Annotated in this window: 44 protein-coding genes and 1 pseudogene (1 of these 45 running past the window's edge); 20 read left to right on the forward strand and 25 right to left on the reverse strand. The window is 59.8% G+C overall.

Features of this window, described 5'->3' with window-relative positions:
• The 7 genes from ABK249_RS20145 to ABK249_RS20175 all read right to left on the reverse strand — a co-directional run.
• Nucleotides 1–226 (reverse strand): ATP-binding cassette domain-containing protein (locus ABK249_RS20145; protein ID WP_348863733.1); only part of this gene is annotated, 226 nt, incomplete at its 3' end.
• Nucleotides 227–306: 80 nt separating this feature from the next.
• Nucleotides 307–1,185 (reverse strand): ABC transporter permease, encoded by an 879-nt coding sequence (locus ABK249_RS20150; protein WP_227703464.1) that lies wholly within the window; start codon nucleotides 1,183–1,185, stop codon nucleotides 307–309.
• Nucleotides 1,182–2,123 (reverse strand): ABC transporter permease, encoded by a 942-nt coding sequence (locus tag ABK249_RS20155; RefSeq protein ID WP_227703465.1) that lies wholly within the window; start codon nucleotides 2,121–2,123, stop codon nucleotides 1,182–1,184. The genes ABK249_RS20150 and ABK249_RS20155 overlap by 4 nt, the downstream gene beginning before the upstream one ends.
• The gene (locus ABK249_RS20160; RefSeq protein ID WP_348863734.1) at nucleotides 2,120–3,241 is read right to left on the reverse strand and encodes an NAD(P)/FAD-dependent oxidoreductase; all 1,122 of its coding nucleotides are present in this window, start codon (nucleotides 3,239–3,241) and stop codon (nucleotides 2,120–2,122) included. Before ABK249_RS20160 ends, ABK249_RS20155 begins: the two co-directional genes overlap by 4 nt.
• The gene (locus ABK249_RS20165; protein ID WP_227703467.1) at nucleotides 3,238–4,617 is read right to left on the reverse strand and encodes an FAD/NAD(P)-dependent oxidoreductase; all 1,380 of its coding nucleotides are present in this window, start codon (nucleotides 4,615–4,617) and stop codon (nucleotides 3,238–3,240) included. Before ABK249_RS20165 ends, ABK249_RS20160 begins: the two co-directional genes overlap by 4 nt.
• A complete protein-coding gene (locus tag ABK249_RS20170) occupies nucleotides 4,614–4,913 on the reverse strand; it encodes a (2Fe-2S)-binding protein (RefSeq protein ID WP_037146470.1) in 300 nt (99 codons plus the stop codon). Before ABK249_RS20170 ends, ABK249_RS20165 begins: the two co-directional genes overlap by 4 nt.
• Nucleotides 4,894–6,003 (reverse strand): NAD(P)/FAD-dependent oxidoreductase, encoded by a 1,110-nt coding sequence (locus ABK249_RS20175; protein WP_081952702.1) that lies wholly within the window; start codon nucleotides 6,001–6,003, stop codon nucleotides 4,894–4,896. Before ABK249_RS20175 ends, ABK249_RS20170 begins: the two co-directional genes overlap by 20 nt.
• Nucleotides 6,004–6,094: 91 nt before the next feature.
• Between ABK249_RS20175 and ABK249_RS20180 the strand changes: the two genes are divergently transcribed.
• Entirely contained in the window at nucleotides 6,095–7,036 is a 942-nt protein-coding gene (locus tag ABK249_RS20180; protein WP_348863834.1) for a LysR substrate-binding domain-containing protein, read from the forward strand.
• 44 nt (nucleotides 7,037–7,080) lie between these two features.
• Here ABK249_RS20180 and ABK249_RS20185 read toward each other — a convergent pair whose 3' ends face one another.
• A complete protein-coding gene (locus ABK249_RS20185) occupies nucleotides 7,081–8,637 on the reverse strand; it encodes an ABC transporter substrate-binding protein (RefSeq protein WP_348863735.1) in 1,557 nt (518 codons plus the stop codon).
• Between the two features lie 360 nt (nucleotides 8,638–8,997).
• On the opposite strand from ABK249_RS20185, the gene ABK249_RS20190 reads away from it, so the two are divergent.
• The 7 genes from ABK249_RS20190 to ABK249_RS20220 all read left to right on the forward strand — a co-directional run bounded on the left by ABK249_RS20190 (nucleotide 8,998) and on the right by ABK249_RS20220 (nucleotide 18,255).
• Nucleotides 8,998–11,034, forward strand: a complete 2,037-nt coding sequence (locus ABK249_RS20190; RefSeq protein ID WP_348863737.1) for a hydantoinase/oxoprolinase family protein — start codon at nucleotides 8,998–9,000, stop codon at nucleotides 11,032–11,034.
• A 3-nt stretch (nucleotides 11,035–11,037) separates the two neighbouring features.
• The gene (locus ABK249_RS20195) at nucleotides 11,038–13,017 is read left to right on the forward strand and encodes a hydantoinase B/oxoprolinase family protein (RefSeq protein WP_037146478.1); all 1,980 of its coding nucleotides are present in this window, start codon (nucleotides 11,038–11,040) and stop codon (nucleotides 13,015–13,017) included.
• A 297-nt stretch (nucleotides 13,018–13,314) separates the two neighbouring features.
• A complete protein-coding gene (locus ABK249_RS20200; protein WP_037146480.1) occupies nucleotides 13,315–14,220 on the forward strand; it encodes a LysR family transcriptional regulator in 906 nt (301 codons plus the stop codon).
• A gap of 212 nt (nucleotides 14,221–14,432) precedes the next feature.
• Nucleotides 14,433–15,467, forward strand: coding sequence for an ABC transporter substrate-binding protein (locus ABK249_RS20205; protein ID WP_037146481.1), 1,035 nt, complete (start codon nucleotides 14,433–14,435; stop codon nucleotides 15,465–15,467).
• A gap of 11 nt (nucleotides 15,468–15,478) precedes the next feature.
• Complete coding sequence (locus tag ABK249_RS20210) at nucleotides 15,479–16,360, forward strand: ABC transporter permease (RefSeq protein WP_348863738.1); 882 nt, start codon at nucleotides 15,479–15,481, stop codon at nucleotides 16,358–16,360.
• Between the two features lie 12 nt (nucleotides 16,361–16,372).
• Entirely contained in the window at nucleotides 16,373–17,176 is an 804-nt protein-coding gene (locus ABK249_RS20215) for an ABC transporter permease (protein ID WP_348863739.1), read from the forward strand.
• Nucleotides 17,173–18,255 carry an ABC transporter ATP-binding protein gene (locus ABK249_RS20220; protein ID WP_227703472.1) on the forward strand — a complete coding sequence of 361 codons (1,083 nt, stop codon included), beginning with the start codon at nucleotides 17,173–17,175 and terminating at the stop codon, nucleotides 18,253–18,255. Before ABK249_RS20215 ends, ABK249_RS20220 begins: the two co-directional genes overlap by 4 nt.
• A gap of 69 nt (nucleotides 18,256–18,324) precedes the next feature.
• On the opposite strand, the gene ABK249_RS20225 is transcribed toward ABK249_RS20220, so the two are convergent.
• From ABK249_RS20225 to ABK249_RS20260, 8 genes and pseudogenes are all read right to left on the reverse strand, one after another.
• Entirely contained in the window at nucleotides 18,325–19,710 is a 1,386-nt protein-coding gene (locus ABK249_RS20225) for a Fic family protein (protein WP_227703473.1), read from the reverse strand.
• Nucleotides 19,711–19,857: 147 nt separating this feature from the next.
• Nucleotides 19,858–20,043, reverse strand: a pseudogene (locus ABK249_RS20230) (amidohydrolase); the annotation flags it as partial.
• A gap of 78 nt (nucleotides 20,044–20,121) precedes the next feature.
• Nucleotides 20,122–21,507, reverse strand: a complete 1,386-nt coding sequence (locus ABK249_RS20235) for a serine hydrolase domain-containing protein (protein WP_081952703.1) — start codon at nucleotides 21,505–21,507, stop codon at nucleotides 20,122–20,124.
• Between the two features lie 31 nt (nucleotides 21,508–21,538).
• Nucleotides 21,539–22,558, reverse strand: a complete 1,020-nt coding sequence (locus ABK249_RS20240; RefSeq protein ID WP_052182651.1) for an ABC transporter ATP-binding protein — start codon at nucleotides 22,556–22,558, stop codon at nucleotides 21,539–21,541.
• Between the two features lie 2 nt (nucleotides 22,559–22,560).
• On the reverse strand, nucleotides 22,561–23,601 hold the full coding sequence (locus ABK249_RS20245; RefSeq protein ID WP_348863741.1) for an ABC transporter ATP-binding protein: 1,041 nt from the start codon (nucleotides 23,599–23,601) through the stop codon (nucleotides 22,561–22,563).
• 3 nt (nucleotides 23,602–23,604) lie between these two features.
• The gene (locus ABK249_RS20250; protein WP_200883912.1) at nucleotides 23,605–24,477 is read right to left on the reverse strand and encodes an ABC transporter permease; all 873 of its coding nucleotides are present in this window, start codon (nucleotides 24,475–24,477) and stop codon (nucleotides 23,605–23,607) included.
• Complete coding sequence (locus ABK249_RS20255) at nucleotides 24,474–25,406, reverse strand: ABC transporter permease (RefSeq protein ID WP_037146488.1); 933 nt, start codon at nucleotides 25,404–25,406, stop codon at nucleotides 24,474–24,476. The genes ABK249_RS20250 and ABK249_RS20255 overlap by 4 nt, the downstream gene beginning before the upstream one ends.
• A gap of 6 nt (nucleotides 25,407–25,412) precedes the next feature.
• The gene (locus ABK249_RS20260) at nucleotides 25,413–26,990 is read right to left on the reverse strand and encodes an ABC transporter substrate-binding protein (protein WP_037146490.1); all 1,578 of its coding nucleotides are present in this window, start codon (nucleotides 26,988–26,990) and stop codon (nucleotides 25,413–25,415) included.
• 188 nt (nucleotides 26,991–27,178) lie between these two features.
• On the opposite strand from ABK249_RS20260, the gene ABK249_RS20265 reads away from it, so the two are divergent.
• Entirely contained in the window at nucleotides 27,179–27,835 is a 657-nt protein-coding gene (locus ABK249_RS20265) for a TetR/AcrR family transcriptional regulator (protein ID WP_052182652.1), read from the forward strand.
• A gap of 495 nt (nucleotides 27,836–28,330) precedes the next feature.
• Nucleotides 28,331–30,223, forward strand: coding sequence for a PhoX family protein (locus ABK249_RS20270; RefSeq protein WP_227703475.1), 1,893 nt, complete (start codon nucleotides 28,331–28,333; stop codon nucleotides 30,221–30,223).
• 355 nt (nucleotides 30,224–30,578) lie between these two features.
• Here the strand turns inward: ABK249_RS20270 and ABK249_RS20275 are convergent, their stop codons facing one another.
• From ABK249_RS20275 to ABK249_RS20285, 3 genes are all read right to left on the reverse strand, one after another.
• On the reverse strand, nucleotides 30,579–31,076 hold the full coding sequence (locus ABK249_RS20275) for a GNAT family N-acetyltransferase (RefSeq protein WP_227703476.1): 498 nt from the start codon (nucleotides 31,074–31,076) through the stop codon (nucleotides 30,579–30,581).
• The gene (locus tag ABK249_RS20280; protein ID WP_037146495.1) at nucleotides 31,073–31,369 is read right to left on the reverse strand and encodes a type II toxin-antitoxin system TacA family antitoxin; all 297 of its coding nucleotides are present in this window, start codon (nucleotides 31,367–31,369) and stop codon (nucleotides 31,073–31,075) included. The genes ABK249_RS20275 and ABK249_RS20280 overlap by 4 nt, the downstream gene beginning before the upstream one ends.
• 612 nt (nucleotides 31,370–31,981) lie before the next feature.
• Entirely contained in the window at nucleotides 31,982–33,520 is a 1,539-nt protein-coding gene (locus ABK249_RS20285; RefSeq protein WP_037146497.1) for a Fic family protein, read from the reverse strand.
• Nucleotides 33,521–33,531: 11 nt separating this feature from the next.
• Here ABK249_RS20285 and ABK249_RS20290 point away from each other — a divergent pair, with 11 nt between their 5' ends.
• Nucleotides 33,532–33,792, forward strand: a complete 261-nt coding sequence (locus tag ABK249_RS20290; RefSeq protein ID WP_152601039.1) for a hypothetical protein — start codon at nucleotides 33,532–33,534, stop codon at nucleotides 33,790–33,792.
• A gap of 115 nt (nucleotides 33,793–33,907) precedes the next feature.
• Here the strand turns inward: ABK249_RS20290 and ABK249_RS20295 are convergent, their stop codons facing one another.
• Nucleotides 33,908–34,882 carry an AraC family transcriptional regulator gene (locus tag ABK249_RS20295; protein WP_037146498.1) on the reverse strand — a complete coding sequence of 325 codons (975 nt, stop codon included), beginning with the start codon at nucleotides 34,880–34,882 and terminating at the stop codon, nucleotides 33,908–33,910.
• A gap of 170 nt (nucleotides 34,883–35,052) precedes the next feature.
• Between ABK249_RS20295 and ABK249_RS20300 the strand changes: the two genes are divergently transcribed.
• From ABK249_RS20300 to ABK249_RS20310, 3 genes are read left to right on the forward strand one after another with little or no spacing between them, the layout of a single operon-like run.
• Complete coding sequence (locus tag ABK249_RS20300) at nucleotides 35,053–35,412, forward strand: c-type cytochrome (RefSeq protein WP_037146500.1); 360 nt, start codon at nucleotides 35,053–35,055, stop codon at nucleotides 35,410–35,412.
• Between the two features lie 17 nt (nucleotides 35,413–35,429).
• Complete coding sequence (locus tag ABK249_RS20305) at nucleotides 35,430–35,882, forward strand: (2Fe-2S)-binding protein (protein ID WP_037146502.1); 453 nt, start codon at nucleotides 35,430–35,432, stop codon at nucleotides 35,880–35,882.
• 3 nt (nucleotides 35,883–35,885) lie between these two features.
• The gene (locus ABK249_RS20310) at nucleotides 35,886–38,105 is read left to right on the forward strand and encodes a xanthine dehydrogenase family protein molybdopterin-binding subunit (RefSeq protein ID WP_348863744.1); all 2,220 of its coding nucleotides are present in this window, start codon (nucleotides 35,886–35,888) and stop codon (nucleotides 38,103–38,105) included.
• 303 nt (nucleotides 38,106–38,408) lie between these two features.
• Here the strand turns inward: ABK249_RS20310 and ABK249_RS20315 are convergent, their stop codons facing one another.
• Nucleotides 38,409–39,338 (reverse strand): AraC family transcriptional regulator, encoded by a 930-nt coding sequence (locus ABK249_RS20315; RefSeq protein WP_052182654.1) that lies wholly within the window; start codon nucleotides 39,336–39,338, stop codon nucleotides 38,409–38,411.
• Nucleotides 39,339–39,602: 264 nt separating this feature from the next.
• Between ABK249_RS20315 and ABK249_RS20320 the strand changes: the two genes are divergently transcribed.
• Entirely contained in the window at nucleotides 39,603–40,493 is an 891-nt protein-coding gene (locus ABK249_RS20320; protein WP_052182655.1) for an SDR family oxidoreductase, read from the forward strand.
• Between the two features lie 571 nt (nucleotides 40,494–41,064).
• Here ABK249_RS20320 and ABK249_RS20325 read toward each other — a convergent pair.
• The 4 genes from ABK249_RS20325 to ABK249_RS20340 form a co-directional block, all read right to left on the reverse strand.
• Nucleotides 41,065–41,685 (reverse strand): DUF4142 domain-containing protein, encoded by a 621-nt coding sequence (locus ABK249_RS20325; protein ID WP_037146506.1) that lies wholly within the window; start codon nucleotides 41,683–41,685, stop codon nucleotides 41,065–41,067.
• Between the two features lie 21 nt (nucleotides 41,686–41,706).
• Nucleotides 41,707–43,113, reverse strand: coding sequence for a cytochrome B6 (locus ABK249_RS20330; RefSeq protein ID WP_227703478.1), 1,407 nt, complete (start codon nucleotides 43,111–43,113; stop codon nucleotides 41,707–41,709).
• Between the two features lie 77 nt (nucleotides 43,114–43,190).
• A complete protein-coding gene (locus tag ABK249_RS20335) occupies nucleotides 43,191–44,177 on the reverse strand; it encodes a TIGR03885 family FMN-dependent LLM class oxidoreductase (RefSeq protein WP_037146511.1) in 987 nt (328 codons plus the stop codon).
• Nucleotides 44,174–45,817, reverse strand: coding sequence for an alpha-amylase family protein (locus ABK249_RS20340; RefSeq protein ID WP_348863745.1), 1,644 nt, complete (start codon nucleotides 45,815–45,817; stop codon nucleotides 44,174–44,176). Before ABK249_RS20340 ends, ABK249_RS20335 begins: the two co-directional genes overlap by 4 nt.
• A 374-nt stretch (nucleotides 45,818–46,191) precedes the next feature.
• Between ABK249_RS20340 and ABK249_RS20345 the strand changes: the two genes are divergently transcribed.
• The 5 genes from ABK249_RS20345 to ABK249_RS20365 form a co-directional block, all read left to right on the forward strand.
• Complete coding sequence (locus ABK249_RS20345) at nucleotides 46,192–47,868, forward strand: alpha-glucosidase (protein ID WP_052182671.1); 1,677 nt, start codon at nucleotides 46,192–46,194, stop codon at nucleotides 47,866–47,868.
• Between the two features lie 154 nt (nucleotides 47,869–48,022).
• Entirely contained in the window at nucleotides 48,023–49,063 is a 1,041-nt protein-coding gene (locus ABK249_RS20350) for a helix-turn-helix domain-containing protein (RefSeq protein WP_348863746.1), read from the forward strand.
• Between the two features lie 481 nt (nucleotides 49,064–49,544).
• Nucleotides 49,545–50,174, forward strand: coding sequence for an outer membrane protein (locus ABK249_RS20355; RefSeq protein WP_037146518.1), 630 nt, complete (start codon nucleotides 49,545–49,547; stop codon nucleotides 50,172–50,174).
• A 29-nt stretch (nucleotides 50,175–50,203) separates the two neighbouring features.
• Nucleotides 50,204–55,552, forward strand: a complete 5,349-nt coding sequence (locus tag ABK249_RS20360) for an autotransporter domain-containing protein (protein WP_348863747.1) — start codon at nucleotides 50,204–50,206, stop codon at nucleotides 55,550–55,552.
• A 233-nt stretch (nucleotides 55,553–55,785) separates the two neighbouring features.
• Nucleotides 55,786–57,671: the 5' portion of an MBG domain-containing protein gene (locus ABK249_RS20365; protein ID WP_348863748.1), read on the forward strand. The gene runs 5,338 nt beyond the window's last position; only the first 1,886 of its 7,224 coding nucleotides appear in the window; it begins with the start codon at nucleotides 55,786–55,788; its stop codon lies off the right edge, out of view.

Consider the following 57,671-nt stretch of genomic DNA (forward strand, 5'->3'; position numbering starts at 1 on the left):
CCTCGCCTTCGAGACGGCTGGAATTCTTCGGCAGGAGCCGCATGATCGACAGCGAGGTGACGCTCTTGCCGGAGCCGCTCTCCCCGACGATCGCCACCGTCTCGCGCGGCGCCACGTCAAAGGAAATATTGTGCACCACCGTGCGCCATTCATCGTTCACACGAAACGACGTGGAAAGGTTCTTCACCGACAGCACCGGTGGCACCGAACTACCAGTCTGTTCCATTGCAGTGCCAGAAAGCACCGGGTTACCATGAACCGCCCGCAGAGGAATTGCTGGCAGATGCCTATTGTCTTGAACAACTGTCATCGCCCGCTCCTCGTCTTCGGATCGATCGCGTCACGCAAGGCATCTCCAAGAATGTTCAATGCGAGCACGGTCAAGAGAATGGCAAGCGATGGGAAGACGACCAGCCACCATGCGCTCAGGATATTGTCGAAACCTTCGCGGATCATGCCGCCCCAGGTCGCGGCCGGCGGAGGCACGCCGAGGCCGACGAAGGCGAGCGAAGCCTCGGTACGGATCGCCGAAGCCATCCACAGCGACGCGACGACGACGATGTCCGACAGGATGTTGGGGAGGATATGGACGCCCATAATGCGCAGCGGCGAAAACCCCATGGACTTGCCCGCCTCGATGAATTCTCGTCGCTTCACCGCGATTGTCGGAGCTCTCGCCACGCGCACGAAGGGAGCCGTCTCCGTGATGGCGATGGCAATCACCAGGTTTTCGAAACTCGCGCCCAGCATTGCCGCGACCATCAAGCCGAGCAGCAGCGTCGGAAACGACAGCATCACGTCCACCAGCCCCATCACCAGCTGATCGAAAACGCCGCCGATATAGCCCGCCACGATCCCCAGAGCGGAGCCCACGACCATGGCGATCAGGACGGAAAGGAAGCCGACCGAAAGCGATATCCGCGCCCCATGAAGAAGCCGCGAGAGCACGTCGCGACCATAGCTGTCCGTGCCCAACCAGAATTCGGCGGAAGGCGGGCTTAGCCGGTGCAATATGTTCTGCTTCAGCGGATCGTCGGGCGCGATGGCCGGCGCCAGGAGGGCGGCCAGCAGGATGAGAGCCAGCAGCCCGATACCGATCCAGGAAAACCGGTTGCGGCGCAGTGCCATAAGAATGGGATTTGCCTGCCGTTCCGCCGTGGTCAGGGAAAAAGTCGCGTCCGTCATTTTGCGTAGCTCACTCTGGGATCGACAAGGGCGTAGACGAGGTCCGTGACCGTGTTGACGAGGATCACGAAGGTCGCGAACACCACCATCAGCCCCTGTAGCATCGTGTAGTCGCGCGACTGCAGCGCGCCGAGGATAAGTTTCCCCAGCCCAGGCCGCGTAAACACGATCTCGGTAAGAACGGAGTTGCCGATGAGGGTGCCGAAATACAGGCCGACGACAGTCACGATCGGGATCAGCGCGTTGCCGAGCGCATGCCGCAGGATCAGCCTCGATGGACGCACACCCTTGGCGCGGGCGGTGCGGATATAGTCCTCGCCCATCACGTCCAGCATCGAGGAGCGTGTGACGCGCGCGATATAGGCGGTCATGATCAATCCGAGATTGAGGGCGGGCAGGACGAGATTGCGCAAATGATTGATCGGGTCGGTCGTGGCGCGGCTCATCACCGGCAGCCATTGCAACCAGACGGCAAAAGCCAGGAGCATCAGGATCGCTGAAACAAATCCGGGGAACGACAGCCCAAGCAGGGACAGAAGCCGACTGGTATAATCCGGCCACTGATTGCGCCAACATGCAGCGACTATGCCCAGAGGAATCCCGAAGAGCGTGCCGATCACAACAGCGGCAAAGGCCAGTTCGAGGGTATAGGGCAGCACCAGCGCCACCTCTTCCAGGACACTTCGTCCGCTAACGGAAGAGCGTCCGAAATTGCCGCTTAGCATGTCGGTGATGAAGCGCAGATACTGCATGGCGATCGGCTGATCGAGGCCGAGTTCCGCGCGCAGCGCCCGCAAGGCCTCGTCACTCGCCCGGTCGCCAAGCATGGCGACCGCCGCGTCACCCGGTACCAGGCGGACCAGGATGAAGACCATAGTCAGCATGGCAATCAAGATCGGTATCGCGAGAAGAAGTCTTCGGATGGCATAGTGCATCATGCGGCAGCCCTTTCTGCGGCGACGCGGTTTGTGTCAAAAGCAGCAAGATCGTGTTTCGTGCGGCCCTCGCAGACGAGATCGGCCAGGACGCGGCCGACCGACGGAACCAACTGGAAACCATGGCCGGAAAACCCGAAGGCGTGGACGAGGCCCTCGACCCTGCGGGAAAAGCCGATCACGGGCAGATGGTCCTCGGTCATCGCCTCCATGCCCGCCCATGTCCGCACGATGCGCAGCCCACCAACCGTGGGGAAAAGACGGACGGCCGCCTTGACCGAGCTTGCCAGCGCTACGACATCGACTGTCGCGGACTGCCTGTCGGCAGCGAGCTTGCCTTGCGAGCCACCGCCGATCAGAAGCGTGCCCTGCGCAGTCTGCTTGAAGGACAATTTCCGCCCTAAGGAACTGACGACCGGCCCGATACGTGCCACCGTGCGCTCCGTCACGACCATCATCGACGTGCGGATTGCATGATGCAACGGGTCGCCCGCCAGTGCGGCGACCTCCGCGGCCCATGCGCCGCCCGCGTTGACGACCACCTTCGCCTCGATCGAACCCTGAGAGGTTTCCGCCCGCCAAAAGTCCGAACGCCGCGTCAAAGCGGTGACCTTGCATTGCTCCGTCATGCGCACCCCGGCCGCCAAAGCGGCATCACGGAAAGCGCGGATCGTTCGGTGCGGATCGGCCGAGCCGTCTGCGATTGCCCAGGCTCCGCCCAGACAATGCGCGGAAAGGTCCGGCACCAGCGTCCGCAATTCATCAGGTTCGACCATGCGCTCGTGGGTGAAACCTTTTGCCTGCAGCCGCTCGACGCGCGCTTTCACCGCCGAGAGCGCCGCCTCATCCTCGGCGACCTGCAGCTGGCCGCAGGCGACAAAGCCGCAATCGTCGCCCACCAGTTCGCTCATCCGGAGCCAGTCTCCCGCCGCTTCCAGGCTCAACGGCAGCTCGGCGGGATGCCGCCCAAGAGTACGCACACCGGCCGCCGTGGCGCCCGAGGCATGTCGACCGAGAAAATGCCGTTCAACCAGGGTGACCGAAGCCCCTCGCCTGGCCGACTGCAATGCAGCCGAGAGGCCGTGCAAACCGCCGCCGATCACGAGGATATCGGCATTCATCCGGCCGTCTCCATATCCTCGAGGGAGGCGATCTCTGCAAGCGTGATCGGCTTGAGCGGCGGGCGGATGTTGAAGAATGCCACCTCGCCTGCCGGTACGCCGTGGACCTCCGCCAGAAGTGCTTGAACCGTATAGCCGCACTGCCGCCCCTGGCAGGGTCCCATCCCGCATCGCGTCGCGGCCTTCACCGCGTTCGGATCGGGCACGCTGGCGCGGGTGACCGCCCGGATCGTCCCCGCCGTCACTTCCTCGCAGCGGCATACGATGGTTTCGTCCGGAAGCCTTTTTCGAGGCGGAGGGTAAAGGGCATCGAGAAGCGGCCGCAAGGCAAGCGCACGGGCACGTCGGTCATCGAGCAGGGCCTGACGACGGCGCTCTTCCACATCGCCGCCTTTGCCAAGACGCGCCGCAATTCCAAGCGCGGCGATTTCACCGGACACCATCGCGGCCGACCAGCCGCCAATCCCGCCTGCATCGCCGGCAACGAACAATCCCGATCGGCTGGTCTCTCCCCAGCAGTCCAGCCTCGGTGCGAAATACCCCTGACCAGCTCTCCAATCGTGGGCGCAGCCGAGGGACAGCGTCTCATGAATACGCGGCACGACACCTTCGTGGACAAGCAGCACGTCGGCTTTCACCCGCTCGCGCTTGCCGTGCCTGCTCCACTCGATATGTTCGAGGCGCCCCTCGCCTTCGGCGCGCAGATCCTTGCCGTCTCGGACGATATCGACCTTGCGGCGAAGCGTGCGAAGCCAGCCCGCGCCCTTCGCAAGTCCCGCCAGGTCGCGCCAGGCTCCGGGCAGTTTTTGCAGCGCGGCCAGACCCGGCCGGCCGGCCGTGTCGAGATAACCAGCAAGCCGTCCCCCCAGGTCAAGGGCCTGGGTGGCGTAGAGCAGTGGCAAGGGTCCCGCCCCCGCAATCCAGACGCGGCCCTCAGGCAGCATCCCACCGGATTTCAAGAGGATCTGGGCGGCACCAACCGTCATCACTCCAGGCAGGGTCCAGCCAGGGAAAGGCACAGGCCGCTCCTGGGCCCCCGTCGCAAGCAGGACAATTCGCGCGGAAACGCGGCGCGCGCGGCCGCCAGACGTCAGGAATACGCTCCAACCCTCCTCGATCTGCCATACCTGGGTCTCGGGCATGTATTCGGCTTCCGATGCCCGGAACGCCTCAACGAGCGCGAGGCCTTTGCGGTAATCCTCTCCGAGAGCCCGGAAGAACGGACCGGACATATTTCTTTCGACCCCTCGCCAGATCTGGCCGCCGGGCGCCGGCTGTTCATCAACGACCGCGACCGCCAGGCCGTCTCTGCTCAACTGCACTGCAGCGGACATGCCGGCCGGCCCGGCGCCGACGATCAGGACATCATAGGTCATCGGGCAATCTCCCTGGGGCCACGCTGGATATCAATGCGCATTCCCGGCTTCACCGGAACCAGGCACCCCTGCGTGGAGGCGATGCCGTCGACGACGGCCAGACAGTCGAAGCACACCCCCATCTGGCAATAGGGAAGCCGGGGCTTGCCGCTTACCGGCGATATCCGGCCTGCATTGGGAACGCGCAGCAATACGCTGGCGACCGTTTCGCCATTCCAGGCGGGTGTTTCGACTCCATTCACCACGACCATCATATCCGGCGCTGCCGCCGACCCCTCAAGCACACTTCTGAACATTGAATCTTCCATTGGAAAAGGCCGCAAGGTTCTGCGGCAACCGCCCTTCGGCCATGGCAGGTCCGACGATCGCCGCATGCGCCGCCGCAAGCGTCACGCCGGAATGGCAAACCGCCGCAAAAAGGCCGGCATGGCGGGTCGACTCGGCATAGATCGGTGCCTTGTCAGGCGAAAGTACCCGCAATCCGCTCCACTGGCGCACGAGCCGGACAGACCCGAGCGCCGGGATGATACGTTGCGCCCGCCGCGCAAGCTTGATGGCCGACTGCATCGTCACACCCGTATCGAACGCCTTCTCGTTCGTCGTACCGATCATCACGGTACCTTCCGCGGTCTGCCGGAGCCCGCTTGCCGGAAGCGGCAGCATGGGTGCCAGGCGCTCGGTCACGAGAATCTGCCCGCGTTCGGCATGCAGCGGCACGACGAGGCCGAGAGGGTCGGTGAGGCCGGGTGTGGCCAGGCCTGCCGCAACGATGACGCGCCGAGCCCGGATGTTGCCTTGCGGGGTATCGACCTGAAAACCGCCCGATATGGGTTTGATCGCGGTGACGGGATTACGGAACCTGACCTGACCACCGAGTGCCGAGACAGCACCCAGCAAAGCCGCGTAGAGCTGCAGCGGGTTGGTATGGCCGTCCAGTTTGCAGTAGCTTGCGCCCACGACGGCATTGCCCAGGGTAACGGCCGGCAACATTCGCTCGAGCGCAGGCCGCTCGAGCATTTCGGTGTAGGCTTCCGTCTGCCGGTTGTGCGTCCGCTCTATGAGAGCCGTGCGAGCCTTGTAGTCGGCTTCGCTCAGACAGAACGCCAGCCCTCCCCGGCGGGAATAATCAACGCGCGATCCGGCCGCTTCGGCCAGTTCCTCCCCGAAGGTCGGCCACAGATCGGAACTTTGCAGCGTAAGATCCGTGTATGCCGGCGTATCGGAACCTTTGCCCTGAACCCAGACGAGGCCGAAGTTTGCGCGGGCTGCGCGCAGGTCCCGATCCTTCCCATCCAGTACCAGGACCTTGTGCCCCTTCCGGGCAATGCCATAGGCAAGTGCCGCGCCGACCACTCCTGCGCCGATGATGATGACGTCCGCGTCCAATTCGATCTCCCTCAGTTCTTGTCATGGTCGCCAAGTGCCGGTAGAAAGTCAAAGTCGAATACTTTGTGTCACTATTCATGCAGGTTATACCATGAGAAACCCCAGCCTGAGGCAGCTCGAAGCCTTGATGGCGGTGATCGAAGCCGGCACGGTCAGCCGTGCGGCCGAGATCCTGCGAATATCGCAGCCGGCCGCGAGCAAGCTCATCCAGGATCTGGAGGCGGATACGGACCTGCAGCTTTTTGAACGGGAAAGTGGCCGTCTGGTCCCGACCGGCCGCGGAATGCGGCTCTACGAAGAGGTCGAGCGCATTTTCGGCGGCGTTCATCAGTTGGCGCGCGCTGTGGATGCTATTCGCCGGGAAGAGCACGGCCAGTTGGTCGTGGGCACGCTGCCCGCATTGTCCGGACCATTCATGAGCCGGGTTCTGGTGGGGTTTCGTGCGCGTCATCCCGATGTTTTCGTGTCGGTGGAAGCACGTAGCTCGCAGTTCTTGACGGAAGCCGTTCTACTGCGCCGTCTGGACGCGGCGCTGGTTATCAGCGGCCTTGAACACAGTTCTATCCAGGTGGAAACGCTAAAAAGCCCTCCGGCGGTGGTGGTGCTGCCGCACGGTCATCGTCTTTGCGAAAAAAAGACGCTCAGTCCAAGGGATCTCGCCGAAGAGCCATTCATCGCCTTCGCGCCATCGGGCCTGACACGTCGGAAGGTCGATGCCGTCTTCGAGGCTGAAGGGCTGCGACCCAAGATCGTCATCGAGGCGTCAACGGCGCCGAACATAGCGGAATTCGTTGCGGCGGGCCTTGGAGTGACTGTCGCCGATCCATTGACAATGGAGGTCGCCGCAGGCCGGGTCACCGTTCGGCCGTTTCGGCCAACCCCCAACATCGACAACCAGATCATCCGGCCGATACGAGCCCGCAACAGCAAGCTCGTCGCCGACTTCGTCGAAGAAGTGCATGCGGCGGCTTCAAAGTCGAGGATGTCGCCCGAGGGCTTCAACCTCGACCGCGACCATCCCCATTTGGATTAGGGGATGGTCGCGGGTTTCGGGGAGCGTCGGGGATCAGGAGCGCGCTAACGCTTCAGTGTCGTCTGTTCGGTAATGGGTGGCGCAAGATTGAGCGAGCCCTTCAGTTCATATCCGTAGTCGACTGCCTTGCTGCGCACCCAGACCTGCATCAGGCTGAACAGCGGCACGCCGCAGACCTGTTCGTGTATTTTCTTTTGTGCAGCAGACCAGAGCTTCAACCGCTCCTCGTCGCTCACCGCCTTCCGAGCCGCGGAAATTTCGGCATCAGCCGCATCGCAATGAGCGAAGTTTGTGACCGCCGTCGGTTTTCCGATTGCCGCATCCGAATGATAGAACTGGCTCAGATAGCTGTCTGCCACCGGATAGCGCGCAGCACCATAAAAGACGACATCGCTGAGATCCTTTCGCACCTGTTCCTGATAAGTGGGATGGTCGACGACCTTCATCTGCATGTCGATGCCGACTTCCGCCAATTGCGCCTGGATGACCTCCATGATCGGCTGCTGTGACGAACTCGACGAAACGACGGCGGAGAGCTGCAATCCCTTTGCGAACCCAGCCTCTTCGAGCAGCTTGCTGGACAGAGCCGGATCATACTTGTAGGCCCAGGAACAATCTTCACCCAGATAACCCGTCGGCACCACCGAACAGCCACGCGGTCCTACTCCTGCCCCCACGAACTGCACGATCTGGTCGACGTTGATCGCATGGGCAATTGCTTCCCGGACCTTGATCTTTTCGAGCGGCGGATGTGCCATGTTCAGGAAGATCGTCCGGTATTCACCGGGGGCAAAGATATCGACGACGGCATCGTCCCAAGCCTTGGCCTGATCGACCCAGCGCTGTTCGCGCTTGCCGTAGATCAGATCCAGCTCGCCGGAACGGAAGGCAAGCTCACGGCTGGAATCGGACGGGATCAGATCGAACTGGATGTCGCTAATCTTTGGCGCGCCTCGGAAATATTCCGGAAAGGCTTTCAGATGCACCGTCTGCTGCGTGATTGCGCGGTCGAACATGAATGGACCGGTGCCAATCGGGTGGCTCTTGAAATCGGCTCCCAGCTTTTCCGCAGCTTTCTTGCTGATGATATTGCCGCCGTGATAATTGGCGATGAGGCCAAGAAATCCTGGAACCGGTTCGTTCAAAGTGATGCGGACTGTCATGGGATCAACAGCTTCGATCGACTTGACAGCGGCGAAATCGCTGGAAAACGAAGAGGTTTTCGGGTCCTTGGCCCGGGTCAGCGAGAAAACCACATCCTCTGCAGTGAGAATGCCATAATCGCCGTGAAACTTGACGTCCTTCTTCAGTTTGAACGTCCAAGCCAGTCCGTCCGCAGAACTGCTCCAGCTCTCGGCCAGATCGGGCTCGATCTTCGACGGATCTGCACTGCCCGGCTGAAAGCGCACCAGCCCGTTGAACATCCAGGAGACAAGAGCCACGTCGGCGGTGGCGGTCGCCCGGGTCGGATCCATCGTCGTGATGTCGGCGGCATTGATTCCGACTCTTAGCGTTTCTGCAAGCCCTGTCTGTGGAAGGGCAATCGAAGCCATCAATGACACCGCAAGAGCTGCCAGCAGTCTGTTTCCAGTTTTTTGCACGTTCGCCTCCTTGTTGTTTGACAGGAGTTAAGGACAGGGCTCCATAAGTGTCAAAGTCGCTATTTTGGGATATCCATTCCCAGAGGTTATACCCTGCCGCCCATCATGCCGAGGCCGTGGGGTGCAACGTCTGAAAGGCCTTTGTCGATTGCCCCACGTGCCGACGCCCGCATTAATTGGAATCTTCAATTAATGTTCAGGAATCGCAACTTCTCTCGCAAAGAACCGTCGTCATAGTCTCCTCCTCGACACTTTTATCTGACCCCGACGAGGAGACAAATTCATGAAAGGCGAAACGGCGACAGCCGCCTCGGCTTCATCCATGTGTCTTCTGGTTCAATATGCGGAGAGACGCGCGTTATGCTTAGGATTGGCGTCGACATAGGCGGCACATTTACCGACTTCTGTGGATGGCGTGAGGGTGGGCACGAGATCTTCAGCCTGAAAGTTCCCTCGACACCGCCTTCTTTCGAAAATGGCTTCCGGCAGGGATTTGAAAATCTTCTCGAGCGCCTCTCGCCGAAGGCGGGCGAGGCAGCGTTGGTGATGCATGGCACGACTGTCAGCACCAATGCCGTGATCGAGCGAAAGGGTCCGAAGATCGCATTCTTCGTGACCAAGGGTTACCGGGATCTTCTGGAACTGCAGCGCATGGGCGTGCGCAACCCGCTTAATATTTTCGAAAACCGCACAAAGCCGCTGGTCGAACGTGCGATGGTGTTCGAGGTCGAGGAAAGGCTCCTGCGCGGCGGCGCGGTCGAAACGGCAATCGATGAGACGGCGGTGGAAACCCTGGCCCGGCGGGCGGCCAAAGCCGGTGCAGCCGGTTATGCCGTCGCGCTTCTCCACAGCTATGCCAATCCGCAGCACGAAAAAGCGGTCGAGAGAGCTATCCGACGGGCTGTCGGCGCCGATGCGGAGGTCAGTCTTTCGAGTGAAATCTGGCCGCGCATCGGCGAGTATGAGCGCGCGATCGTTAGCGTGCTCAACGCGTTTGTGCGGCGCCGCATGAATGAGTATATCGGTGCCGTCGAAGATTATGTCGCCGATAGACTTCCTGGCTCGCAGCTCTTCGTTACTCGTTCGAACGGCGGCGCGATGGCAGCATCGGAAGCGCGCAACTACCCTGTCCACACGCTTCTTTCAGGTCCCGCGTCCGGCGTGACCGCCGTACAATATCTTGGCCGTTCTATCGGCGAGCGCAACATCCTCACCATGGACATGGGTGGCACGAGCACGGATATCTCGCTGGTGCGTGATGGAGAGGCCCTCACTTCGACGGTCGCTGAAGTCGGCGACTTCCCTGTCGTCATGCCGGTGACCGGGATTGAGGCAATCGGGGCGGGCGGAGGATCGATCGCGACGATTGACGGCGGAGTCTTGCGCATAGGGCCGCAAAGCGCCGGTTCTTATCCAGGTCCGGCCTGCTTCGGACGCGGGGGCGGCGCCCCCACCCTCACCGATGCCTATCTGGTCGCGGGTTATCTGCCTCAAGCCCTGCTCGGCGGAGACATGCAGTTGAACCGGGATGCAGCCGAACACGCCATGGCGCCAATCGCTGCAGCCTTAGGCACCGACATTCTCAACGCCGCCGAAATGTGCGTCGCGGTGGCCAGTTCGAATATGGTGGCTGGCGTCCTGCCATATCTTGCGCGCCAGGGCGTCGATCCGGAAGAACTGACCCTGCTGGTTTATGGTGGGGCCGGCGCGATCCAGGGCCCTCTCCTTGCGGCGGAAATCGGTGTCGGCCGCGTCCTCGTGCCGACCACGCCGTCCGTTTTCTGCGCTCTCGGCGGTCTGGTCTCTGAACTCAGCCATGATGCAATGGAAACCGTGCACGGGCTCGACATCGACGGCGCGCTCATCACGAGGAAGTTTGCAGCCCTGCGGGAGCAGGCCGCCGAATGGCTGTCGCGACAATCCCCACCCGAACGCCTCGTCTCGGAGGCATACGAATGCTGGGCGGAGATGCGGTATGTCGGGCAATCCTTCCAGGTCGATGTCCGTCTGCCGAACTCGGCCGTCGACAGCGAGGACTTATCAGCGATGCATGACGCCTTCCACAGGGAGCACGAGCGGATCTACAGCCATGCCGATCGAACGGCAGCGGTCGAGTTCGTTGATCTGCGCATGCGTGTAAGGGGGGCCATGTCCGTCCCCGAGCCTGCTTCTCCGACGATGTCCGACGGCGGCGACCCGGTGAAGGGCGTGCGGCCGATGCGTTTTCAGGGGCAGTTTTTCCCGCAGGTCAGCATCTATGACAGAGCTCGCCTCAGCTTGAATGACACTGTCCATGGACCCGCCGTCATCGAGCAGCCCGAAGCGACAATCGTCGTGCCGCCTGATTTCACCGCACGCGTCGGCGCCTATGGCGCAATATTCATGAGCCGGAGCTGACCTATGGATGCCGTCCGAACAGCCATTATGAGCAACCGTTTCAATGCGATCGTCGAGGAGGCATCAGCCGCCGTCTATCGCACCGCGCATACCACCTTCGTGAAACTTGTTCAGGACTACCAATGCGCACTCGCAACTGCCGATGGAGACATGTTTGCCTATCCGATGATGTCGGGCGTGAACGTCTTCATCGGTTCGCCCCTGCGACCGACACTCAACGCGATCGGGCGCGAAAACTTAAAGCCGGGGGACATCATCATCACCAACGATCCGTTCGCAACCGATGGCCTGGTGACCCATCTGATGGACGTTACGCTTCTTTATCCGATCTTTCGCGATGGCAAGCTGATCGCCGTCGGCTGGTCATTCGTGCATGCATCGGATATCGGCGGTGCCGTTCCGGGCAGCATTTCCCCCGCGTTCACGGAAGTGTTTCAGGAAGGCCTCAGGGTCCGGCCGGTGAAGCTCTACGAAGGCGGCGTGCTCAACAAGGCGATCAAATCGATCTTCGAGGACAACAGCCGCATCCCCGTCGAACTCTGGGGCGACATCCAGGCAATGATTTCCGGCCTGAAAAGCATGGACAGGCGCATCGGCGAGCTGTGCGACCGTTATGGCCGCGATGCGGTCGAAGAAGGCATGAACGACGTCATCACATATGCGGAAGGCAAGGCTCGCGCGGTCATCAGGACCATTCCCAACGGCACTTACAGCTTTTCCGATTATCTCGAAGGGATCCACGAGGGTCAGCTTGCCTATTTCAGCGTGACACTGACGGTCCACGACGGCGAGATCGATGTCGACTTCACCGGTACCGATCCGCAACTATCGGCAGCCTACAATCTGGTAACCGGTAAAACGACCCATCCCTACGTGGTTCAGTGCCTCATCACGTTCATCCTGACGATGGACCCGCTGACACCGCGCAATTCCGGCATTTTGCGGGCGATCCATGCCCACGCGCCCCGCGGCAGCGTGCTGAACGCGGTCTTCCCGGCATCCGGCGGCTCTCGCGCAGCATCCGCAACACGCGCTTACGACATCATCATGGGCTGCCTCGACCAGGCGCTGCCTGAAGGTCTGGGGGCGGCGGGCGCGGGCATGGCGGGCGTCATTGTCGTTTCGGCACCCGATCCCCGGACGGGTCGCGATCGGGTAAATGTCATCAATACCATTCATGGTGGTGGTGGCGGCCGTCGCGGGAGTGACGGCGTCGACGGTACCGAGGTGCGTTATTCGCAGCGCGCCGTGCCCGTCGAAATCGTCGAGATCGAAACGCCGATCATCATGCGTGCAACCCGGATTGTTCCGGACAGCCGCCGTGCAGGCCGCTTTGCCAGTGGCGCGGCTCTCGAAATGGAACTTGAAAACACCGCCAACCGCGCCGTGATGACGGTGCGCAATATGAATCGCTTTGTCTTCGCGCCCTGGGGCTTCAAGGGTGGCGAACAGGGACTGCTTGGCACGACGATCGTCAATCCCGGTCGTCCCGACGAGCGTTCGATCGGGAAAATTTCGGTGCTGGAAATGTCGCGAGGCGATGTGGTGCGGATCACCAGCCCCACGGGCGGCGGATTCGGCGACCCTCTGGAACGCGACCTTGCCGCAATCCAGGGCGAAATCGACAATGACATGCTCTCGCCTGAGCGGGCGGCGGAAGCTTATGCCGTTGTGTTGGATGAGAACGGTTGTATCGACGAAGCCGCAACGGCCGTGCAAAGAAGCAAGCGAATAAGGGCTCGGCAGGCGGATTTCACTTTCTGCGCCGAACGGGAGCGGCAGGACCGGGTCTGGCCCCTTGCAATTCGACGGCAGTTGGCGTCCATGGCGCTGTCCTATGACCAACGTATTGGCAGCCAACTCGTGGGCAACGTCCATCGCCGCATGTTGGCCGCCGGCGAGACCGTCGATCCCGAGACCCTCCAGAAAGTCGTCGAAGCGGAAGCAGCACGTCTTTCCGGCACCAAAATGAAGGCTTCATAAGCACGAGGACACCTTTCTCCGCCTCGATGATCGCCCGCTTGCGGGGCGAGGTCAGTTGCGCCCCGCGTTCCTGCTTGCTGATTATTGCAGGAAGATTGCCCTCGACGCCGGCCAAGATTTTCACCAGCAATCGCCGGACCGCAATGCCTTTCAAGCCCAGTCTGGAAAAATTCGACTTTGACAGCCGCTTAGAAAGCGGGTCTGCTTGCTTTGGAGTGATTATCGACCGGGTGTCGCCAGCGCGATAAACCGCGTCAGAAAATCAGTCTCGATCGAAATGGAGGTGCATCGTATCGCATGAGCCAGTCGCTGGATCTTTGGAGCATGAAGTGTTTCATCATTCTGGCCGAAGAACTGCATTTCGGCCGGGCGGCGACCCGGCTGAACATGACCCAGCCGACGCTCAGCCAGCAAATTCGCAAACTTGAATCCATTTTTGGCGTTCAACTTTTCATCCGATCGACCCGAAGCGTGGAACTGACGCCCTCGGGTGCAACATTTCTGCCTCTTGCCCGCGAAGCGCTGATCAAGCTCGAAGAGGCGGTTCTGTTGTCGAAGCTGGCCGCGGGCGGCATGTCGCCTGGCGGCGAACAACTCAAGATTGGCGCGATCGGCCCTGCAGCGCATCGGCTTCTGCCATTGATATTGCGGCGTTTTCGCAACCGCTTTCCCAAAACGCGCCTGGATGTCAGGATTTTCGATTCATCGGAGATTCTGCGCGCCCTTGAGCGCGGAGAATATGATATCGGCATCATGCGCCCGCCGACCAACGCCAACTTCATCCGTTTCCGCCCGCTCATGTCGGATCGCTTCGTGGCGGTCATCCCAAAGAATTCTCCGCTGGCGCGCAGGCCATCGTTGCGACTTTCGGACTTCATCGGACAGGACGTGTTCACGCTGAAGCGCTTCGAGCTTTCAAGTTTCAGAGCCATACATGACCAGATCATCGAAGCGGGGATCGAAGCGGATTCAAGCTTCAAGGTTTCCAGCACCACTGCAGCACTGGCAATGGCTTCGGCCGGGCTGGGGATTACCTTCCTTCCGGAATGGATCGAGAGCATTGTCGATAGCGAAGTCGTTCTGCGCCGTGTGGAAGATTTGAGCGAGGAAATTTCCACGGGAATTGCCTGGCGCGCGGACAATCCGATCCCTGGGATCCTTCCCTTCGTTGAATTCGCAGAACTCATTTCCCGTCGGCTGTAAGTGAACCATGGCTGCATCGTCTAACCGGCCAGGAAAATTGCTCGACAACGATGATGGCCCTCCTGCTCGGCGACATTCAGGCAATCGCCATTGATAGGTCTTTGGCATTTATTGATTGGCGATGTTTATAAATCGGATGCAAATTCAATTGGACGAACTGCGCGATGACGCGCGACATTCATCCCGGGAACCAACAGGAACTGGGAAAAATCATGAAAACACCCACAATCACCGCGGCGGCATTGTTGACGACAGTCACGGTCGGCCATTGCGAGCAGCTGATCGTTAATAGCTATGGCGGACCCTATGAAGCTATTATTATGGAGCGGATCATCAAGCCGTTCGAAGACAAGACCGGTATCAGCGTCGTTTACGACCCGGTAGGCTCGTCCTCTCAGGACTACGCGAAGATCAAGGCGACCAACGGTCGGCCAGGTTTCGACGTCGTCGTCATGACAGCATCTCAATCGCTTGATGGCTGCAAGGACGGCCTGCTGGAAAAATTCACCTCCGCGACAGTCCCCAATCTTGAAAAACTGAGCCCGGCCATCAACAAGATCGCCGGCGAATGCGGTGCGGTTCATGAACTGCAGTACATGTCCCTTCTCTGGCGGACCGACAAGCTGAAGGCCGCGCCAAGCTCGTGGGCCGCCCTGTTCGACAGCGAGCTCAAGGGGAAAGTCATCCTGCCGACGTTCCAGAACATCATGGCGGCAAACCTCATGCAGGTCCTGTCCGTCAAGAATGGCGGGGACCTGTTGAACAACGTCGATCCCGGCTTCAAGGCGATGGCGCAGCTTGCGAAACAGTCGGTCGGTTTCGAGCAGTCCTCAGCCGTGATGGAGACCTACGTCAAGGACGGTCAAGTATGGGCGATGCCCTTCTGGAACGGCCGCGCGCAATTGCTCGTCGATACCGGCATGCCGGTCGACTATATCAAGCCGGCCGAGGGGACAATTCCGCTTATTGCGACGCTCAACGTTCCGGTGGGAACCCAGAACAAGGAGGCCGCAATGAAATTCGTCAATTTCTTTCTCGAAAAATCCAGCCAGGAAGCCTGGGTGACGGGCTACAAAGTGGGCAGCGCGCGCAGCGACATCGATGTGCCGGATGCCGTACGTGCCAAACAGATCACCACCGAAGAGGATCTGGACAAGCTTCTCCTGCCCGACCTTTCCATCATGGCCGCCAAGCTTCCGGAATGGGGTGACCGCTGGGAACGGGAAGTCGTTCACGCTGCGAACTGAAAGCAAGCCTGATGACGATAGTTGCAACGGATTCACCTGCGGCGCCGGCACTCCGCAGGTTCGCATTGCGCGGATATGTTCCGCTTTTCCCACCATTCGCCGTGCTGCTGCTCTTCTTTGCCGTGCCGATCGGCATGATGATCGGCATCAGCTACCAGGATCCGAAGACCGCCCAATTCAGCCTCGGAAGCTATCAGCGCTTCCTCACCGACGGACTGATCATCGCCGGCCTTTTCCGCACGATGCTGATGTCAGGGCTCGTGGCGATCTGTGTGACGGTGATGGCCTACCCGGTTGCCTATTTTCTGGCGCGATCGACATCGCGCTGGAGAGCCATCGTCTTCGCGTTGGCGATCGCACCGGAACTGGCCGGCGTGGTGCTGCGAACCTATGGCTGGCTGATCATCTTGGAAGACAGGGGTTTCGTCAACGACGCCCTCATCTGGCTCGGTCTCGTTTCCTCACCGCTTCCCCTGGCGAAGAACCTTTTCGGCGTCGTCGTGGGGCTCACCCATGTTGTTCTTCCTTTCGGTATTCTGGCTCTTCTCACGAGCATTCAGGGCATCGATCCGAATATCCAAAAAGCGGCACAAATTCTGGGGGCATCGCGCCTTTCGGTCATCCGTCACATCCTGCTGCCGCTGTCCATACCGGGCATCGTCAGCTCCCTCCTGATCTCCTTCACCATGGCGGCGAGCGCCTATGCGACCCCTGCCCTGCTGGGCGGCGCCCGCTTCAAGGTTTTGGCGACGATGATCTCCGAGCAGATCATGTTTTACATCAACTGGCCCATGGCGGCGGTCATGGCGATCGTGCTTTTGGTTCTGATGCTCGCAATCACCTTTGCTGGCGGCCGGGTGGAGACCCGCCTCCATAAGAAACTAAACGTCTAGGAGGCCGGCACCATGAACCGTCTGCTTTTCGGCCTGTTTTGGATTTCGCTCTGCCTCATCCTGGCCTTCATCACGCTGCCTCTGCTCGTCGTGGTGGCGGCATCGCTGAGCCCCTCGTCCATGGTGACCTTTTCGCCGGCCGACTGGACCATGAATTGGTACGCCGCGCTGTGGGCATCGAAATGGCTCGACCCGTTCATCCTCAGCGTCAAGATCGCGGTCATCGTTTCGCTGGTCAGCGGTGTGCTCGGCGCACTGGGAGCCTATGCGGTCGCATACGAAAAATGCCCCGGCAGCGAGGCGATCATGGCCTTTCTCCTGTCGCCGCTTGCCGTACCGCAAATCGTCAAGGGCGTGGCGATCGTACTCTTCCTGTCTTCCGCCGGTCTCTACACGCTCCTCGGAACTCCGGGACTGATTGCCGGGCACATCGTCCTGACGCTTCCGTTTGCGGCGAGAATGATCGCGACGTCCATTTACAATTTCGACAAGAACCTCGATCGGGCGGCGCAGATTCTGGGCGCCAGCAAATGGCAGCGCGTCCGCCACATCCTGCTGCCGCTTATTAAGCCCGGCCTTTTCTCCGGCATGACCTTTGCATTCATCATTTCCTTCAACAACATTCCGCTGTCGGTCTTCCTCGTGCGGCCCGGGCAGACAACTTTGCCGATCACGGTCATCAACTACATGGAATACAGCCTCGACCCGGTTCTGGCCGCCGTCAATGTGGCGTCCCTGATCTTCATCCTGACAACCATATTCCTCTTCGAAAAACTGGGCGGCTTTTCCGCACAGATCCACGGTGGAAGCAAATGAGCGATATCGACATCGAACTGATCTCTGTCCGCAAGACCTACGGCAACGCCCTCGTCGTCGGCGACATCAGCCTGTCCATTCCGAAGGGCGAGTTCGTCAGCCTGCTCGGGCCATCGGGCTGCGGCAAGACGACGACCCTCAACATGATTGCCGGGTTTCAAGAGCCGACAGGAGGAGAGATCCGGATCAGGGGCAGGAACCAGGCAGGCGTACCACCCGAGAAGCGCAACATCGGGCTGGTCTTTCAAAACTATGCGCTCTTCCCCCATATGACGGTTGCCGAGAATGTCGCCTTTGGCCTCAAGATGAAAGGCGCCCCCCGCGCCGAAATCGACCAGACTGTGAATACGGCACTCAAAAGCGTTCATCTGGAGGGTTTCGAAGCGCGTTATCCTAAGGAGTTGTCCGGCGGACAACAGCAGCGCACGGCGCTCGCCCGTGCGATCGCGCCGCGACCGTCGGTGCTCCTTCTTGACGAGCCGCTTTCCAATCTCGACCTCAAACTGCGGGAGGCCATGCGGGTCGAGCTCAAGGAAATCCAGCAACAGCTCGCAATGACGTTCGTTTACGTCACCCATGACCAGGAAGAGGCCATGGCGATGTCGGACCGCGTGGTCGTGATGTCAGGCGGCGTGATCGCGCAAGAAGACAAGCCGGAGAATATCTATAATGCGCCCCGCACCAGCTTTGTGGCTGATTTCATCGGAAAATCCAACATTCTCCCCGTGTCTGCCGTGCCTGCGACGGGAGATCAGCGGGAGATCACGATCAACCACAGCAATATCTCGCTGGCTGTCGGAAGCGATCAAGCCGGCCCACCGGCGGCGAGATTTTGCTGCATTCGCCCCGAGGACGTCAGGATCATTGGCGCTGAGGCTTCTGCCGAAGGTGCCAACGTCTTGGACGGGACTATTTCCAAGATCGTCAATCTCGGCGCGCACCTGGACCTATGGGTTACTGTCGATCGCGATATCACGATCAAAGCCCTGGTTCGCTCCAGCCGCAGTGATCAACTCAAGACGGGCAATCACGTCAGCATTTCCATCGCACCTGCGGCGATCCGCCTGCTTAACGAGTGAATAAAGACAGTCCATGGGAGGATTCGCTTGTAGGGCGTAGCGGATCAGTTAGCTTCCAAATCTGCCCTTTCAACGGACCGCCGCCCAAATTTCCTGCCATGCCGCGAATTCGGAGGGCCGGATGCGGTAGCGCGCGAAATTGCCTTCGTGCAAGCTGAGAATTTCCCGTTCCGCCATCTCCCGAAACCGCTCGCGGTCAGGTTCTTCGATGTTTTTCGTTACCGACGAGCCAATATGGGCGACAGCTGCTTTGCGATTCATACCGTTGCGCACGATCTCGCCTACTATGGTTCGCAACGCATCTCGATAGCGCAAGCGGAACGGATCTGGCTCACCGAGGGATTGACGCACCGCAGCATAGCGCGCTGCCGAACGCTCATACGCCCATATGAACATGTCTTTGAGCAGGTCGATTCGATTCATTTCGTACACGCCAAGTATAGCATCGGTGTATGTCTGGCGCTGTACATCGGTAAACGAAAGCGGCGATAGGTTGCGCTTGATGAGCGGTATATTCGCAGCAAGCCGCAAAACCCGCTTGTTCACATCGTCGAAAGGCTGAAGGTAAGGTAGCTGCACCATCACGAAGAACGCCTGCTCGAAGGGGTTCGTGATGGCCGCCGCAGTTGCGAGTATCTGATCGAAACATTCTTCGATAACGGCAGGATTTTCGAGCGGATGAAATGCCGACCGTTCGATGCCTACACTGATATGGCGTAGCCGTCCTGCTGCACCTTCATCGGCGAGCAGGTTGTTGGCCAGCATCGCGTGAAGATTGAGAATCGTATAGCGGTTGAAGCCGATTTCTTCGGCAGTACCCACCAAGAACTCGATAGCATCCTTATGGTTGAGGATCATCTGAGCTTCGAGACGCTCTTTTCCTTCGGCTTCCTCACCGAAGTCAATCAGCCGCTTGGTATCGAGCAACGAATAGGTGTTGCCTTCAAGTCGGCTCGAATTCCATGACAGGTCTATCAGCAGCCGGTTCAGGATTAGTTTGGCGTGTGTGCCGGCCGGTTGTTCCCCGGTTTCAGCTGTGCCGACTCTTTGAAGATGTGCTCGTTCACGCTCATCCAGATATGTGCTGACATTCGGCCTGTATGAATCCAGAAACGCCCTGTCGTAACCGACTGGATTGCGGCGTTCGACAGGCTGGCGGACGTACGCCAGCACTTCTTTTCCACCTCCGGACAAGGGGATCACCGCTTCTTCGGCAGCAGCGGGTGCAGCCTCGCCTCGAGCTTCCGCAGGCGGATAGTATTTCGTCCAGCGGCGCTCCCCTTCTCGGAGGAGACGGCCATTCTCAACTAGGAACGCAAGGTGCCGCTGAAGGGTGCGGGTCGGAATGTTCACCGTAAGCGCCGCTGTAATTTGGCCAAGCGTAACACCGCCCGATTGGGCGCGAACTATGGCTTCGATTGCCTTCAACTCCTCCTCTGGCAATGGCTTGGCCATTTTAACTCCTTGATGGCGTATAGACTTTTATGCGCCATCTAACTGCGGATATACGCCATTAAGCCACATATAAGCGCCACTATCAAACCTATACGCCATTAAATGGCGCATATGGGTCGAAATGTGGCGCATAGACAGAATATGCGCCATAAAACCTACTATGCTGATTTTGCCGATGTCGCGATGAACATCGATGCCCCAGCTGCCGAGCAGTTCGGCGACAATGCCGGACGTGCGGACCTCTTCAAAGCCGATTTCCGGATATTGATGACGATCATGGCGGATGGCGGTCAGTTCGCGGGCGTAAGCAGCGATGCGCTCAATAACGGGCATGTTCGAAAACCTTGATGGCGAAAGATGGTAGCGAGCCGACGCCGCATGTGCAGCACCGGCTGAAGAGGGATTGCGGCTTCAGGCTGCCGTGGATTTCGGACCTGAGGCCAGTCCGTCATAAGAGATAGACAGGTGTCGCGGATCAGACGACCAATCGCCGCCGCCAAGAAAAAGGTGGTCCGGTCTGCCGGTCGCATCGAAACCAAGTCTCACCGGCTCGCCGTGACTGCCGAACCCGTTGGCAAGTACGATTCTTCCTTCGGCCGCGCCGGTGATTTCGAGTTCAGCCTCATCAGTGAACGGTTTAGGGGCGCCGGGATTGGCAATGAAAACCTTGTCCCCCATCGGCACGAGGTCGATAGCGGTCCAAAGCGACCACCATCGGCTGGCCCAATCTGCAACGCGCTCCGCCGGGGCGCCATGCTTGCTGAAACGGTCCATGATCGAGACGATGCCTTCAAGCCAGGCATTTGCCGGACCATCAATGGAATTGGTGACGACTGAGAGACTGATACCCCAGTCCGGGATTGTCGCCGACCGGCTGATGAAACCGGGAAAGGAGCCGCCGTGGCCGATCAAGGCATGGCCGCTGGCTTCCATCAGCATCGTGCCCAAGCCATAGTAGCGTGGTTCGCAACTATGCGGCACCTGCCAATGCCGCCGCGTCATTTCGCGCCGGCTGGCGGGCGAAAGGATGCTTGTCTCCGCCGCCGGATCAAGGCTTGCAAAAAAGCGAGCAAGATCACCTGCGGTACTCACGAAACCCGTGGCGGCAGCAAGCGCGAAGGTCGGCTGGTGCCCGTTGATCACGCCGCGACCAAAGGGCAGACGACCGCTATGGCCGAAGGCGAGCGGCGCACCCGGCGCGACCGGCATGTCCGGTGTCGTCTGCTCCAGGCCTGAGGCCGCAACGACTTCGCGGGAGATCCAGCCGATATAGGGTTCGCCGGTTATTGCTTCGATCGCGAAGCCGAGCAGGCCAAAACCGAGATTGGAATACTTGAAGCGGGTATTGGCGTCGATCACCAGCGGCAATGCCAATTCTTCGCGCAGCGCCGGATCGTCGAAGAAGGGAGCAGTGACTTGCCAATGGGAGGAACGGCGCCCGTCGCGCATGATGCCGGCTGCGTGAGAAAGCAATTGCGCAATAGTGGTTTCAGCCACCGTGGCATCGAGACCCGGGACATATTTGCCGATCTTGTCGTCGAGATGCAGCTTGCCCGCTTCCTGGAGCTTCATGATGCCAGTGGCGGTGAAGGTTTTGGAATGCGAAGCCACGCGAAAACGATGTTCTGGCGTCAGTGCTTTGCCGGTCCTCAGATCGGCCGTCCCTAATGCGCGGCTGAAAACGAGCTCGCTCTTCTTCGCGACCGCCACAACACAGCCGGGCTGTTCCGTCAGCTGCATCTGGAAACCCATCCAGCGCTCGACGTAGGCGAGCGCTGCATCCAACCATTCCGTCATGAGTTTACTCCCCATCCTTATGTGTATTCGATTAACCGTTCGATGCCGCGGCCGTCATGGGCCCCGCATCGATTGAAGCACTTTCAGCAGCCCAGCAGGCGACGCCATGGCCATCTTTTGCCGTCACCAGTGAAGGTTCCGCTTCGGCGCAACGGGCGAAGGCCAATGGGCATCGATTGCGGAAGCGACAGCCCGTCGGCAGATTGGCGGGATCCGGAGGGTCGCCGAGCCGTGGCACCGGGTCGTCGCGCCGGGCGATATCCATGGTGGGTACCGCGGCGAGCAGAGCACGCGTGTAGGGATGGCGTGGACTGGAAAACAGTGCGTGAGTGGGTGCGATTTCAACGATGCGGCCGTAATACATGACCGCCACTCGGTCGGCGATATATTCAACGACTGCGAGATTGTGCGAGACGAATAGGAGCGCCAGTTCGAATTCCGCCTTGAGGTCGCTGAGCAGGTTGAGGATCTGTGCCTGCACGGAAACGTCGAGTGCGGATACTGGCTCGTCGCAAACGATCAGGCTCGGTTTGAGGATCAGCGCGCGAGCAATGCCGATGCGCTGCAACTGGCCGCCGGATAGCTCGTGTGGATAACGGAACCGATGTTCGGGTCTCAATCCCACCTTTCTGAAGATCCCGGCCACGGCTTCTTCGCGTTCGCTGGGGTCGAGCAATTCCTGAATATCGAGCCCCATGCGCACGGACGAGCCGACCGTCCTGCGCGGGTCGAAGCATGCGCGTGGGTTTTGGAAGATCAGTTGAGCAAAGCGGCGCTGCTGCTTCAGTTCGGCCGAGCTAAGCGCGAAGAGGTCCTGATTGCGGAACCGCACATTGCCGGCGCTGGGTCTCTGCAGGGCGATGACAGTGCGGCCAAGCGTCGACTTACCACAACCGGACTCCCCGACCAGTCCCAACGTTTCACCGCGGTTGAGGGTCAGGCTGACGCCATCGACCGCGCTGACATGGCCGACGACACCGCCAAACAGGCCCTTACGGATGGGGTACCGAACATGCAATCCGTTGACATCGAGAAGTGGAGGCAGGCTCATGATCAGGCTCCCATCGTCATCGGGGTCGAATATATCCCGTCCGCCTTGGGCAGAGCCCAGCAGCGGGCAGAATGGTGTTCGGAGATCGGGATGAAGGGCGGCAGCTCGCCGAGACAAGCTGAAAGCCCAAGGTTTGCGCGGAGCTCGCAGCGGGGGGCAAAGGCGCAACCCGGCATCGGCTGGCTAAGATCCGGTATGCTGCCAGGGATATCTCTTAGCCGCAGGCCGCCCATCTGGCCTAGCCGTGGCGCAGCATCAAGCAGGCCGCGGGCATAGGGATGACTGGGCGCCGTAAGCATCGGAGCCACCGGTCCCTCCTCAACGATGCGGCCGGCATACATAACAGCGACACGGTCGGCGAGGCGAGCGACGACGCCGAGGTCATGGGTGACGAGCATCAACGAGGTGCCGAAATCACGACAGCTGTCACGCAAAAGCTCGAGGATCTGGGCCTGGATGGTGACATCGAGTGCCGTTGTCGGCTCGTCGGCGATCAGCAGCCGAGGCCTCAGCGCGAGCGCGACAGCGATCATCACACGCTGCGCCTGACCGCCGGAAAGCTGATGCGGATAGGCGAGTGCTTTTTCCTCTGGTGCTGGAATGCCAACGGAGTGCAAGAGCGTCACGGCTTTGTCCCAGGCGGCCTTTCGGCTCAATTTCTCCTGTTGGCGCAGAGGCTCTGCGACCTGCCAGCCGATGCGCCTTACCGAATTGAGACAACTTTGCGGCTGCTGAAAGATGATGCCGATGTCGCGGCCTCGCCAACCGGACAGTTCACGGTTGGACATGGCAAGCACATCTTTGCCGTCGAACAGAATACTGCCGCCGATGATACGGCCCGGAGATTGTATGAGCCTGAGGATGGAAAGCGCCAGCACGGATTTGCCGGAACCGGATTCTCCGACGAGGCCAAGGATCTCGCCGGCGCCGATCTTTAGATCGATGCCTTGGACGGCGTTGACGGGGTTGCGTCCGGAACCGAATTGCGTCTTCAGCCCCTTGATATCGAGCAATGTATGAGGAGATCTGATTCCTGCTGTCATAACTCAGCTCCGCGGATCAAGGACGTCACGCAGCCCGTTGCCCAGAATGTTCATGCCGAAGATCGAGATGAACAGGGCCATGCCGGGGGCTGCCACCGCCCACCAGGCGGAGAACAGATACGTGCGCGAATTGACGAGCATCGCGCCCCATTCAGGTGCCGGCGGCTGGGTGCCCAGCCCGGCGAAAGAGAGCGCAGAAGCGATCAGGGCCGAGAGCGGCGTGGCGAAGGCGAGATAGACGATGAGCGGCGACATGACATTCGGCAAGACTGTGCCGAACAGGATTTCCGCGTCACTTGCCCCAAGCGCCCTTGCGCTCGTCACATAATCCTCACGCTTCACCGTCAGCACGGAGCTGCGCACCAGCCGCGCATAGCCGGGAATGCCTGCAATACCCACGGCTGCCATGCCGGTCCAAAGGCTCGGGCCAAGGATCGCAACGACCACCAGCACGAGTAGAATGTAAGGAAACGCCAACAGGATATCGATGATCCGCATGATGATGCTGTCAGTGAGCGCCGAACCTGCGCCGGCGATAAGTCCAAGCAACGTGCCAATGGTTGCCGAGATCGATGCCGTGATCAGACAGATGAGGAGGAAATAGCGCGTTCCAAAGATGATGCGGCTCAAAAGATCGCGGCCGACCTCGTCTGTCCCAAACCAATGTTGAAAGCTTGGTGGTTTGAGGCGTTGAACGGGATTGATCTTGAATGGATCGTAAGGCGCGATCCAAGCAGCAAAGGCGGCGAGCAGCAGTAACGCAAGCACCACCGAGCCACCGACAACGGCCGCACGGTTGCGGAGCAATTTGCCAGCCATGACCCGCCAGCGTGGTATGATCGCAACAATCGGTTCTTCGAGGACGACGGTGCTCATGATACGAGCTCCACACGCGGATCGAGCCAGGCATACATAATGTCGGCCACGAGATTGATAATGAGATAGGTGGCAGCGCTGATCAGGATGATCGCTTGGGTGAGCGCGAAATCGCGCCATTGGATAGCATTCACCGCCAGTTCGCCGATGCCGTGCCAGGAGAAGATCGTCTCAACGATGAAAGCACCGCCGAGCAGATTGCCGATCTGTAAGCCGACGACGGTCAGCACGACGATCAAAGCATTGGGGAGTGCATGGCGGAAGATCAGCGCCGTCTCGCTTTGCCCGCGCGCTCGTGCCGCCAGAATATAATCGCGCCGCATCACGTCGATCATATTGCTGCGCGCCACTTGAGAGAGCGGAGCCGCCTCGATGATGCCGAGCGCGAAGGCCGGCAGGATGATCGCCATCCAGCCATGTGGTACGACGGGCAGGATCCTGAGCCAGACCGAGAAGACGAGGATCAGCAGCAGGCCGAAGAAGAAGGCCGGCATGGATATGCCGAACAATCCCACCGTCGTCGCCGTCACATCAAGCCACGTATTGCGGCGGGCGGCCGCGAGAATGCCCGTCGTCAATCCCAATACCAGCGCGATCACGAGCGACAGCGCTGTCAGCAGGATCGTATTGACATAGCGATAGCCGATCTCGTCGATCACCGGCTTGCGCAATCGGATGGACTCGCCGAAATCGCCCTGCATGAGGTCGCCGACATAGATGAAGAACTGCTGGTACCACGGCAGGTCGAGGTGATATTTCGCCCGAAGTGTGGCGATTGCCTGGGCCGCTTCCTTTTCCGACAACTGCCCCTGATACATCGCGGTGACCGCGTCCGTCGGGATCAGCGCCTTCATGAGGAAGGTGATCAGCAAAATACCGATCACCACCGGTACCAGGAGCAGCAGACGTCTGACAACGTACTGCGCCATTGCGGATTACCCCGTGATCTTCAGGTCGGAAGCGTAGAGCCGGCCGAGGAAGTCGAGGCGATAGCCTTCGAGCTCACTGCGGACCACCGTTATCGGCCAGTCGGTCAGCAGCGGCAGGATCAAGCGGTCCTCGAGGATTGCCTTTTGCCCATCGCTGACGAACTGGAAGCGCTTTGCCGGATCGAGCGCTGCATCGGCAGAATCGAGCGCCTGATCGATGGCGGGATTGGCCGGCAGGAGCTGGCGATGGCCCGGCGAGCGGAACAGTTGCGACATGACGCTTGGGTCGGGCCAGGTCCAACGGTTGAGGTCCATGTCCCAGTCCGGTTTCAGCAGCCCCGGATAGAAGGTGCCCCAGTCGGCGGTGCCGACATCGACCTGGATGCCGACATCTGCAAGATTTGCCTGGATGACGGCAAGGGCGCGTTCCGTCGTGCTGCTGGCATAGCTGCGCACAGTGAATTTGGCCTGCATGCTGCCCTTGGCGCGGATGTCGCCAGAAACCTTCCAGCCAGCTGCATCAAGGAGTGCCTTGGCCTTTTCCGGGTCGTAGGGCGTGCCGTATTTTTGAGCGACGGTGTCATCGTAACCCGGAATACCGCGCGACAGCGGGCCGAGCGCGATCTTACCATTACCGCCGAACGCGGCGGCCAACACGGACTCTCGATCGATTGCGTAGCTCACGGCCTCGCGGAAAGCTTTGTCGTCAAAAGGCGGCTTCTTGTAGTCGAACTCCATGAACATCAGGTTCTTGGCGTTCTGGTCGTTTATGATGTTGAACTGCTTGTCGCCTTCGAGCGGGCGCACGGCATCCGCCGTCAAAAGGGCCGCCTGCAATTCGCCTGTCTGCAGCGCGGAGGTGACGACGCCCTCTTCGGCCAGCACGTTGAGCACAATGCGATCGAGATAGGCCGGTCCCTGATTCTTGGCGTCAGGGCGGTATTGCTTGAATTCGGCATTCCGGACGAGCTCAATGCTGGTGCCAGGCGTCCAGTTACCGAATTTGAATGGACCGGTTCCAACCGGATGACGCGGGTAGGCTGAACCAGCTGCCTTGACGGCCGTTGGCGAGTTGAAGCCGAAATAGGACAAGCCGAGCAGATTGATGAACGGCGCGAATGGCTTGGAGAAGGTGAAGACAACGGTCATGTCGTCCGAGGTCTCAACCTTCTGAAGAGGATTGATCATTGCCCGCGACGGTGATGCGTTCTTCGGGTCCATGACGGTGTCGAAATGGAATTTTACGGCCGCTGCGTTGAAAGGCGTGCCGTCATGAAAGACCTTGCCGGGCTTCAGCTTGAAGGTGATGACCTTGCCGTCGGCGCTTGGCTCCCAGCTTTCAGCGAGCCAGGGCTTCGCTTGTCCTTTCTCGTCCAGGTAGACGAGCGATTCCAGCAGATAGTTTCCGAGCACCTCACTGACCACGAGCGAGATGCTCTGCACATTATAAAGGCCCTCGGGATCAATGGTTAGGCGAAAACGCGCCACTTTTTCGGCCTGGGCGAAAGCCGGTTGGGAAATGCCCATTGCCAGCGCACCCAGGGCCGAGGCCGATGCAAGCGTGAATTGACGGCGATTCAGCATGAAATTCCCCTTTTTTATGAGGGAATGTTTTCCGTGGTGCCCCTGATCATATAGAGCCTCACGCCCCTCTAATCCGAATATTTACTCGGATTTTTGAAAGGCGCAAGAGGATGTTTTTTGCAGTGCAAATTTCTTGCCAAATATGCAAAGAAGCCAGGCCAGAAGGCATATAAACGGGAAATGACGGCGTGGCGGAGAAGAGAAGCCCGGTTCAGGCGCGGTCGCGCAAGATCAAGGCAACCATCATGGAAGCAGCGCATGATGTGATGCGTGACCGGGGCATCCGTGCGATCACCACCAATGCGGTTGCCGAACGGGCCGGCGTCAAGGTCGGTTCGATCTACGACTACTTCCCCAACAAGGAAGCGATCATCGCAGAGATCTACGAGGAAAAGCTGGCGCAGGTGCGAAGTTTCCTCGAAGCAGGATCGCAGAAGATCGAAAGGAAAGCCTGGCGCACGCAGCTTGCCGATCTCCTGCGCGACACATGGAGCTATCAGCTTGGCATCGGACTTGACCGGACCATCGTCGACGCCTCCTACTATTACGAGGACCTGCTGCGCATCGCTCGTGCCCATTCGCAATTGTTCGCATCCAATTACGTGCAGTTGCTCAAGCGGCTAGGCTCCCCTTGGAGCGAGAACGAGTTGTTTGACCTCGGGATCAGCATCTATACGCTGGTGAATGCGACATGGAGTTATTGGCGCCTGACGGAAACCCAGGAGGCGATCGCCATAGAGCGACAAATCACGCTTACGATCACGCTGATCGAACCAGCTTTCGAAGCACGGCCACATAACGACCGAGACACCGCGCCCGCCAATCCACCGGTGGCGAGCAACTGACCTCCCTCCGCTGGATTAGGATTATCCCTGTAGACTGTGGCTCAGCGCGACTTTGGCCCCGCCTGCGCTCTTTCCTGGATGGGGAAGGAGCTGTTGACCCGCTGTTTTGTGGCCGAGCGACGCTTGTGAAGGGAACCGAACCCTCGCCAGGTTAGATCAAATCAGCAAGGAGCTGATCGGAAAGCGAATCCGCCAGGCAACGGAAAACCGAACTCATCGAGAGAACGGATTAGCAAAAGCTCAAGCGAAGGTTGGAGGGACTGGGATTGACGCCATCAGTCAGTCCATATGGCCGCCGGGTAAACCATGCCGGCTCAAATACCCGTTCCCTTCGCCAGATCGTCGCGCACGTCCTTCCTCGGTTTTTCGCTGAGAGGCGGCCGGTCAGGAGCTTCAACCTTGAGGCTAGAGGACCCTCACGTGTCACAAGGGTGTGTTTTTAAAGAGATAAGGGCTTTGTTGGAATTGTCCCGAATGCAACAAAGGAGAACCGCTATGGCTGATATCGACACCAGCAAATTGTCTTGGGACGAATGGGACGAGTTACAGAATCCGCCCCCGGCCGAGACCGATTTCGACCGCGTTGTCGAATCGGCCATTTCGCGCCGCGGCTTCCTCGGCGGTATCCTCGCCGTCGGTTCGGCCGCCGCCGTCATGGGAACGCTCGGCAATCTGGCGTCCCCCACCTCTGCCCAGGCGCAGGACGCCGCTTCGCGCTTCGCATTCAAGCCGATCCCGGCCTTCACGGACAACACCGTGCACGTCCCTGAAGGCTACACCTGGAAGCCGCTCGCAAAGTGGGGCCAACCCCTGTTTTCCAACGTTCCGGATATCGATCCTGTCAACGGCGTCAGCGTCGAAAACTCGGATAAGGTCTTTGGCGAAAACACCGACGGCATGGAACTGTTCGTGATTGGCGATCATCAGGTCATCGCCGTCAACCATGAATATGTGAACAACGAAACCAATCTTCCGCACAATGAAAAGGGCATGCCGAAGAGCGCCGACGACGTGAAGATCCTGCAGAACCTGCAGGGCGTCACCGTCATGGAAGTCGCCGAACGCGAAAACGGCTGGGAAATCGTGCTCGACAGCCCGTTCAACCGCCGCATTACCCATCTGACGCCCATGAAGATCGCCGGGCCGGCCGCCGGCTCCGATCTCATCAAGACCGAAGCCGACCCGAACGGCACGGACTGTCTCGGGACCTTCAACAACTGTGGCGCCGGCAAGACGCCGTGGGGCACCTATCTCACCTGCGAGGAGAACTTCAACGGCTACTTCGGCTCGACCGATCCGAACTTTATCATGCCCGACGACTTCAAGCGCTACGGCATCGCGGTCGAAACGCGATATGGCTACGAGACCTTCGATCCCCGTTTCGACGTCTCGAAGAACCCGAACGAGCCGCGCCGCGCCGGCTATGTCGTGGAAATCGATCCGTCGGATGTCTCCTCGTCGCCGATCAAGCGCACCGCGCTCGGCCGCATCAAGCATGAGAACGCCGCCGTCGTGATCGCTCGCGATGGCCGGGTGGTCGTCTATATGGGTGACGACGAGCGTGGCGAATTCCTCTACAAATATGTCTCAAACGGCGTCTACGTGCCGGGCGGCGACACATCCAAGCTGCTCGACGAAGGCACGCTCTACGTTGCCAAGTTCGTCGATGACGGCAACGGCGAGTGGCTGGCGCTGACGCCGGAAACGACCGGTATGAAAATGGACGAGATCTGCGTCTTTACCCGCCAGGCGGCCTCCAAGGTCGGCGCCACGACCATGGACCGTCCGGAATGGGTCGCCATCAACCCGGTCGCAATCGAAGCCTATTGCGCGCTTACCAACAACACCAATCGTGGCGTGAAGAAGAATGCCGGCGGCGACGAAATGCCGGTCGGTGGTGCGAACCCGCGCGAGAAGAACGCATACGGCCAGATCGTGCGCTGGTATCCGGAAAACGAGGATCATGCCGGCGGCAAGTTCAAGTGGGACCTCTTCGTGATGGCCGGCAACCCGGACGTCCACAAGGACGCCTATGCCGGTTCGTCCAACATCAACTCCGGCAACATGTTCAATTCCCCGGACGGCATGATGTTCGACTCGACTGGCCTCTTGTGGATCCAGACGGATGGTGAAGACACTAATGAAGGCGACTTCCTCGGCCAGGGCAACAACCAGATGCTCGCCGGAGATCCGGCGACCGGCCGCATCGAACGTTTCCTGACCGGCCCGAAGGGCGGGGAAGTCACCGGCATGACCTGGTCGGCGGACAAGCGGACGGTGTTCGTCGGCATTCAGCACCCCGACGCGCCCTTCCCCGACGGCGAAGGCAAATTGCCACGCTCGACGGTCGTTGCAATCAAGCGCGCCGACAATGCGCTTGTCGGATAGCCGTTAATTGTCTCGACAACGGTTTGGGGGCGCCGGTTTCAGCGCCCCCTCCTAGTTCCCAATGTCGCGCACATCGCAGTTCGTATGCCGCTTTGCAATGAGATTGAAATCCGGCGGTCAATCTTCACTGCCATGCCTCCTCGTCATTCCGCTCGTAGTCGCGGAACGCCTTTTTCAGCCCGCGAGCCCTTCGCCACGATGGGAGCGCAATCTGAGAACAGTCAATCGACGTCTGGCTGCAATTGCTGGCATACGAACCCACGACACCTCATTTCTTGTCGGAATTACATCAGTAATTTCAGTGACTTATTGACGAAATGGAGTAGACTCAACCGAAATTTTTGATGAGTTTCGTTTAGCCGTTCAGCGCGTCGTTGAGGTCGTGCAATCCGACCATCAGCATCATGGGGTCGGACGGAGAAGGCAGGAAGCCGACGGCCTCGTAGAAGGCTCGTGCGTCATCGGAAATCGCATGGACCAGCACGCCGCGGATGCCGAGTACTTCAGCGGCATTACGCAAGCGCAGGCCCGCGTCGCGCACTAATGCCCTGCCGATACCACGCCCCTGATAGGATTGATCAATGGCGAGGCGACCAAGCACAGCGACTGGGATTGGATCCGGCATATTGCGCCGAAAACGGCCAGGTGCTTCCGGCTGTTTTACCGCGCCCGAGGCGAGCGCGTAATAGGCGATAACGCCGATTCCCTCGCACACGACGAAAGTACGCGATGCGCCGCCTGCTTGATTGGCGCGGGCGCGGCGACGCAGCCAGTCGTCCAGTTCAGGGACACCGGAATTGAAATCGGCCAGTTCATGATGATCGGCCAGGGGGGCCGGTGCACTGAGGGTCACGCCTCATCCCACGGCGCTTTGGTCGACATGGTGCGTTTTAGACGCTCATTGAGCGGGGCGGGCGCATCAAGCCGGGCAAGGTATTCGGCAAAGATTTCGGGGCTTACCGTGAAGATAATACGGTCGAGCAGCACTTCCTCGGCACGGCGCTCGGAAGCTTCCAACATGAAATCCGTGCGCGTTTTACCGAGCAACTCGGCGGCGCGATCGATCAAGTTGCGGGTCGCAGGCTTGATGCGCATATTCAGCGGCACACTTGCGTCTGGACTTTTACTCGGGCGTGAGGTCGGCATGGAAACTCCTGTTTGCAGGCATTTATATAGCGTAACGACATCATCTTTACAAGCATCGTAAAGATATCGTCATTACGCGTTTCGCGCGGTGCTATTTCGCCGCATTTCGTTCATGGACTCTTGGGGAATCGAACCAACGCCCGCTCTTCCGTATAACTTTAGGCGCCTAAAAACACTGGAAGACCCAGACAGGTTTCAACGGCCGTCACCTCTCCACCTAAGAGTGATTTCCACTATCAAGAGAATAGTGGCCTTAGTGTTCACCCGGCGCATCATGCAAGTGGTTCGCGATGCGTGTCACCTTCCTAATCGGCAATCGCCTTGGGAGAAGATTAGGGGGCATCTCAGCCCCCTCAACTTCACTAATATTCTTGGGTGAGGCAAGAGGGGCCAATTCTTCACCTCGCTTGGCAGGAGGCAAGCCTGCAATGAGGGTGCGCCGGCCGCAGTCGGCAGCACCCCTGCTCCTCTTCGAAGCGTTCTGGGCGCGTCCTCGAGGCGTAAGGCGGCTCCGAGCCGCACCCCGTGAAGGTCGATCTCGATGCCCCAACTGATCCAGGGAGTATCTTGGCAATGGAGTCGCGGCGCCTTGCAGTGCTGGGACAATCCTGATCAGGGATGTTGAAGATCGGCGTAGATGGCCTCAATGCGCATGGCCTCCCCGTCCGTCAGGGCGGCGAATTCGCGTTCCCGCGCCCGCTTCGACAATTTGCCGTCATTCTGGCGCAGAAAGCGGAACAGGAGGTCGAGCAGCCTGTCCGGCATGTCGATCATCCGCGAGACCTCGGCCTTAAAGCTATAATAAGCTCTAAGGAAGGCGGTCTCTGCGGGCAGATCGACGTCGATTGTCCGCGCCACGCATTCAAACAGGAACTCCGCGTGGGGCGTCGCATCGAAATAGCGATAGAAATCGGCCGTCTCGTTCAGCACCTCGACATTGCCGCGATCGGTCGGTCGCCAACGGATATGGGGCAACAGACGGCGCGAATAGGTCTCCAGCACGCGCCGGTATTCGTCGATGCGATCGAGGATGACGGCCGAGACGGGAAACACCAGCCCTGGCGGATTGAAGCCGCGCTCAGCCAGCACATGGTGGATGAGGTAACGGTGCAGGCGTCCGTTCCCGTCCTCGAACGGATGGATATAGACGAAGCCGAAGGCGAGCGCGGCGGCCACGAGAACCGGATCGAGCTGCCGCGCACCGCGGTCGAAGGCAGTCAGTCCGTCGATCAGATCCGGCAGGTCCTCATAGCGGGCGCTGACGTGGTCCGGAATTGGCGCGCCGCTCACGCGATCATGCTCGCCGACAAAGCCGCCATCAGTGCGCAGGCCAAGGTGCACGAAACGCGCGTCGCCGATGACAATGCGCTGCAACCGCTCCAGTTCGGCCCGGTCGACTGGATGGCGACCAGCCTCCCCGATCACCTGCCCCCAGCGCTGGATGCGATCCTGGGGCGGATTTTCGCCCTCGATCTGAAAACTCGACCGCGAATCCTTCAGGAGCAGGAAGGTGGCGGTGCGGGCGAGCAGATCGGCCGGCACGTCTGCAATCAAGCGCCGTGCTTCCTCGCCGAGATTACGTGCGACAAATGCGTCCAGGGCGGGTGTCCGGAAGATCATCGGACACCAGGCGGGTGTTCCCGGCAGGTTGTTCTTCAGCCGATGGCGCGGCGATGTCGTCCCATCAACCGCCCATTGCAGATCGGCATCGACGACGGGAGCATAAGAGCCTTGGGCGGCATCATCCAGATCGAGCCTGGTGTCTAGCAGCCATTCATAGAGAAACCAGAGACGCCGCGCATACGCGCCGGTCGGCGCAGCTCGCACGATCTCGGTAACGGGCTGCGGTCCGGTCACCTGAAACAGGGACTTGAGCACGGCCAGATCCAGTCCTTCGTAACGCAACGCGAAGGTCAGATGGCCCGTGAGATTGGGTTCGGGTTGGTGACGCGGCGTGTAAAGCTTCCACCCGTCAGCCTGATAAATCTTGTGGCGTGGGCCGATGGCGGCAAGGCTGATCGGCAGGGGTACGGGCAGTTCGAAAGCGTCGATCAGGGCAGCGTAGCCGACAGGGAGCGCTCGCTCGGGCAACCAGCGCCCGTGAAAAACGCTCACCGCGTCTGAAAATGGCTTCTTTTGCTCATGCGCCATGAACTTCGATATTGACCCGTGAAATCCTGTCCTTGGATAAGAAATGTCATGAAAAGAAATTCCGGACAATGAAATTCGATGGAATCCAACCGGACGGCATGAAATTCAATTCCGCAGAGTCGGATTTCTCACCACCGCTGCGGTCAATCGGCTGGCCAACCTCCTCGATCTTACATCACCCCCTTCCCGTTGCTGCGGATCGATGGCGCCACGCTGGTTTGAACCAGCGTGAAGCAGCTCAAAAACTTAAAACGGCCTGTGTTTTTCCATGAGCGCAGTTCCCCACGCCCCCATTGCAGCAAGATTGCTCTTTAGGCCATCATCTGCATGGCGTTGTGCCCCCAGGCCGAGCCCGCTTGATATGATTCGAACCACGAAAAAGGGAAACTAGTAATACCCATCCGTTGTCTGGGAACGAGCCGCTCCGTCGCCGGCCGACGAAGCAAGAACCGGATTTCGATTGCGACCATACTGTCGCGGTGCGCAACCCATCTTCCGCTTGAACGCCGTGCTGAATGCGGCATCGGACTCGTAACCCAGCGATAGGGCAATGATTGAGATCGGGTCATTCGAATTTGCCAGCCTGTCTGCCGCCAGCAGCATCCGCCAGCGGGTCAGATAGTCCATGGGCGTTTCGCCGACGGTTGCCTTGAATTTCATGGCGAAGGCGGATCGGGACATGCAGGCGCGCTCGGCAAGTTCCTGCAGCGTCCAGCGACGGGCAGGATCGGCGTGCATGGCGGCGATCGCTGCGGACATCTGCTTGTCCGCGAGGGCAAAGAACCAGCCGACACGGCCTTCCACCTCGTCTGCCAGATGGAGCCGAAGGGCCTGAACCAGCATCATATGGGCAAGGTGTTGAGCGACAAGGAAACTCCCAGGCTGTGGCTCGCGCAGTTCCTGCATCATCCGCTCCACGGACCAACGCAGAGCCGCCTGATCCGACTCTTTGTGGATGTGCACGATCGGAGGCAAGGTTCGCAGCAATGTGCCGGAATGTTGCCCACTGACGGCAAAGCGGCTGCCGACAAGAAAGAAATCCCCGCCGCCATTCACCGTGACGACACCGCCGGCCCGGGCCGGCGGAAAGACCGTGCCAGCTTCGACAGGGCGAAGGCTCAGATCGCTCGCAAGACGGAATGGACGGCCGCTCGGCAGCACGAAGCAGTCTCCGCTTTCCAATCGCACCGCATGGGGAACATCTTCCACGGCCAGCCAGCATCCGCCGGAGACGACGGCATAACATTTGATCCGCTCATTCTGATCGCCGAACTGGATCGACCAGTCGCCGCCCGCATCGAAGCCGGAGGACACGTAGCTGCGCGGTTTCAGGAGCGAAAGCACGTCTGACAGAGGGTCCATGAGGTAATCCTGGACGATCGCAAAGATATTGTGGATGGAGACGAATAGCTCGTATCAGCGCGCTTGTCTATCGTGCCTCTAGCCATGGAGGCGATGCAATGATCTCTACCATACTTCGCAAAATATCCGGTCTTTGGGACCACCGGGGCAAAGGGCAAAGACGCGCCCTGATGGCAGCCCTTCTGCCATCGTCGGGCTTGTTCTGTCCTTTTCCGGCCGCCGCCCAGGATGCTGATGGAGCGCGCCTGTTTCAGCAACGCTGCGCGACCTGCCACAGCCTGGAAGCGGGCCAGAACAAGTTGGGTCCGCACCTGTCAGGCGTCATCGGCCGGACTGCCGGCAACATCGAAGGCGCCGCCTATTCCGACGCGATGCGGTCTTCCGGCATCACTTGGGACGGCCAATCCCTCGACACCTTTCTCACGGCGCCGGGCCGCATGGTTCGCGGCACACGGATGACTGTCGCGATCCCCAATGCAACCCAGCGAGCGGCGATCATTCAGTATCTGGAAGGCCAATCGGCCGATTAAAGTTCATTGGAGCAATCATGACAGCCTTCACCATCAACGGGCGCGCGGTCGATGTCACAGCCGAACCTGATACACCGCTTCTTTGGGTAATCCGGGAACATCTAAAGCTCACCGGCACGAAGTTCGGTTGCGGGATTGCACAATGCGGGGCCTGCACCGTCCACGTCGATGGCGAGCCGACACGTTCCTGTCAGACTTTCCTTGAGGATGTCGCCGGCAAGGCGGTCACGACGATCGAAGGCCTCTCGCCGGATGCCAGCCATCCGCTTCAGAAGGCCTGGATCGCCGAGCAGGTGCCGCAATGCGGCTATTGCCAGTCCGGACAGATCATGCAGGCGGCGGCGCTTCTTGAGACAGAGCCGAACCCCACACGTGAGCGGATCATCGAATATATGGATGGCAACATCTGCCGCTGCGGGACCTATGTGCGGATCATCAGCGCCATTCAGCGCGCTGCACGGGAGGGCTGACACATGACCCAATCATTCAAGCTTCACAGCCGCGCGATCTCGCGGCGCAGTTTCCTGATCACGGCGGGCGGCTTCGGTGTCGCGGTTGCATTCGCCGGTCTGCCCGGGAATGCATCGGGTGCCGCCGTGGCGCCAGCCGTTGAGGGCGACTACCGCCCGAACGCCTGGGTGACCATCGCGGCCGATGGCATAGTCAGTATCATGTCGCCAGCCTCCGAGATGGGCCAGGGCATCATGACAACGCTGCCGCTTCTCATCGCGGAAGAAATGGATGCCGATTGGGACAGGGTCCGCATTGTCCAGGCTCCGTCCAACGCGGAAACCTACGGCAATCCGGGCTTTTATGGTATCCAGCTCACGGGCGGCAGCGAATCCACGCGTGGTTATTACGACCTGCTACGGCTGATCGGCGCGCAGACCAGAAAGGTCATCCTGGCAAGTGCAGCCGGAATGCTAAACGTGCCGGCGATCGAGCTCAAGACGGAACCAGGCCGCGTAGTACATGCACGATCCGGTCGGTCGCTCGGCTATGGCGAGATCGCGGCGGCCGGTCCACTTCCCGATCCTTTGCCGCAGGCCACAGGGGCCGACCTGAAACCCGCCGATCAATGGCGCTATATCGGCAGGCGTGACATCCCCCGTGTCGACGTGCCGGCGAAGGTCGACGGCACCGCGATCTATGGCATCGATGTGCAGCTTCCCGGCATGCTGTATGGCGCGGTGCTGCGGGCACCCGTCCAGGGTGAACGACCGGAGGCCATTGACGACACCGCGGCCAGGACCGTGCCGGGCGTGACGCATATTGTACCGCTTTCCTACGGGGTCGGAATCATCGGCGATACGGTCGAGGCGACGCTGCGGGCAAAGGACCTTCTCAATGTGACGTGGAGCACGACGTCGCGGGTTCGCAACTACGCAAGCACCCGCCTGCTGGAACACTATCGCAGCGTGGCGGGCGACCTCTCGCAAACGGGCGTGGAGGCCTTCTCCGAAGGTGACGCAGATGCCCTGATCGCGAATGCGGCGACTGTCATCGAAGTCGACTACATGAGCGATCTCGTCTGCCATGCCACCATGGAGCCGATGAATGCCACGGCGCTGGTGACCGGGGACACCGTGGAGATCTGGGCGCCGACGCAGGGGCCGACGGGTACACAGGGGTTTGCCGCGGAGGTCATCGGCACCACACCTGACAAGGTCAAGGTCAATGTGACCCTGCTCGGTGGCGGCTTCGGCCGCAAGGCCGAGGCGGACTTCATTGTCGATGCCGCGTCGCTGGCCAAGGAGGCGGAGGGACGCCCGGTCAAGGTCATCTGGAGCCGCGAGGACGATATCCGGCATGATAAATTCCGGCCACTCGAAGCGCAGCACATTCAGGTCGGGCTGGACGCCGATGGCAACATCGCCGGCTGGCGGCATCGTATTGTGGCCGATTCCATCTTCGCTCGAACCAACGCCGAATTGTTCGCAAACGCGGGCGGTCACGACGACGTCGTGACCGAGGGGGCGCATTTCAACTACGCCGTTCCCGCTCATCGGATCGAGTACATTCGACAAGATAACGGCTTGGACATCGGCTTCTGGTTCGCGGTCGGGGTTGGCTACACCCGGTTCGGTATCGAATGCGTTATCGACGAAATCGCGGCCGCCAGGGGAACCGATCCCCTGCAACTCAGGCTGGAGCTGCTGCGGGACCAGCCACGGGCGCGCAACGTTATAGAGACCGTCGCCCGGATGGCCGAATGGGATCGGGAGCGCGATGGCCGAGCACTCGGCCTCGCCTATTCCGATGCCTTTGGCTCTCATTGTGCGCAGATTGCGGAAGTGTCGCTCAATCGTGAAACCGGGGTGATCAGGGTACATAAGGTTTGGTGCGCTGTGGACCCGGGGGTCGCGATCCAGCCGCGCCACATTGAGGGCATGTTGATCGTCGGGATCACGAACGGAACTGGCCATGCACTGTTCGAGCAGGTCAACATCGTCGATGGCGAGGTGCAGGAAGGAAACTTCGACACCTATAGAGTGATCCGTATGTCCGAGGCGCCCGAAATCGAGGTGTCGGTGGTTCCAACAAGTGGAAGCCCGGTTGGAGGCATGGGCCAGGTAGGCCTGCCGCCGGTGGGGCCGGCAATCGCCAACGCAGTCGCGCGGCTCACGGGCGGGGCGAGGCTCCGGCACTACCCGTTCCTGCCCGACCGGGTCCTAGCGGCCCTGAACGCCTAGCTCCGCAGATGCTTGCTCGCACTGGATGATGTCGGAGCACCGCAAGAAGTGCCGATGAAGGGTATCGACGCCACGCCGGCCTCTGCCGCGATTGCACGCATCGGCCCATCCACTCGCGACTGCGTTTGCGCTTTTGATAAACAGGCCGTCGCCTTCCTGAGTATCTGTCCGTGCGGACAAACCGCAACGGTTCGCGATGGCCTACGCTCAGCAGCTGTCTGGAGGTCCGGTGCAAAGTTCAGCGGGCTCTTCGGCACAATGGCAATGCTACCCCGTACGGCGTGCGTGAGTAAGTCGAGCTGACTACGTAAGCCCACCCGCCCGCACCTCCGGTCTACGTTCGGCAGCCGGGTTGCGGCGCACCCGCAAAGTGTCCTGCTTTGGCGGCACCTTGAAAAGGCGACCATATTCGCGGGTGAACTGGGAAACGCTCTCATATCCCACCTCGAACGCCGCGTTGCTTGCCGAAAAGCCTTCATCGCGCATGAGGCGCCGTGCTTCGATGAGACGCAGTCGCTTCTGGTACTGCCCCGGCGTCAGCGACGTCATCATCTTGAAGTGCTTGTGAAACGCAGTCAGGCTCATAGCCGCTGCGGCTGCCAGGCGCTCGACAGCAATACGTGCGCGATATTCCGACCTGAGGATCGCGATAGCTTCAGCCAGGCGACCGGCATAGCTATCGGGGTCTGCAAGTGTGCGCAGTGCGGGACCATGCGGACCCGACAGGAGCCAGTAATGCAGTTCCCGCATGATGCCGGGCCGCACGATGGGCGTCGCATCCGGATGGTCCAGAAGATGCATCAGTCTCAACCCACAATCCAGCATCGCTGCTTCGGTATCGCCCGTGAACAACTTCTGCGTTCCCGATGAACGTTTCGAGGCATCCGTGCCGATCTGGGCCGCAACCTCGCGCAGGAGCGCAATCTCCAGTTCCACGGCAATCGCAAGATAGGGCGCCTCAGGGGTCGCCTCGATGATCCGGCCAACCACGGGCATGTCGGCAGCCACGATGACCGACTGTCCACGAGAGACTATCCGTTCCTCAGTCCCCACAAGCATGCGCTTTGCGCCTTGCAGCACGAAGCAGACGAGTGGCCGATAGACGGAGTGCAAGTCGCCAGTAGACTCTTCAACGCACATCATGCGCAGCCCTGGCACCGGGGTTATGGCCAAGCCCTCCCGGTTCGCGTGATGTCGCGCATACGTGCGAACAGCCTGCTTGAGTGCATCCATATCGCTTGCTCCCGTTTTTGTCGTGAACCTAGCACGTCAGCGCGAGCATTTCAGCAACCTTGCAGGATTAGGCAAGTTTTGCGCAGACCGCGGCAAGTCTCCCAGCCCGCCTCGATGTAAAAAATCTCCCAACAAAGAGGGCGCCCTCTCATCGGTACGTCCGCCGCCGTGCGGGTCAGGCAGGAAAAGCGTGGGCTTCGACCTCGATTGAGCCATGAACCTCGCTACCGGTCGACGCAACGTCGACACAACCACGAAAAGGAGATGAAAATGACAGATCGTCAGAACGAACCGGTCATCCCTGCAGTGTCGCGGCGCAAGATGCTGGCCGGAGCCGGTGTTCTTGCCACAACGGCCACCATAGCAGGCATAGCTCGGGCACAATCCCCGGCCACCACTGCCGGAGCGGCGTCGGGGACTGCCGGCAATCCAGGAGTTGCACTGGTAACGGGCTCGTCAAGAGGAATCGGTGCAGCAACCGCGCGGCAGCTTGGCCGTGACGGCTATCGAGTGGTCGTCAACTGCGTCGTGAACACTGATCTCGCAGCCCGGGTGGCCGCAGATATCGAGGCAGACGGAAGCCAAGCCATCTGGCGACAGGCGGACGTGCGGGATCCGGCAGCGGTGCGAGCGCTGTTCGATGCGGCAGAAGAGGCATTCGGCGGCGTCGACGTCGTCGTGGCCAATGCCGGCGTGATGCATCTTGCGCCTTTCGCCGAGATGACGGACGAGGACGTCAATCACATGATCGACGTCAACATACGCGGAAGCTTCCACACGTTGCGTGAAGCAGCTCGGCGTGTTCGCGACGGCGGCCGGATATTTGCTCTTTCTTCCACCATCGCCAAGTTCCGTACAGAAACCTACGGACCCTACGCAGCCTCGAAAATGGCCCAAGAGCTTTACGCTACCGTTTTGGCGAAGGAACTGGCCGGGCGAAACATATCCGTCAATGCGATCGCGCCTGGCGTCGTCAATACGACCTTGTTCACCGACGGAAAGACGGAGCAGCAGATTGCAGGTTTCGTACAGCGCACGCCGCATGGGCGGCTGGGAGAACCGGAAGACATCGCCCAAGTCATTTCGCTTCTGTGCAGCGGCAACGCCCGCTGGGTGAACGGCCAGGCCATCTACGCGAACGGAGGCATCGCCTAGTCGGCCCAGTGATTCCCACCCTGAGTCGATAACAGCTAGCTTCCGTCACCAATGGCACAGGTGACGGAAGCGTGTCCCGGCGAAGAAATTATGGTCAGACCGAGATTGCATCCAACCTCGACATGCCCTGGGGTCTCACCTTCTTTCCTGAAGGGGCAGCGCTCGTCACCGAAAGATCTAGCGGGTTGCAGAGGTCGTGGCGAACCTACAACTGTCGAACGCATAGACGATGTCGCTATCAGCGCCGAAGGCGGGCTACTGAGAAGCGGTTGCCTCATTCACGCGATCTCAAAAACAATTGACGAGGTCGCTTGGCGAGCCTGGCCGAAATCATGTCCTGCAAGCCCCACCGACACCGTTCGGAAAGCCTTCGAAACTCCCAGCGGCTCTCCCAGGCAAAAGCATGCGGCAAGCCGGGCTGTGAATCTGGCGGGAACATTAAAAGCTACCAACGCGTCTGCGTCGCGCACGCGACGTGGTTCGGGAACCGAATGTGACGACGCGCCATAGAGCCGTCGGCCACGTGCTTTCCCGACGTGGAATGACGCAAGTGAAATGACCACTCCTGCGGCTATGGCTTCTGCTCCTTCATCGCCACGACCGGCGGAATACGAACCGCAGCCCCGGTCAGTATACTGTTTATTTCCTGGGCACGCCGGAGATGATCGAGCACGGTGGGCAACATTGAGGCCGCCAGCCGCTGCATTTCCCCATCCTCGCCCAATGAGATCTCCCATGCCAGCAATTGCGCCGTCTTTTGATGATCAACGATCTGCGCCTTGATATAGGCCACGTCGAAGGCCTCATCGTTCAGTTTATCCAGGTGGTCGCGCACGACCTGGTGATCCGGATCAAGCCCGGTCGGAAGCGGGATCTTGGTGGCATCGGCGAGGTCCTTCAATTTGCTATTGGCATCCTTGTGATCGCGGACCATCATCTCGGCAAACTGCTTGACGGCATCGGCCTTGGCCTTACCGCTGGCCAAATTGCCCAACTCCACCTCTGCAAGTCCGCCTGCGGTGATAAGTTGCGCAAACAGCCGGTCCTGATTGTTGGTTTGATGCGGCGCCGGCACACCGGGCTTCGACATCTTCGTGTCGACGCCCATTCCGGCTGGGTTTCCAATCTGGGCAACAGCGCTGCCGCTCAGCAACATCAATCCTCCCAACAAAATGATACGATGGCGATACATGGCGCTCTCCTCCTTTATCCCTCACAGCGTAAGCAGATATGCGACCAGATCCTTCTTTTCCTGCTCGGTCAGCTTGACTCCCAGGACCAGATTGAAAAACTCGACTGTGTCGGCAAGCGTCATGAGGCGTCCGTCATGCATATAGGGTGGTGAATCCTTGATGCCCCGCAGCGTGAAGGTTTTGATGGGGCCGTCGGGTAGCGTGACGAAATCGTTGAAAACCTGACCGATCTTGTAGAAGCGTTCGAGCTTCAGGTCGTGCATGTTGTTGTCCATGAACTCCGTCTGCGGCACGTGACAGTCGGCACAACGCCCCTTGCCCATGAATATCTGCTCCCCGGACAACTCTTGCGCAGTGGCAAGAGCCGGATCCAGTCGGCCGAACGGATCGAGCTTCGGTGCGGGCGGGAAATCGATGATGTTTTGCATCTGCGCCATCATCGCGACCTGGTTCGGCCGATCGGGCAGATTGACGCCCTTGCGCGTCGCACTGACATGGTCGCCGTTGAAATAGGCGGTTCTCTGCTCGAATTCGGTAAAATCTTCGACCGACCGCAGTGATCGCTTGGAACCGTGGATCTGTTGGTTGAACAATCCCCTCAAACTTGTCGTATCGAGCCGGAAACGATCCGCTTGGGGGCGGACATCCGGCGTCAGGTGGAAAGCTGCGTTGGTATGGAAATTCGAATGGCAATCGAGACAGGAAACACCCGTGCTCTGGTCTGCAACCTTGCGATCTTCGGTCTGATTGAACTCCTCCTGCGGAAAAGGGGTCAAAAGCAACCGCAATCCTTCCATCTGCACCGGCGTGATGATGCCGTTCATGATCTCGTAGAAGTTCTTGATCGTCAGCAATTGTCCTCGCGACACGTCACCGAGTTCGGGATGCGTTGTCAAAAAAATGGGCGGAGGAAACTCCGGCGTCAGATTGTCGGGAAGATCGAAGTCGACGTCGAACCGGCGAAGATCCCGCATTTCCTGCACGTGGATTTCATCGATCTGACGGTTGGGAAAGACTTGTCCGCCCGTCGCCTGTTTCACATGCGGCAGGGGCAAAAATCCTTCCGGTAAAAGGTTTTTTTCCCTGATCTCGGCCGGTGTCATCTCCGCTAATTGATCCCAGCTTGTATCCGCCGGAAGCTTGACGCGAACCCCATCCTGCACGGGCTTCATCCCGCCAGACATCATGACCTCCGGCATCGGCCGGTCCGATAGATCGTAGCGGCGATCGAGAAGATCGCGTTGCCGCCGCATTACGTCCGGCTTCTGCGCCTCGTCAATTTTGCGGACTTCCGAAAATGGCATGGTCGGCAATGGCCGGTATGTAGCATCAGGCGGCAGTGGATCGGAAACGGCTGCGACCGCCAGGACGCTTATCCCGGTAAACGATGCCCCGAAGAATGCGCCGGATCTTCGAAATTTCCACATATCCCTCTCCTCCATTGCCGATCGAGCAGGCTGTCCGAACTGCGGAGAGGGGGAAGAGTTCCTGGACAGCAATGATTTTAGGTTTCAGGACCGCTATCTTTAAGCCGGGGCAAAACCTCCTGCCCAAAGACATCGATGAATTCATGTTGATTTCGGCCGACATTGTGGACGTAGATTTCCTGAAATCCCATCGCGGCGTCCATTCTCAACCACTCGACATGCCGATGCGGATCAGCCGAGACGCGCACATGCTCATCCAGATCTTCCGGCCGTATTTTGGCACATGCCTGATCGAACTCTTCGGGCAGCCGGAGCGTCTCGGCGACCGCAGCGGTAACGGCGTTGCTGCGCCACTGGTCGAAGGCATTGGCTCGCGCTTCATCGTCGGAGGCGGCATAAGAGATATGCACCTGCAAGTAGAGCGGCTTGCCTTCGCCGCCGCCACGCCGAAATGCCTCGACGATATCGCGAAGGTTTTCCCGCGGCTGATTGATGGTGATCAGCGCATCCGCCCAGCTTCCCGCCCATTCCGCCGTCTCGGGCGACAATGCACCGGCAACGATGCGGGGCATTTCTTCGGCAAGAGTATGAATGCGCGCCTCGTCTACCCTGATCGGTCCTTCGCGGCTGACGAGTTCTCCCGACCACAGTTCACGGATGATCCCGATCGCCGCCTGCAGCCTTGCGTTCCGCTCCCGCTTCGACGGCCAGCGTTGTCCCGTCACGTGCTCGTTCATGGCCTGACCGCTGCCGACTGCCATCCATGGAAAACGCCTCGGAAACATCTCGGCGACCGTCGCCGCAGCCTGCGCCGTGATTGCGGGATGATAACGCCACCCGGACGGAACGGTGATGATGCCGAACGGAATGGATTGTGTTGCCTGCATTGCCGCCCCCAGCCACGCCCAGGCAAAGCCCGATTGGCCCTGTCTCTCGCTCCAGGGGGTCAGATGATCCGAAGACATCACCGCTCCAAAGCCCGCGGCTTCCGCGGTCCGGACGTAGCCGATCAGTTCGCTCGGCGGAAACTGTTCATGAGAGGCATGGTAGCCGATGAGCGTCATTGTCCATTGCCTTCGGAAATGAGCCAGCGATAGGCGTAAGGTTCGAGTTCCAGTCGTGAATTCTTCGCGACATCGAATTCCAGGTCGCCCATCAGATCACGAAAGTATCTGGGCTGCATGCCGCCAAAATTGATCTCGGCTTTGATCGGTCGGCTCGCCAGGTTGTGGACGAGCAACAGCAGGTCACCCGCGTCTTCGAACCCGTGGACAAGAACAGCTGGATCGTCCGCACTCAGCCTCACCGGCCGGCCCTTCGTGAAAATCGGCTGATTTCGGCGAAGGCTGATAAATCGCTTCATCCTGTTCAACAACGAACCGGCGTCGTTGTTCTGGTCTGCGACATTCACGTTCTTGTATGAGAACGGCCCTTCGGTGACGACCGGCTGACACAGCTTTCCGACATTCGCGGTTGAGAAGCCACCATTCCTCTCGCCTGACCACTGCATCGGCACCCGCACAGAGTTCCGTCCGGCTTGGGAAAGATCTTCACCGATACCGATCTCGTCTCCGTAAACGATGAGGGGCGGCCCCTTCAGCGAAAAGACGATGCTGAATGCCAGCTCGATCCGGCGCTGATCACCATTCAGCATCGGCGCGACACGCCGCCGGACGCCGCGCTCGAATACCTGCATTTCCTTTTTCGGCGCGAAGACGTCGAAAACCGCCTGCTTCAGATCGGGCGGCACGCGGGAAAAATCGAGCTCGTCCAGATTGCGGAGGAAATTGACCCAACCACAGTTCAAGGGAGGTTCCGGAAGAAGGCTCAGGCCCTGGTTGATTGCGGCGGCGTCCTGCTTGGCAAAGCCGGCGAACATATAGCAGGCCAGCATGAAGTTGAGCAGAAGCTGGATTTGGTCTCCTTCTCCGAAAAATGCGTCCGACGCCTCTGGCGGAAGGTTTACTTCTCCGAGCAGTACGCCGCCTGGCCGGCGGCTTTGCAGATAGCCACCGATTTGCCTGAGAATACCGTGCGGATCGCGGGGATTGGCATGTTCGAGCCCTTTGTCCGCGATGATGAGCGGAGCTGCATCCAACCGAAACCCACTGACCCCGAAGGCAATCCAATAGTCCACGATCCGGAGGATTTCCTCACGCACCTGGGGATTGGCGGCATTCAGCTCCGGTTGGAACTCGTAAAAATTATGGAAATAATAAGCTCGCGCGACCTCATCGTAAGTCCACAGACTGTCCACCTCACCGGGAAAGATCGATTTGGCGCCGGCAGCGACCGGTGGAGGATCAGCGCTCCAGACATAATAATCGCGATAACGCGCCTTGTCGTCACGCCGCGCGGCCTGAAACCAAGGATGTTGGTCGGAAGTGTGGTTAACGACCAGATCGATGATCACACGAATGCCGTGCTCTCCGGCTCCGTGCAGAAATGTCAAGAAATCGTCGAGCGTGCCGACTTTGGGATTGATGGAATAAAAATCGCTGACATCATACCCGTTGTCGCGGTCGGGACTGCGATAGAAGGGCAAAAGCCAAATACAGGTGATACCCAATTCGGAAAGATAGGCCAGCTTTTCGGTGAGCCCGACGAAGTCACCGACACCGTCGCCATTTCCGTCTGCGAACTTCTCGACATCGATGCAGTAGATCACTGCTTCTTCGTACCAGGTGCTGCTCCGGTTCGGCACGCCTGCAATCTCCTGTCATTGCCCTGTTAAAAGGGCATAAACGGCTCCAAACGAGGCAAGTTCCCCCTGGGCTTTCCTGATTGCACATGGCCTGCAACGAACCCGCCGGCGCCGCCGCATGGAACTCGATTTTCTTGCCGGTGCGACGGCGCCCAAGGAGATATTCGGCACCCGGAACCATGCCCGCCCCAAAGACGGCAAGATGGCTTATCTTGGATAGATTTGGTTATCGTCAGTTCCGGGCGAAGCGAGCCCGTCTCCGTGCGCAGGTCTCGGGGAGACACCCAAACGACGGAACCAGCACTCGTCCTTGACGTTCGGCTCAACGAGACGATTGCGAAAGGCCTCCGATGGATCCGTTCCACGATCACCCCATGAATCGAGCCAGCGAGCAGGAAGCCTTACCGGCCGGACGCAAGTGGTGGCATGTATCGACGGTCTACCAGATCTATCCGCGCAGTTTCTGCGACTCAAATGGTGACGGCATCGGCGACATTGCCGGTATCACCTCCAAGCTGGGCTACCTCAAATCGCTTGGCATTGACCTGATTTGGCTGTCCCCAATCTACAGGTCGCCCATGGATGACAACGGCTACGATATTTCTGATTACCAGGACATCGCCCCGGAATTCGGCACACTCGCCGATTTCGATCATCTGGTTGTCGAGGCGCGCAGGCGCGGCATCGGTATCATGCTCGATCTCGTCGTCAACCACACATCCGACGAACACCCTTGGTTTTTGGAATCCCGCAAGGGACCGGGCAATCCGTTTCGTGATTTCTATATCTGGCGCAGACCCGGGCCGGACGGCGGACCGCCCAACGATCTTATGTCTTCCTTCGGTGGGCCAGCATGGACGCTCGATCCATTGAGCGGCGAATATTATTTGCACCTGTTTTCGCGCCGCCAGCCGGACCTCAACTGGGAGAACCCTGCGGTCCGCCGGGAAATCTACAAAATGATGAACTGGTGGCTTGAGCGCGGCATTGCCGGCTTCCGCATGGATGTCATCGATTATATTGGCAAACAGGTCGACCAGGGGCTGGTGAAGGATGGGCCGCGCCTGCATGAATACCTGCAGGAGATGAACCGCAGGACGTTCGGACGCCACGACATCCTCACCGTCGGCGAATGCTGGAGCGCCACGCCGGGATCTGCGCTCCTTTATTCTGGCCGCGACCGCAGCGAGCTCTCGATGGTCTTCCAGTTCGAACACGTCACCCAGCAATGGGACGAGATCTACGGTAAGTGGCGCCCGAAAGCCTTCGACCTGGTGAAGCTGAAGTCTGTGCTCAGCAAATGGCAATATGCTCTGTCCGAGGACGGATGGAACTCGCTCTTCTGGGGCAATCACGACCTGCCGCGCGCGGTCTCGCAGTATGGGGATGCAGCCGGTTATCACTCGCAGTCGGCCAAGATGCTGGCGACCGTGCTGCACCTGATGAAGGGGACCCCGTTTATCTACCAGGGCGAAGAGATCGGCATGACCAACGTGCCATTCACCACAATCGATCAGTATCGCGACATCGAGACGCTCAACATGCACCGGCTGCATGTCGAGGCCGGGCTGTCGCCGGAGGATTTCATCAAAGGTGCCAACCAGAGCGCACGCGACAATGCTCGCACACCGATGCAATGGAACGCCGCTGCGCATGGAGGCTTCACGAAAGGAGTGCCTTGGATCGAAGTTAATCCCAATTATGCGACCGTCAACGCGGAAGCGGCGATGACCGACGAGCGGTCGATCTGGAACCATTACCGCAAGCTCATCGCACTCAGGAAGACGCATCCCGTCATCGTCTATGGGCTCTATCAGTCCTGGCTCGACCAGCATCCGGATGCATTCGTCTATTCCCGCGCGCTCGACAGGGACCGACTGGTGGTGATCGCCAATTTTGCACCTCACAAGGTTCAGCTGACGCTTCCACGCGAACTCGCAAATCCGGGAACATGCCTGATCTGGAACTATGAGCCGGTCGATACGCTTGGAGAAAATGTCGACCTTAAGCCCTATGAAGCATTCGCTATTTTATGCGAGATGAGGGAATAGGAAGTCACTTGCATGGCAGCTTTGACGATGGCCTGTGAGAGAAGCAGTATCACCGCGAAGATTCTTTCTCGTCGCCGTTTAGCCATCACAGGGTCCCCATCTCCCTGCCAATTGAAAATGAGGCTGCATGATTGAAAAGTCTGACAATGAGGCGATGAATGGCGACCGGCCGACACTTCTATTCAAGACGAACACGCGTGGGATGCCCTTAAAATCGGCTCTTGAATTCTGGCAGCAATCCGCTGGCTCGCTTTATGACGTCACCATATCCCAACCGGAAGCATTTCACACCACCCACTGCACATTCCGCTTTGGAGAATTGCTGCTGACCCATTGCATCAGCGTCGCCCAAAAGCTGAACCGTTCCAGCTATCGCGTTGCCGCGGATGGCTACGACCATTTCGAGATACAGTTTTTTCTCAAGGGTCATTGGAGCCGCCAAGACGGACGGCAGGAAGCACACGCCGCACCGGGAGACCTGATCATTCACGATACCGCGCAAGCCCACGCGGGATCTGCGAGCGATTTTTCCAATCTGACCCTCTTCGTTCCCCGGTCACTGCTCGCACCATTGTTGATGAGCCCCGACGAGCACAATATGAGGGTTCTGGCGGCTCATGAGCCAATTGTGGGACTTCTTCGCAATCACCTCGACGCTCTTTGGCAGGTCCTTCCGCTACTCGATGAAAAGCAAGCCGCAGCGCTAGCCCTACCGACCGCCGAACTTGTTGCCGCCACCCTCAACGGCGGTGCGAGAGAGGATACATCGCAAGGCGTAGCCGCAGTGCAGCTTGGTGAAATTCGACGCTACATCGATGCAAACGCACTTGATACGGATCTTTCGCCGGTCCGCATTGCCGCGGCTTTTGGCATTTCGTTACGCAAGCTCACCTACCTCTTTTCCGGCGATGGCGGCGTCGCCTCCTACCTTCAAAGGCGACGATTGACGCTGGCGCGTTCGGCTCTTCGCGATCCGGCTCAAGCTCACAAGTCGATAGCTGCGATCGGCCTCGAACACGGCTTCGTCTACGCCCATAACTTCACACGCGCCTTCCAGCGTCTTCATGGACTCACGCCACGCGAGATCCGGGCTGTCGCACAGAGGAACTGGATATCCGGCACAAACGAATCACAAAGCTGGTTCGCTCGCGCCGCCTTATGGGGAGGTAACGGATCCTGTGTGCTTGATGGGTGACGCCGCCTTGCGCGCTTTGAGTATGTTATCGGCTCTCGTTTGCGCGCTGGGATAGATTTACCCCACTGCGCTTGCAGCTTCTTATATTCGTTTCAGAATTTTGATTTTTTAGCCTCGCTCCGCCTAGCACTCGGCGCGTCCTCGCCTGCCCCCACGCAGAACGACGGCGTGCCAGCGCGATGGTTTTCAATGATTGGCGGGCCGGGGGAAAATCGAAGTGTGGCCGAAAGACTTACCCGAGGCATTGCCAGAGCGCCTTTCGTTGACCGGACGCCAGGTCGCGTCTTTCCAAACAGACCTGTCGGGCTCAATACTCCTGGTGGCCTTAGCCGATAATCGCACAACCTGCGCATGGCTTGTTGCCCGCCCCACGATGACGCGTAGCCGTCGTCCCGCAAATTCGTCGTCCGGCATCAGGCGACGATCAGATCCACAACCTCTTCCAGCCAACCAGCTTCCCGGCAATCGGAGTACGACACCCATGAGAATATTTGTTCTTTCCACTTTCCTTGCGCTCGGTGCGTCAACGGTACAGGCTGCTGATGTCGTTGCCGAACATCCCGCACCCTCCGTCGCTTTTGAGGCGCCGGCTTACACCTGGTCGGGCGCCTATCTTGGTATCCAGGGCGGTGGCGGCTGGGCCAATGGGAAATTCTCCGGCCTCGGCATTTCCAGCTCCGAAGACGCCAATGGCGGTCTGTTTGGAGCCTTTGCAGGCTACAATTACCAGTTCGACAATGATCTCGTGGTCGGCATCGAGGGCGACGTCGAATACAACTGGAACGAACAAGAGATTTTCGGGGCGGATTTCGGCACCGATTGGGCAGGTTCGGTGCGTGGCCGCGTGGGATATGCGTTCGATCGCGCTCTCATCTACGCCACAGCGGGATGGGCCGCCACCCAAGGTTACGTCGACGTGCCGGGATTGGGCAAGGACGAAGAAACCTTCAACGGCTACACGGTCGGTGCGGGTCTGGATTACGCCTTCACCGGCAACATCTTCGGCCGCATCGAATATCGTTACAACGACTTTGGAAAAAAGGAACTGCAAGGGGTCAGCGTCGATGTTGACCAGCATGCGGTAAAGGTCGGCCTTGGCATCAAGTTTTGATGATCAAGCAAGCTTCGAGAAGAAGGACCGTGTCTGGGCGCACCTGGACGCTTCTGGCTTCCACGGCGCTCGTGAATTGTCTTGCCGGGTTGGTGGCCAACGCTCCCGCATCGGCTCAAAGCGTGACGACGTCCGGAGAGGTCAATCCCTCTCCAGCGACGTCACCCGTTTGGAACGTCGGTGGCGAGCTGCATGTCGGTGACGTCGGCGTCGGCTCCTTGGTTCTGGAAGGTGGCGGCGTTGTCAACAACACCTCGGCCTCTGTCGGCAATCAGGCAGGGTCCAGTGGCACGGCAACCGTCATCGGTCACGGATCGACCTGGACGAATAACGGGTATGTTTCCATCGGTTATTTCGGCTCCGGCACCTTGAACATCGAAGGCGGCGGTACGGTCAACACCACATACGGTTATATCGGCGCCAATTCGGGCTCCACCGGTACCACGATCGTGACCGGCAACGGCTCGACCTGGCACAATACCGGCTCGCTGACCATCGGCCAGTCTGGAAATGGTACGTTGTCGATCGAGGACGGCGGTGTTGTCGACAACACGAGTGGTTATGTCGGCTTCAGCCCGCACTCTATAGGCAGGGTGACAGTGGTTGGAGCCGGATCAACCTGGTCGAACAGCCAAGACCTTTATGTCGGCCATTTCGGATATGGCACGCTGGATATCGAGGCCGGCGGCACCGTCAACAACAAATACGGATATATCGGCTCCAAATCCGGCTCCACTGGCATAGCGACCGTCACTGGCACAGGCTCCACCTGGACCATGGTCGATGATCTCGCTGTCGGCGATGGCGGCGCCGGCACGCTATCTGTTGAGGCCGCAGGCCAGGTTCGCAGCGGATTCGGTTATGTCGGCACCGGGTCCGGAGCGGAAGGCCGCGTTACCGTCACCGGCACCGGTTCGCAATGGACCGCCGCCCACAGTCTTTTTGTCGGCGATGCCGGTGGCAGCGGCTGGCTTTTGATCGCAGATGGCGGCTCAGTCGCCAATGGCTACGCGGTGATCGGCAGCAGCACCGGCACTGGAACCGATGGCACGGTCATCGTGACTGGAGCGCATTCCAAATGGGACAATCTGGGCGACCTCAATATTGGCAATTCCGGTACAGGTCGGCTCTCCGTTGAAGACGGCGGTTCGGTCGTTACCGGCTGGGGCAGTTTTGTCGGCTACGGGGTAGGAGCGGTCGGCACTGCTGTCGTTTCAGGGGCCGGTTCTTCATGGTCGAGTGCACTCAATCTTAGTGTCGGCGTATTTGGCAACGGCGAACTTGCCGTAACGAATGGCGGGAGGATCTCCAGCTACGGCGGGTTTATCGGCGACTTCGCTGGTTCAAGTGGCGCGATCACAATCAGTGGCATCGGCTCATCCTGGAACGATGCTGCCGATGTCACGATTGGCAATAACGGTGCGGGCACTTTATCTGTCGAGGACGGAGGGCAAGTTTTAAACGCCCTCGGCTTTATCGGGAAAGAAACCGGGGCGACGGGAACAGCCACGGTTACCGGCATTGGCTCGTCCTGGACCAATAGCGCTGACCTCACTATCGGAGGTTCGGGCACAGGCAGCCTGACGATCGCACATGGTGGCGCGGTCATCAACAAAGACGCTTTTATCGCTCGTCACTCCGGTGGCGCGGGCGAGGTCGTGGTTCAGGGAATGGAAACTACCTGGACCGGCGAACGCATTTTCGTGGGACTGGTCGGCACCGGCAAACTGACGATAGCGCAAGGTGGCACCGTTTCCAGCGCGCTCGGGATTTTGGGCTGGAACAGTGGAAGCAACGGGTCTGCTACGGTGACGGGTGCTGGCTCGACGTGGATCAACCGCACGGATCTCGCCATCGGCGATCTGGGCTATGGAACGCTGACGATTGAGCAGGACGGCAAGGTCTCCGCAGGGGGCGCAATCACACTTGGCGCTCAGGCAGGCTCAATCGGCACGTTGAACATTGGTGCAGCAGCGGGCAATGCCGCGGTCGCGGCCGGCACGCTAGACGTTGCATCACTTGCCTTCGGAGCAGGAACCGGCACGCTGGTATTCAATCATAGCGGCCTCGCCGATGGTTCGTCGGTAAAGTTCGCTGCGGATATTGGTGGACACGGAACGATCCTGCATGAGAGCGGCGACACCATCTTGGGTGGCAATGGGTCCCATTTTACGGGAGTGACGGAAGTCACGGGGGGCCGTTTGACGGTCGCCGATCGGTTCGGCGGTTCAGCCTCGGTTCGTGGCGGGCAACTGCTGGTGAACGGCAGTTTCGGCGGCGATGTGACAGCATCTGACATGGGAACGGTTACAGGAACCGGCACGATTGACGGTGATCTTTCGCTCTCTAACGGCGGCATTCTTTTGGGTGCACAGGGTACGACGCTGTCGATCGGCGGCGATCTCGATTTGGATGACGGTTCGATAATTGACGTCGCCCTCGGTGGCACTCTAACCTCGGCATTGTTCGACATTGGCGGCAACTTGACGCTCGACGGCACGCTTGCGGTCGCCGATCAGGGCGGGTTCGGGGCCGGTGTCTACCGGCTTTTCGACTATGCTGGAAGCTTGACCGACCATGGCCTTGGGATCGGCCCGACACCGGCAGGGATCGTGGCTGACGATCTGAGGATCCAGACGGCGGTTAGCGGTCAGGTCAACCTGATCTCGACCGCGGGGGCAGAGCTTGGCTTCTGGGATGGTGCCAATGCTGCATTGCACGATAACGGTGCGGTAGATGGCGGTTCCGGCGTCTGGTCGGCCGACGGGCGCAACTGGACCTCCGGCGATGGTGCGTTCAACGGATCGTTCAAACCCAATCCGACCTTCGCGATCTTTCAGGGACCTTCCGGAGCGGTGACTGTCGACAATTCAGCAGGAGCAGTCGGCGTCACGGGAATGCAGTTTGCAAGCGACGGATATGGCATCGCAGGCGATACGGTCACGCTTTTGGGCATAAATGGCGAAAGCATCATCAGGGTTGGCGACGGTGGTGCAACGGACAGTGGAATGGCCGCAGGAATATCCGCGTCCCTTGGCGGAGTGTCACGCCTGGTAAAGACCGGCGCCGGGTCCCTGGTCCTCAGCGGTAAGAACACCTACACGGGCGGCACCCGGATTGCCTCCGGGACCTTATGGCTGTCATCGGATGCCAATCTGGGCGCTACGTCGGGTGGATTGATCTTTGATGGAGGAACGCTGGCGACCGCGACAGGCTTTAACTCCAATCGTACGATCACCCTCGACGACATCGGCCGTTTCGACGTTTTCGGCGATCGCGAGCTTGCCTTGTCCGGTGCAATATCGGGAGCGGGAGGGATTGAGAAGTCTGGTACCGGCACATTGAAGCTGGCGGGAAATAACCTTTATGAGGGCAATACGCTTGTGCGTGCTGGAACCCTGACCGGTAGTGCAGATGCAATCCGCGGTTCGATCGGCAATGCCGGCACCGTGGTATTCGAGCAGGATGCCGATGCCGCCTTTGCCGGCGACATCGCCGGTCTCGGCGGTGACCGGGGCGCGATGATCAAGCGTGGAGCTGGCACGCTCACACTGACTGGGGTGTCCCTGCTCGACTGGGATATCGACGAAGGTGGTATGGTTTCGACGACAGACCGCTTCGCAGGCGACATCGATCTGGCGCAGGGTACCGGTTTCACCTTCGACCAGATCTATGACGGCACCTATGACGGAGCGATTTCGGGATCGGGAACCGTTAGCTTCCTTGGCGGGGGCCGAATCGCGCTCACCGGTGACAACGCAGCCTTTACAGGCTTCAGCGAAGTGTCTGACACGACCCTGATCGTCAACGAGGCACTCGGCGGCTCGGCATTGATCGGAAACGGCGGGCGCCTTCAAGGCTCAGGTACGATCGGCTCGGGCGACGGCTCGACGGTGACACTTGCGCCCGGTTCCACCCTGGCGCCTGGTAACTCGATCGGAACGCTGACGGTGGATGGCGAGCTGGTCCTTGATGTCGGCTCTCGTTACGAGGTGGAAGTTGCCCCCGGCGGCAAGGACACCGACTTGATCAAAGTGACCGGATCGGCCACGCTCAACGGCGGCAGCGTCGTCCATATCGGCATGACAGGTGCTTATGATCCGACCGCCACCTATACGATCATCACCGCCGACGAAGGGGTAAGCGGCGCATTTGATGCGGTCACGTCCGCGTTCGCCTTCCTCGATCCGAAGCTCGGCTATAGCACAAATAATGTGACGCTGATGCTGAGCCGGAACGATATCGATTTTGCACAGGCTGCCATGACACGCAACCAGATCGCTGCAGCGCAAGGGGCAGACACCCTCACCGTCGGCAATGATCTTTACGACGCGATCGTCCAGCTCGATGAGACGACCGCACGCGCAGCCTTCGACCAGATCTCGGGTGAGATCCACGCCTCGGTCACGACAGGCCTGATTGAGGATTCGCGCCATATCCGCAGCGCCGCCAACGACCGCCTGCGGGCGGCCTTTCAGGGAGTGGCTGCCTCCACGGATCCAGTCATTGCCTATGGCGCCGATGGACTTGCCGCCGTCCCTGCCTCCGCCGATGCCGGCATCGCCGTCTGGGCAAGCGGTTTCGGCTCATGGGGATCGACCGACGAGAACGGCAATGCCGCTCATCTCGATCGCTCCATCGGCGGCTTCGTCGGCGGAGCTGACGCTATGTTGACCGATGCTTGGCGGGTCGGTTTTCTGGCCGGCTACAGCCAGTCGTCCTCCAGCACGAATGATCGCGCCTCGTCTTCCTCGGGCGATAACTATCATGTCGGGTTTTATGCCGGCTCGCGATCGGGCGATTTTGCCTTCCGCTCCGGCCTCGCCTATACTTGGAACGACATCGAGACCGACCGGTCTGTTGGCTTTACCGGATTTGCCGACAGCCTTGGGGCCAACTACAACGCCGCCACCTTCCAGGCCTTCGGGGAATTCGCCTATGGCATGGAAACGAAGGTCGCCCGCTTGGAGCCATTCGTCAATCTTGCCCATGTTCGCGTCGGCTCAGATGGCTATCGGGAAACCGGCGGTGCGGCCGCCCTCACCTCCTCCAGCCTAACAACCGATACGACCTTTACCACGCTCGGGCTTCGTGCCGAAAACAAGGTTGCGATCGGACGAATGCAGATCGGCATCACCGGCATGCTGGGCTGGCGGCGTGCGTTTGGCGACACCACGCCGACCGTCACCCATGCCTTCGCCGGTTCGGATGCCTTCACCGTGGCAGGCAATCCGATCGCAAGGGACGCAGCCGTGGTGGAGGCTGGTATCGATGTCGACGTCGCACCCGGCGCCAACCTCACTATCGCCTATCAGGGACAAATCGCAAATGGCGCTCGAGACCATGGTTTTACCGCCAAACTCGGCGTTAAATTCTGAGCAAGACATCCACTCGAAGACAGAACGGAAAAACGATCGAATGAGGGAAATAAGGACAAGCGCGGGTCGGCAGCCACCGTCAAATTGTTGCATTCGCTCTAGAAATTATTCACTCAGCTTGGAAGTCGGCGTTGCCTCGGGTGGTGGATTCTTTATCTTATCAGGAAGACTCATATCTATTTTGACGTGATTTTTGATTTGAGCGGGCGCTGCGCTCCGCTCTGGGGGATCGAATGCATAAATCTAGATGGCAGCGCCATGTGGCCCTGCTCTTGGCAACAGTGGCGGTTCCTTCCGTTGCGTTCTCCCAGGACGTCATTCCTTCCGGCGGTAGCTTCATTCGAGGATCCGGCTCTGTAGAGGGTACAGCCTCGGGCTTGCTCATCAATCAGACAAGCGCGACCGGCATTATCGAATGGGGTAGCTTCTCGATCGGATCCGGTGCGGCGGTGCATTTCGATAACGGCTCGGGTGCGACGCTCAATAGGGTCACAGGCAATCTCGGCTCACGCATCGACGGGTCGCTGACCGCAACCGGGTCACTTTATCTTGTCAATGGAGCCGGCATCGTTGTCGGAGAAAGCGGCATGATCTCGACTGGCGGCAGTTTCTTTGCCTCCACTCACGATGTCGCCAATGAAGATTTCCTAGACCGAGGCCCGATGACCTTTGCCGGCCGGTCGACAGCCTCTGTCGTTAATCTTGGCACGATCAGCTCGAAGGCGGGCGACGTCGCGCTGATCGCGCGCGCGGTGGAAAACAAGGGTAGCATAAGCGCTGAGAACGGCACGGTAGGCTTGGTGGCCGGTTACGAGATCTTGGCGAAGGATAAGGCCGACGAGAACGGCCTCTTCGCGGTCGTAGTCGGTGGATCGGATACGCAAGCGACGAATTCCGGCGCGATTGCCGCCGCCAATTCGGAATTGCGCGCCAATGGCGGCAATGTCTATGCGCTTGCCGGCAATACCGGCGGTGTCGTCAAGGCGACGGGCGTGACGAGCGAAGGTGGGCGCATCTTCCTGACGGCGGGGGAAGGCGGCAAGGTCCAGGTGACCGGCAAGCTCAAGGCGACCCGCCCGCAAACGGCGATCGCGAGCCTGCCGACGCGCGTCCCGGTTCCGCAGGCGCGGCCGGACAGCGGCGGCGACATCCGCATTTCCGGCGGCAGCGTCACGATCAACGGCACGGTCGAGGCAACCGGCACGACAGGCTCCGGCGGCACCGTCGTCGTCACCGGCGACAAGATTAAGCTGGGCTCCGCTGCAGCGGTGGATGCCTCCGGCGCAACCGGCGGCACCGTATTGATCGGAGGCGATTACCAGGGCGGCAAGGACGCTGCGACGAAATACCTGGCCGAGACGGTCGCAACGGCCGACACGGTGGCGATCGCCAAGGGCGCTGCCATCCGGGCGGACGGCACGCAGGGCGCGGGCGGCAATGTCGTTGTGTGGTCGGATAACAAGACGACATTTGCCGGCACCATCAGCGCCACCGGCGCAGGCAGCGCCTCGGGTGGCGACGCGGAAGTATCGGGCAAGGCCGTGCTGGTCTATGACGGTGCGGCGGATCTCAGGAGCGAGAGCGGCGCCTTCGGCAACCTGCTCCTCGATCCCTACAATCTGACGATTTCAAGCGCCGCGAGCAGCGGGATGTCGGGCTTCGACGCCAGCGCCGCCGACAGCGTCCTCAATGTGACGACGCTGACGAACGCACTCGCGCTGGCCAATGTCACCGTCACGACGGGGAGCAGCGGGTCGCAGGCGGGCAACATCACGGTCGCCACACCGATTACCTGGAGCGCCAACACCATTCTGACGCTGAGCGCCGCCGGCAGCGTGCTGATCAATAAGGATATCACGGCGACCGGTGCCAATGCTGGCCTGGTTCTCACTTACGGAACCGGCTACAGCCTGAACAACGGTGCTCGCGTCACCCTGTCGGGATCGGCGGCGAGCCTCTCCATCGGGGGAAACGCCTATACGCTGATCCACGATGTGGCCGGCCTGCAGGCTATGGTCGACGGCACGAACTACGCGCTGGGCAACGACATCGATGCTTCTGCGACCGCCAGTTGGAACGCCGGCGCCGGCTTCATCCCGATCGCCTCCTTTGCCAATAC

It is taken from the genome of Neorhizobium phenanthreniclasticum, assembly GCF_040066075.1.
In the GTDB taxonomy this organism is placed as follows: Bacteria; Pseudomonadota; Alphaproteobacteria; order Rhizobiales; family Rhizobiaceae; genus Neorhizobium; species Neorhizobium petrolearium.

What these genes read in the sequence shown, in the direction of transcription:
- ABK249_RS20150 (WP_227703464.1), bottom strand. Translation starts at nt 1,185, where the DNA reads ATGACGGACGCGACTTTTTCCCTGACCACGGCGGAACGGCAGGCAAAT.
- ABK249_RS20155 (WP_227703465.1), bottom strand. Translation starts at nt 2,123, where the DNA reads ATGATGCACTATGCCATCCGAAGACTTCTTCTCGCGATACCGATCTTG.
- ABK249_RS20160 (WP_348863734.1), bottom strand. Translation starts at nt 3,241, where the DNA reads ATGAATGCCGATATCCTCGTGATCGGCGGCGGTTTGCACGGCCTCTCG.
- ABK249_RS20165 (WP_227703467.1), bottom strand. Translation starts at nt 4,617, where the DNA reads ATGACCTATGATGTCCTGATCGTCGGCGCCGGGCCGGCCGGCATGTCC.
- ABK249_RS20170 (WP_037146470.1), bottom strand. Translation starts at nt 4,913, where the DNA reads ATGTTCAGAAGTGTGCTTGAGGGGTCGGCGGCAGCGCCGGATATGATG.
- ABK249_RS20180 (WP_348863834.1), top strand. Translation starts at nt 6,095, where the DNA reads ATGAGAAACCCCAGCCTGAGGCAGCTCGAAGCCTTGATGGCGGTGATC.
- ABK249_RS20190 (WP_348863737.1), top strand. Translation starts at nt 8,998, where the DNA reads ATGCTTAGGATTGGCGTCGACATAGGCGGCACATTTACCGACTTCTGT.
- ABK249_RS20195 (WP_037146478.1), top strand. Translation starts at nt 11,038, where the DNA reads ATGGATGCCGTCCGAACAGCCATTATGAGCAACCGTTTCAATGCGATC.
- ABK249_RS20200 (WP_037146480.1), top strand. Translation starts at nt 13,315, where the DNA reads ATGAGCCAGTCGCTGGATCTTTGGAGCATGAAGTGTTTCATCATTCTG.
- ABK249_RS20205 (WP_037146481.1), top strand. Translation starts at nt 14,433, where the DNA reads ATGAAAACACCCACAATCACCGCGGCGGCATTGTTGACGACAGTCACG.
- ABK249_RS20210 (WP_348863738.1), top strand. Translation starts at nt 15,479, where the DNA reads ATGACGATAGTTGCAACGGATTCACCTGCGGCGCCGGCACTCCGCAGG.
- ABK249_RS20215 (WP_348863739.1), top strand. Translation starts at nt 16,373, where the DNA reads ATGAACCGTCTGCTTTTCGGCCTGTTTTGGATTTCGCTCTGCCTCATC.
- ABK249_RS20220 (WP_227703472.1), top strand. Translation starts at nt 17,173, where the DNA reads ATGAGCGATATCGACATCGAACTGATCTCTGTCCGCAAGACCTACGGC.
- ABK249_RS20225 (WP_227703473.1), bottom strand. Translation starts at nt 19,710, where the DNA reads ATGGCCAAGCCATTGCCAGAGGAGGAGTTGAAGGCAATCGAAGCCATA.
- ABK249_RS20235 (WP_081952703.1), bottom strand. Translation starts at nt 21,507, where the DNA reads ATGACGGAATGGTTGGATGCAGCGCTCGCCTACGTCGAGCGCTGGATG.
- ABK249_RS20240 (WP_052182651.1), bottom strand. Translation starts at nt 22,558, where the DNA reads ATGAGCCTGCCTCCACTTCTCGATGTCAACGGATTGCATGTTCGGTAC.
- ABK249_RS20245 (WP_348863741.1), bottom strand. Translation starts at nt 23,601, where the DNA reads ATGACAGCAGGAATCAGATCTCCTCATACATTGCTCGATATCAAGGGG.
- ABK249_RS20250 (WP_200883912.1), bottom strand. Translation starts at nt 24,477, where the DNA reads ATGAGCACCGTCGTCCTCGAAGAACCGATTGTTGCGATCATACCACGC.
- ABK249_RS20255 (WP_037146488.1), bottom strand. Translation starts at nt 25,406, where the DNA reads ATGGCGCAGTACGTTGTCAGACGTCTGCTGCTCCTGGTACCGGTGGTG.
- ABK249_RS20260 (WP_037146490.1), bottom strand. Translation starts at nt 26,990, where the DNA reads ATGCTGAATCGCCGTCAATTCACGCTTGCATCGGCCTCGGCCCTGGGT.
- ABK249_RS20270 (WP_227703475.1), top strand. Translation starts at nt 28,331, where the DNA reads ATGGCTGATATCGACACCAGCAAATTGTCTTGGGACGAATGGGACGAG.
- ABK249_RS20280 (WP_037146495.1), bottom strand. Translation starts at nt 31,369, where the DNA reads ATGCCGACCTCACGCCCGAGTAAAAGTCCAGACGCAAGTGTGCCGCTG.
- ABK249_RS20285 (WP_037146497.1), bottom strand. Translation starts at nt 33,520, where the DNA reads ATGGCGCATGAGCAAAAGAAGCCATTTTCAGACGCGGTGAGCGTTTTT.
- ABK249_RS20295 (WP_037146498.1), bottom strand. Translation starts at nt 34,882, where the DNA reads ATGGACCCTCTGTCAGACGTGCTTTCGCTCCTGAAACCGCGCAGCTAC.
- ABK249_RS20300 (WP_037146500.1), top strand. Translation starts at nt 35,053, where the DNA reads ATGGCAGCCCTTCTGCCATCGTCGGGCTTGTTCTGTCCTTTTCCGGCC.
- ABK249_RS20305 (WP_037146502.1), top strand. Translation starts at nt 35,430, where the DNA reads ATGACAGCCTTCACCATCAACGGGCGCGCGGTCGATGTCACAGCCGAA.
- ABK249_RS20310 (WP_348863744.1), top strand. Translation starts at nt 35,886, where the DNA reads ATGACCCAATCATTCAAGCTTCACAGCCGCGCGATCTCGCGGCGCAGT.
- ABK249_RS20315 (WP_052182654.1), bottom strand. Translation starts at nt 39,338, where the DNA reads ATGGATGCACTCAAGCAGGCTGTTCGCACGTATGCGCGACATCACGCG.
- ABK249_RS20320 (WP_052182655.1), top strand. Translation starts at nt 39,603, where the DNA reads ATGAAAATGACAGATCGTCAGAACGAACCGGTCATCCCTGCAGTGTCG.
- ABK249_RS20325 (WP_037146506.1), bottom strand. Translation starts at nt 41,685, where the DNA reads ATGTATCGCCATCGTATCATTTTGTTGGGAGGATTGATGTTGCTGAGC.
- ABK249_RS20330 (WP_227703478.1), bottom strand. Translation starts at nt 43,113, where the DNA reads ATGTGGAAATTTCGAAGATCCGGCGCATTCTTCGGGGCATCGTTTACC.
- ABK249_RS20335 (WP_037146511.1), bottom strand. Translation starts at nt 44,177, where the DNA reads ATGACGCTCATCGGCTACCATGCCTCTCATGAACAGTTTCCGCCGAGC.
- ABK249_RS20345 (WP_052182671.1), top strand. Translation starts at nt 46,192, where the DNA reads ATGAATCGAGCCAGCGAGCAGGAAGCCTTACCGGCCGGACGCAAGTGG.
- ABK249_RS20350 (WP_348863746.1), top strand. Translation starts at nt 48,023, where the DNA reads ATGAATGGCGACCGGCCGACACTTCTATTCAAGACGAACACGCGTGGG.
- ABK249_RS20355 (WP_037146518.1), top strand. Translation starts at nt 49,545, where the DNA reads ATGAGAATATTTGTTCTTTCCACTTTCCTTGCGCTCGGTGCGTCAACG.